Below are 57,283 nucleotides of genomic sequence, written 5' to 3' on the forward strand. Positions count from 1 at the left end.
GTTCAAGGACGGCCGCGCAGCAGCACCGCGTCGAGGGCCGAATAGCGGTACCCCCGCAGGGTCCGCTCGCTCCGCATGAGCACCAGCTCGCTCGACGTCCACCAAGGTCCTTTGTAACCCACAAGTGGGACGACGTCGAGCGACTTTCCCCGCGCGATGGTCAGGTGCGGGGTGAAGGAGTGCCGCTCGGCGTGCGCGGCGGGGGTGGTCACGGAACGCGGCTTCTGACGCGTGTTCGATGACCGTCCACACGGGAGACGGGCCGGCCCCACAGGGGCCGAGCCCGCGACGCCGGAGGCGGCGCCGACGAGCACAGCCTCATACCTGCGGGAAGGCCGCCCGGCGGAGCAGCTCGGCCAGCCAGGGGTGGTGGTCGCGGACGGTCTCGGCGGCGCGGGTCAGGTCCTCGGGACGGGCCACGCGGCGCAGGGCCTGCACGGCGGCGACGTCGGCCCGGCCGTCGTGCACGGGCAGGGCCTCGCGGTCCACGGTCGGCTTGGACTCGCGCACGTCGTCCAGGGCCTGCTGCATGGCCGTCCGGTCGCCGGAGGCGACGCCGGGGGTGAGGATCTTGCGCTCCAGCATGATCAAGCGGGCCAGCACGGCCGGGTTGCCGATCTTGGCGCGGCGGCCGCTCATCACCTGGCTGAGCATGGGGGCGCTGATGCCGAGCACGTCGGCGAGGTAGGCCTGGGAGATGTCGAAGGCCACGACGAGCCGGCGGACCCGGTCGCCCAGCGGCTCGCCGTACCACTCACGTTGCAGCGCCAGGTTGCGCTGGACGATCTTGTGGTCCTCCAAGGGTCCCCCTGTCCGGTTTGCATTCGCACGCGGGCCGATCGTAGCTGATCGGCGGGGGTGGCACGGCCGGTTCAGGCCAGCAGCCGGCGGGCCTCTTCCACGTCCTCGCGCATCTGCACGACAAGATCGTCACTGGAGTTGAACTTCAGCTGACCGCGCAGCCGCGCAACAAAGTCCAGCGCCACCCGCTGCCCGTAGAAGTCCTCGTTCACGTCCAGCACGAACGCCTCGACGCGGCGCTCCCGGCCCGAGAACGTGGGGTTCGTGCCGACCGACACGGCCGCGTTGCGAACCTGGCCGCCCTGAAGGAAACGGCACGCGTACACGCCGTCGGCCGGCACCGCCGCGAACTTCGGCGTGGACAGGTTGGCCGTCGGGAAACCGAGGTCGCGGCCACGGCCGTCGCCCCGGACCACTATGCCTTCCAGCCGGTGCGGCCGGCCCAGCGCGTGCTCAGCCGCCACCACGTCGCCGGCGTCGATGCAGGCCCGGATGTACGTCGAGGAGTAGACCAGGCTGTCCTCGCTGACCAGGCTCTCTCCCTCGGCGGTGAAGCCGAAGCGGCTGCCCAGCGTGCGCAGCAGCGTCACGTCGCCCTGCGCGCCCTTGCCGAAGGTGAAGTTCTCCCCCACCACCACGGCCGCCACGTGCAGCTGCTCCACCAGCAGCTCGTGCACGAACACGTCCGCCGGCATCCGCGACAGCTCCGGGGTGAAGGGCAGCACGCAGAACACGTCCACGCCCAGCTCCTCCACGAGGTCGGCGCGGCGCTTCAACGTGGTCAGCTGGGCCGGATGGCTGCCCGGGCGGACCACCTCGGACGGGTGCGGGTCGAAGGTCATGACCACGCTCGGCAGGTCCCGCTTGGCCGCCAACTCCACCGCCCGGCTGATCAGCTCGCGGTGGCCGCGATGGACCCCGTCGAACACGCCGATCGTCAGGACACAGCGGCCCCAGCCGCTAGGGAGATGCTCGAGCCCACGCCACCGCTGCACAGCCACGAGCCTACCCACCGGTACCCGCCCCGACGCCGTGAAGGGGCTTTCCCGCACTCGGAGTGCGGGAAAGCCCCTTCACGCACTTCGTCAGTCGACGGCCAGGAGGACCAGGGGCTTCGAGGCGCCTTCGGTGTCCACGGCCAACGCCAGCGCGCGACCGTCCGGGCCGAACACGCCGTACGGGCCCTCGATGCCGGCGGCCGGGAGCTTGCGGCCGTGGGACAGCGCGGCGGCCGACGGCAGGTCGATGTCGTGTCGCGGGAACGCCGTGTTGACGGCCTCGCCCAGGTCCAGCGACAGTGCCGGCTCTTCCTCGAGCTGCTCCAGGGTCCGGGCGGTACGCAGGTCGAACGGGCCGACGCGGGTCCGGCGCAGGGCGACCAGGTGGCCGCCGACGCCGAGCTTCTGCCCGAGGTCGCGGGCCAGCGCCCGGACGTAGGTGCCGGACGAGCACTCAACCATCACGTCCAGCTCGGTGCCGGTCTCGTCCCGGCGCACCAGCAGCAGGTCGAACCGGCTGACCGTGACCGGCCGCGCGGCCAGCTCGACCTCCTCGCCGGCCCGCACCCGCGCGTACGCCCGCTTGCCGTCCACCTTGACCGCGCTGACCGAGCTCGGCACCTGCATGATGTCGCCGGTCAGCAGGGCGATCTCGGCCCGCACCAGGTCCTCGTCCACCTGCGACCCGTCGGCCTCGAACGTGACCTCGCCCTGGGCGTCGTCGGTGGTGGTGGCCGCGCCCAGCCGGATGGTGGCCAGGTAGGCCTTGGTGTCCATGGCCAGGTGCCCCAGCAGCTTGGTGGCCCGCTCGATGCCGAGCACGAGCACCCCGGTGGCCATCGGGTCCAGGGTGCCGGCGTGCCCGACCTTGCGGGTGCCCATGATGCGACGGGCCCGGGCGACCACGTCGTGCGAGGTCAGCCCGGCGGGCTTGTCCACGACCACCAGGCCGGCGTTGGCGGTGGTGCCGGGCGTGCGCTGGCGGTTCTGCGGGCGTCGAGAGCGAAGCGGTTGTGACACAGCCAAAGATTCTGTCACGCCCGGATCGAACTCACGCTGCCGCGGGCCCAATAACCTCGTCCCACCGGCGCCGCTGGAGCTGCACCGGAACTTCCTCGCCACGGGCGGCTGCGTGCAGCACCACGGCCCGGGCCCGACGCCACCAGATGGCCATCCGCCAGGTGCCCAGCGACTGCACGGCCAACACGGCCACGAAGGCGATCCGGAACGCGTTCTGCTGGCCAAGGCCCTCGGCCAGGCCGAGCAGCACACCGACGGCCAGGGCGGCGATCGTGGTGGCGACGAAGCCGCCCACGTTGACCACGCCGGTCGCGGTGCCGACGATCCGGTTCGGGTTGTAGTCCTTGGCCAGGGCGAAGCCGACCGACGAGGCCGGCCCGCCGACGGCGAACAGCGCGAAGGCGATCACCAGCAGCCACAACGGAAGCCGGCCCGGCACGATCAGCAGCAGCGTCCACACCGCACCGGACGTGACCAGGTACGCGGCGGCCAGCGGCACGCGCAGCTCGGGGTTGCGGCTGATCAACGTGCCGACGACCGGGCTGAGGATGAGGCCGCCGATGACCAGCAGGCTGAGCACGGAACCGGCGGTCTCGACGCTGAGTCCCTGCGCCTGCACCAGATACGGCACGCCCCAGAGCAGGCCGAGCGTGGTCGGCGCGACCATCGTGCTGAAGTGCACCCAGAAGCCGAGCCGGGTGCCGGGCGTACGCCAGGCGTTGGCGATGTTGCGCACGACCTCACGCGGCGTGACCCGCTCGACCACCGGCGCGGGCACGCCGTGCGGCAGATCACGCAGCCGGGTCGCGGCGACCGTGGCGTAGACGGCGGTGGCGGCGCCGGCGACCAGGAAGGTCATGGTCCAGCCGGCGTTGTGCAGCAGCAGGGTCAGCGGCACGGTGGCGACGAGGTTGCCGGCCGAGCCGATCATCGCCGACAGCGACATGACCACGGCGTACTTGCGGGCCGGGAAGTGGCCGCCGATCAGGCGCAGCACGCTGACCCAGGTCATGGCGTCGCCGAGGCCGAGCACGCCGCGGGCGATCAGGCCGAGCGGGTAGCTGTCGGCGATGGCGAACAGGATCTGGCCGAGGCCCATGAAGATCGCCGCCGCGGTGAGCAGCTTGCGCGGGCCGAACCGGTCGACCAGCAGGCCGGTCGGCACCTGCATGGCGGCGTAGACGAAAACCTGGAGCACGGTGAATGTGCTGAGTGCGGCGGGTCCGACGCCGAAGCGGTCGGCGGCGGCCAGTCCGGCCACGCCGAGAGAAGAGCGGTGGAAGACGGCGAAGAGGTAGACGACGACGGCGGTGATCCAGACCACCCAGGCTTGACGGGTGGCGCGCGAGGCCGGCACGGCTGTCCTTCCAGATGGTTCAGAAACGTAGGATGTCCACACCTATCATCGCCGCTGGTCAGCGTGTTGTTAACCGCTTCAGACGTGCACTCCGTCACACGCCCGTGACGGCCCAGCGCCCGGATTTCGTCCGCAGCACCACGGCGACCAGCCGGAACACCATGAACGTCGACAGCCCGGTCCAGATTCCGAGCAGTCCCCAGTGGAACGCCAGCGACAGCCACACCAGCGGCACGAAGCCGACGAGCGCGCTGACGACGGTGGCAGTGCGCAGGAACTTGGCGTCGCCCGCACCGAGCAGCACGCCGTCCAGGGCGAACACCACGCCGGCGATCGGTTGCAGCAGCACGAAAAGCCACCAGGCGTGCGGGATTTCCGCCAGCACACCGGGCGCCGAGGTGAACACCCGAGGAAGAACGCTGTACAGGGCGGCAAAAACCACCGACAGCGCGATGCCGAACACCAGCCCGTACCGGGTCACCTGCCAGGCCAAGGACTTCGCCTCGTCGTCCCGCCCCGCGCCCAGCGCCGCGCCGACCAGCGACTGCGCGGCAATGGCCAACGAGTCCAGCACGAGCGCGAGGAAACTCCACAGCTGCAACACGATCTGGTGTGCGCCGACCGCGTCGGTCGAGGTGCGCGACGCCACCGACAGCGCCGAGATGAACGACAGCTGGAAGGCCAGCGTGCGGATCACCAGGTCACGGCCGAGGCCCAGCTGCGCCCTGATGAGCGGCGGCACCGGCTTCAGCGGCACCCTCTCCTTGACCAGCGCGGAGACGAACAGCGCCGCCGCCACCGTTTGCGCAAACACGTTGGCCACGGCCGAGCCCTCAAGGCCCCAGCCGAGGACGTAGACGAGGATCGGGTTCAGCACCACGGAAAGCCCGTTGCCCAGCAGCACGTACACCAGCGGGCGTCTGGTGTCCTGGACGCCTCGCATCCAGCCGTTGCCGGCCATCGTGATCAGCACCATCGGTGCGCCGAACAATGCGATGCGCAGCCAGCCCACGCCGGCGTCCGCGATGGGTCCCTTGCCCGCCAACAGTTCCGCCACGGGCGTGGCCAACAGTTGGCCCAGGATCAGCACGGCCAGGCCGACTCCGACCGCCAACCACGTGGCCTGCACGCCTTCTTCGACCGCGTCGCCACGCCGTCCCGCGCCGTGCAATCGGGCCGTGCGCGAGGTCGTGCCGTACGAGAGGAAAGTCAGCGCACTGGACACCTGCGAGAACAGCAGGCCGCCGAGCGCGAGGCCGGCCAGCGGCAGCGCGCCCAGGTGGCCGACGACCGCCGTGTCGACGAGCACGTACAGCGGCTCGGCCGCGAGCACACCCAGGGCCGGAACCGCCAGGGCGAAAACCTGTCTCGCTGAGCCCGCACGCACCGTCACCTGCCCAATGTGCACCGAGCCTCGCTCGGACCGCGAATTATGTGATGGCACTTACGGTTGCGTTGTCCCAGTATGTGGCCATGCGGATGCACACGGACGAGATCGACTCCACCCCCGAGCTGGTCCGGGCGCTGATCACCGAACAGTTCCGGCAGTGGGCCGATCTCCCGATCGAACGTGTCGATTCCTCCGGCACCGACAACGCGATGTTCCGCCTCGGCGACGAGCTGGCCGTGCGGCTGCCGCGCCGGCCGTTCGTCGCGGCAGCCCTGAACAAGGAGCTGCGCTGGCCGGCCGTGCTGGCCCCGCAACTGCCGGTCCAGGTGCCGGTCCCGGTCGGGATCGGCGAGCCCAACGACGACTTCCCGTTCCCGTGGGCCGTGCTGCGGTGGATCGACGGCCGCAATCCGGTGGTCGGAGCCCTGGCCGAGCCCGAGGCGTTGGCCCGCGACCTGGCCGAGTTCATCCAGGCCCTGCGCAAGATCGATCCCACCGGCGGGCCGGCGCAGCGCCGCGGCGTGCCGTTGGGTTCGCCCGGCCGCGACACACCGACCCGTGAGGCCATCTCCCAGCTCGACGACGACATCGACACCGCTGCCGCCCTGGCCTTGTGGGACCGGGCCATCGCCCTGCCCGAGCCGCCCGGCGTCTTCTGGTCGCACGGCGACCTCTCCCCCGGCAACGTACTCGTGCGGAACGGCCGGCTCGCCGCCGTGATCGACTTCGGCGGTGTCGGCATCGGCGACCCCACCGTGGATCTCGTTATCGCGTGGAACCTGTTGCCGGGCGGGGCTCGTGACGTCTTCCGTGAAGCGCTGGACATCGACGACGAGACGTGGGAACGCGGCCGCGCCTGGGCGATGTCCATCGCCCTGATCCAGTTGCCCTACTACCGGGACACGAATCCCGGGCTGTCGGCCAACTCCCGGCACGTGCTGAGCGAGGTGCTGGCGTGAACCTGGTGCTGCATCCCGTGACGATGGCCGACCTCGACGACTTCCTTGCCCTGCACGCCGTGGAGACCACGCGGTCGCCGGAGTCGCTCACGCAGCTGCTGCGGGACTTCTGCGCGGTTTGGGAAAGCGGCGAGCACGGCTACTGGCGGATCGAGTTCGAGGGTCGGACGGCCGGCTACGGCGGCGTGAAACCCACGTGGCACAACGGCCAACAGGTGTGGAACCTGTACTACCGAATGTGGCCGGCGGTGCGGGGCAGGGGAATAGCCACGGAGATGGCACGCAAGGCCATCTCCGTGGCGAGGAGCTGCATCCGGATTGGCCGGTCGCGGTGGTGACCCGGCCGGACAACGTGCCGTCCATCCGACTCGCCGAGGGCGTCGGGATGACCAGGCATCCCGACGCCGACGGCTGGGCGGTTTTCGTGCTACCGGCCCTCTAGCGACTTCACGTTGTTGCCGAAGCTCCAGCCCTTCGAACCGTCCCAGTTGACCGACCACGTCATCAGGCCCTTGATGCCGCTGACACTTCGGTAGGCCTGTGACACCAGGCTGGTCGACATGTAGCCGCCGCCGGCCCCGGACTGCGCCGGCAGACCGGGAACCTGCTTGTCGTAAGGAACCTTGATGGTGGTGCCCTGCACGACCAGGCCGTTGTTCAGGCACTGGGTCTGCACGGTGAAGCCCTGCACGGTGCCGGCCTGGTAGGAGTCGCCCTTGCAGCCGTACATGGAACCGTTGTAGTACTGCATGTTCAGCCACCACAGCCGGCCGTTGTCGGCGTACTTCTTGATGATCGGCAGGTACGCGCCCCAGATGGAGCCGTACGTGATGGAACCGCCGGTGACGTAAGCGGTTTCCGGGGCCATGGTGAGGCCGAAGTTGGACGGCATCTTGGCCAGCACGCCGTCGATGATGCGGATCAGGTTGGACTGCGAGGCCGACAGGGTCTTGATGTTGCCGGTGTCGGTCAGGCCGGTCTCGATGTCGATGTCGATGCCGTCGAAGTTGTAGGTCTTCAGGATCGGCACGATGGTGTTCACGAACCGGTCGGCCACGGTGCTCGAGCTCAGGTCGATACCGGCGGCCGCGCCGCCGATGGACAGCAGCAGGGTCGCCCCGGCCGCCTTGGCCGCGCAGTTGTCGGCCGGCGTGCCGACCTTCACCCCGGCGTCCATGCCGTCCTGCCACAGCGCCGTGCCGTCGGACCGGATCACCGGGAAGGCTTCGTTGATCACGTTGTAGCCGTGCTGCGCGATCCGGCTGTCGGTGACCGGTATCCAGCCGAGGCCGGGATGCACGCCGTTGGCCGCGCCGTCCCAGTTCTCCCAGTAGCCCTGGAGCACCTTGCCGGCGGGCCGGGACTTCACCGCACACGTGTCCGCGTGAGGCGAGGCAGGGGTCGCCTGTGCGGACGCCAGACCGAGCGCCGGGACGGCTAGCGCGGCGGCAAGGACTGCCGTCAGGGTCCGCGATATCCGACCGAACATGGCCAGCTCCCATCGTCGAAGGGTGGCGGCGGCCGGACCCTCGACGATACCGGGGAGCGCCGAGGTGGTCTAGACCAGATTCGGGCAACCCAGCACTCACACATGCGCTTCCTATGTGGCGTCTGGTGCCACATAGGAAGCGCATGTGGCGCAAGAGCGGAGAGTGTCAGTGGGCGGGGGTAGCCTCGGCGAGGGCGGAGCGGATGCCGGCGATGACGTTCTCGGCGGTGCCGGGGGCGGTGAAGCCGGCGGCCAGGCGATGACCGCCGCCGCCGAAGCGCACGGCCACGGAGCGCACGTCGAGGCGGCCGACGGCCCGCAGCGACACCGTCCACGTGCCGGCCGGGGTTTCTTTCAGGACTGCGGCAACTTCGGCCTCGGACGTCGAGCGGACTACGTCGATCACGCTCTCGATCTCCTCGGCCCGCACGCCCACGACATCGGCTTGGCGCACGACGGCGTAGACAAAACCCAAGCCCTGCGCGGCATCCGGCTCCAACTGGGCGGCCGCGAGCACCGAGGAAAGCATGCCCAGCCACGCGAACGGATGGCTGTCCATCAGTGAGCGGATCAGCCCGGACCCGTCGACGCCGGCCTCCAGCAGGCGGGCGGCCAGGCGGTGGGTCTCGGGCTTGGCGAAGCGGAAGGACACGGTGTCGGTGGCGATGCCGGCGTACAGGCAGCGGGCGATGGGCTCGTCGATCTCCACGCCGAGCTCGCCCAGCAGCCGGGCGACGATCACCGCGGTGGCCTCGGCCCGGTCGTCGACCAGGTTGTGGCTGCCGTAGCGGGTGTTCGACACGTGATGGTCGACGACCAGCGCGGCGCCGGCGGAAGCCACCCGATCGGCCAACGGACCGAGCCGGTCGAGGCTGCCGGTGTCCAGCGCGACCAGTAGTCCACAAGCCGCCGGCACGTCCGAAGCCGGCACGAACAGGCTCTCGGAATCCAACATCCGCAGCGACTCCGGCACCGCCGACGGCGAGCCGAAGGACACCCGCACGGTGGCGCCACGACGCCGCAGCGCCAGGCCGAGGGCCAGGGCGCTGCCCAACGCGTCGGCGTCGGGATTGACGTGGGCCAGCAGCGTGACGTCGGCCGCCGCGGCCAGCAGGGCCGCGGCGGCCGCGACATCGACCTGTTCGGATGAGCTCACACGAGGCAAGCTACGTCACTCCGCGTCGGACTCCTCCTCGCGGGGAGCCTTGTACGGGTCGGCCTCGCCGGCCGGCTGCGCGGTGGACGCCAGCTGCGCCACCTCGGCGTCCGACTCACGGGCTTTCGCCAGCAGCTCGTCGATCCGCTTGGAGTCGGTCGGCACGGTGTCGGCCCGGAAGGCCAGCGTCGGCGTGAACCGCACGCCGGTCTGCTGCCCGACCATGGTCCGCAGCACACCGGTGGCGCTGGTCAGCGCGGCGGTGACGGCGGCGTGGTCGGGAGCGGACTCCAGGTTGTCGCCGAGCACGGTGTAAAACACGGTCGCGTCGTGCAGGTCAGGGGTGACCCTGGCGTCGGTGATGGTGACCCGGGCCAGCCGGGGGTCCTTCACCTCGTGTTCCAGCGCGGACGCCACGATCTGGGCGATCCGCTTGGCGAGCCTGCGGGCGCGGGCCTGGTCGGCCACGGCGCTCCTCCTCATGAGTAGTGACAGTTTGGAACTAGTCGTCCTCGGGGCCGAGCAGCCGCTGTCGGGCCGACAGGACCTGAAGCTCGGGCCGGGAGGACACCAGCCGCTCACACGCGTCGAGCACGTCACGGACGTGCTCCGCGTCGGCGGCGACCACCGACACCCCGACCAGGGCGCGGCGGTGCAGATCGAGATGACCGGCCTCGGCCACCGAGACCTCGTACTTGCGCCGGATCTCGGCCAGCACGGGCCGGACCACGGAGCGCTTCTCCTTGAGCGAGTGGACGTCGCCCAGCAGCACGTCCAACTCGAGGGCACCGACGAACATCAGCATCACCGTGGGCGGACGCCGACGGGGCCGGCCGGCAGGCCGGCCCCGTCGCACGCCACTTGATCAGTTGCGGGGCTTCTCCCGCATCTCGTACGTCTCGACCGTGTCGCCGACCCGCAGGTCGCCGTAGTTGCCGAGGGTGAGACCGCACTCGAAGCCCTCGCGGACCTCGGTCACGTCGTCCTTGAAGCGACGCAGCGAGGTCAGGGTCAGGCTCTCCTGGATCACGACGTTGTCGCGGATCAGGCGGGCCTTCGAGTTGCGCTTGAGCTCGCCGGACATCACCAGGCAGCCGGCGATGGTGCCGACCTTGGAGGACTTGAAGACGTCGCGCACCTCGGCCCGGCCGAGCTGCACCTCCTCGTACTCCGGCTTGAGCATGCCCTTGAGGGCCTGCTCGATCTCGTCGATCGCCTGGTAGATGACCGTGTAGTAGCGAACCTCGACGCCCTCGCGGTTGGCCAGCTCGGTGGCCCGGCCCTCGGCCCGGACGTTGAAGCCCAGGACGATGGTGTTGTCCGTCGCGGTGGCGAGGTTGATGTCGCTCTCCGTGACCCCACCGACGCCGCGGTGCACCACGTGCAGCTCGACGTCCTCGCCGACCTCGATGTTCATCAACGCGGCTTCCAGCGCCTCGACGGTGCCGGAGTTGTCGCCCTTGATGACCAGGTTGAGCTGGCTGGTCTCCTTCAGCGCGGCGTCCAGGTCCTCCAGGCTGACGCGCTTGCGGCGGGACGCGTTGAGGGCGTTGCGGGTACGGGCCTGGCGGCGCTCGGCGATCTGCCGGGCCACCCGGTCCTCCTCCACGACCAGGAAGGTGTCGCCGGCCCCGGGAACCGAGGTCAGACCGATCACCTGCACCGGACGCGAGGGCATTGCCTCGATGACGTCCTCGTTGTGCTCGTCGACCATGCGCCGGACGCGCCCGTAGGCGTCGCCGGCGACGATCGAGTCGCCCACCCGCAGCGTGCCGCGCTGCACCAGCACCGTGGCCACCGGACCGCGACCGCGGTCAAGGTGCGCCTCGATCGCGACGCCCTGGGCCTCCATGTTCGGGTTGGCCCGCAGGTCGAGCGCGGCGTCCGCGGTCAGCAGGATCGCCTCCAGGAGCTGGTCGATGTGCAACCCCTGCTTCGCCGAGATGTCGACGAACATGGTGTCGCCGCCGTACTCCTCGGCGACCAGGTTGTACTCGGTCAGCTGCTGGCGGATCTTCTGCGGGTTCGCGCCTTCCTTGTCGATCTTGTTCACCGCGACCACGATCGGCGCGTTGGCCGCCTGGGCGTGGTTGATCGCCTCCACCGTCTGCGGCATCACGCCGTCGTCAGCGGCGACGACGATGACCGCGATGTCGGTGGAGTTGGCGCCACGGGCCCGCATGGCGGTGAACGCCTCGTGACCCGGGGTGTCGATGAAGGTGATGAGGCGCGGCTTGCCCTCCAGCTCGGTCTCGACCTGGTAGGCGCCGATGTGCTGGGTGATGCCGCCGGCCTCGCCCTCGTGCACGTTGGCCTTGCGGATGGTGTCCAGCAGTCGGGTCTTACCGTGGTCGACGTGACCCATGACGGTCACCACCGGCGGCCGGATCACGAGGTCGTCCTCGCCACCGGCGTCCTCGCCGTAGGTGATGTCGAAGGTCTCCAGCAGCTCCCGGTCCTCTTCCTCGGGCGAGACCACGTTGACCACGTAGTTCATCTCGTTGCCGAGGAGCTCGAGGATCTCGTCGGAGACCGACTGGGTCGCCGTGACCATCTCGCCGATGTGGAACAGCACCTGCACCAGCGCCGCCGGGTTCGCGTTGATCTTCTCCGCGAAGTCGGTCAGCGACGCGCCGCGCGGCAGCCGGATGGACTCCCCGTTGCCACGGGGCAGCCGGACACCGCCGACGCTGGGCGCCTGCATGTTGTCGAACTCTTGACGCTTCTGGCGCTTGGACTTGCGACCACGACGCGCGGGACCGCCGGGACGGCCGAACGCACCCGCGGCGCCGCCACGACCGCCGGGACCACCCGGACGACCGCCGCCGCCACGGAAGCCACCGCCGCCGGCCGGGGCGCCACCGCCACCACCGGGACGGAAACCGCCGCCGCCACCGCCGCCGCCCCCACCGGGACCGCCACGGAAACCGCCGCCACCGCCGCCGCCCCCACCGGGACCGCCACGGAAACCGCCGCCACCGCCGCCGCCCCCACCGGGACCGCCACGGAAACCGCCGCCACCGCCGCCGCCCCCACCGGGACCGCCACGGAAGCCACCGCCACCGCCGCCACCAGGGCCGCGGCCGCCGCCACCGGGACCGCCACCGGGACGACCGCCACCACCGGCCGGACGGGCCGGTCGGGGCGGCATCATGCCGGGGTTGGGCCGAGGCGGCATGTTGCCCGGGGTCGGGCGGGGACCACGGTCGCCACCGCGGTCGCCGGCCGGACGGTCGCCGCGCGGGGCGCGGTCGGGCCGGCCGTCACCGGGACGCGGCCGGTCGCCGCCGCCCTGCGAGGGCGGGCCGGGACGGGGCCCGGCCGGACGCGGCGCCGGCGCGTTGGAGCCGACACCGAACGGGTTGTTGCCGGGCCGCGGCGCGCGCGGGCCGGGCTTGGGGCCCTGCTGGCGCGGCGGCACCGTGGAGCCGCCGTCCGGCTGCTGCGGCTGCTGCCGCGGGCCGGGACGGGGGCCGGCGCCGGGGCGCTGACCCTGGCCCTGGGCGGGCCGGGACGGCGCCTGCTGGCCGGCCGACGCGGCGGCCGGAGCCTGCTGCGACGGCTGCTGCGGACGCTGCTGCTGCGGCGCCGGCGCGGGGGCCGGGCTGGACAGCGTGGGCTGCGTAGGGGCGCCCTTGAATTGACTCTGCGGAGCCTGGGTCTGGGGGGCGGCTGCCGGGGCCTGCGGGGCAGCCGCGGCCGGAGCCGGGGCGGCCGACGCGGCGGCCGGGGTCTCGGCCGGCTTGGGGCCGGGGCGCGGACCCGGACGCGGGCCGGGCATGGGGGGACGCTGGCCGGAGGCCGGCGTCGTGGGCGTCGCACCGGTCGCGGCCGGGCTGGGCTTGGGCGCCGGCGGACCGGGGCGCGGGCCGGGCTTCGGCGCGCCGCCCCTGGCCTTGGTGTCGCCCTTCTCGTAGGCGTCCCGCAGCCTGCGGGCGACCGGGGCCTCCACGGTGGAGGACGCGGACTTCACGTACTCGCCCTGTTCGGCGAGCTTGTTGAGCACTTCCTTGCTCGTGACGCCGAGCTCCTTCGCGAGCTCGTGCACTCGGGCCTTGCCTGCCACTGCTCTCCTCGTCTAGGGAGGCCGGGCGGCAAAGTCCCGCTCGACCTCGTCCTATCGTCGCGCGATCATGTCTTCAGCTTCACGGCTGACTCATGACGGGTCGACCTGCTTCCTCTACTCATCCGCAGCGGGGGCTTCCCGCGGCGGCACATCCCCAGCTGTGACCGACTCGAGATGAGCGGTCAAGACGGCGAGATCGAGCGCACCCTGGACCCGGAGGGCCCGTGGGAACGCCCGACGTCGCTCGGCGGCGCGCAGACACGCCGGATCGGGATGCAACCACGCGCCCCGACCAGGCAGCCCGCGTCTCGGGTCGGGGACGACGATCTCGTCCCTGGCCACCACGCGCAGCAGCTCGGAGTCCGACGCCTTCGCGCGGCATCCCACGCACGTCCGAATGGGACCGGTGGACGGGGGTGCCGGTTCTGAACGACGAACCACCGAAGATTCTATCCCCTCGAACTCACTCTGCCGAACCGGATACCTGACCGGACGGCGCGACCACCTCGGCGTCGGACTTGATGTCGATGCGCCAGCCGGTCAGCCGGGCCGCCAGCCGGGCGTTCTGGCCCTCCTTGCCGATGGCCAGCGACAGCTGGAAGTCGGGCACCACGACACGGGCGGTCTTGGCCCGCTCGTCGAGCACCCGGACGGAGATGACCTTGGCCGGTGACAGGGCATTCCCGACGAACGTGGCCGAGTCCTCGGAGAAGTCGATGATGTCGATCTTCTCGCCGGCCAGCTCGCTCATCACGTTGCGGACCCGGGCCCCCATCGGGCCGATGCAGGCGCCCTTGGCGTTCACGCCGGCCACCGTGGACCGCACCGCGATCTTGGAACGGTGACCTGCCTCACGTGCCACCGCCGGGATCTCGACGGTGCCGTCGGCGATCTCCGGGACCTCCAGCGCGAACAGCCGGCGGACCAGGTTGGGGTGGGTGCGGGACAGCGTGATCTGCGGGCCGCGGGAGCCGCGGGACACGCCGACCACGTAGCACTTGATCCGCTCGCCGTGCTCGTAGCGCTCGCCCGGCACCTGCTCGGCCGGCGGCAGCACGCCCTCGGTGTCACCCACCTGGACGACGACCATGCCGCGCGAGTTGGCCCGGGCGTCGCGCTGCACGACACCGGCGATGATCTCGCCCTCCTTGGCCGCGAACTCGCCGAAGGTGCGCTCGTGCTCGGCGTCGCGCAGCCGCTGGAGGATGACCTGGCGGGCGGTGGTGGCGGCGATCCGGCCGAAGCCCTCCGGCGTGTCGTCCCACTCCTCCTCGACCTGGCCGTCCGGACCGATGTCCTGGGCCAGCACCCGGACCAGGCCGGTCTTGCGGTCGATGTCCACCCTGGCGTGCGGCCGGTGGCCCTCGGTGTGCTTGTACGCGGTCAGCAGCGCGGTCTCGATGGCCTCGATGACGGTCTCGAACGGGATGTCCTTGTCCCGCTCGATCGTCCGGAGGGCGGCGATGTCGACGTTCATTCGGAATCCTCCTGACAGCCGCGCTCCAACAGCGCCAACTCCTCGACCGGCGGCTGCCGGAACTCCACTTCCACCACGGCCCGCTCGACGGCGCCGTGGCCGATCTCCCGCAGCTGGCCGTCGACCAGCAGCTGGACCGTCTCGTCGGTGACCCTGCCGACCCGGCCGGCGAACTCGGCCCCGTCGGTCTGGCGCACCTTGACCAGCCGGAACTTCGCCCGCCGCCAGTGGCGCGGTGCGGTCAGCGGCCGGTCGATGCCGGGCGAGGTCACCTCGAGGGTGTACGGGCCCGCGAGCACGTGGTCGTGCTCGTCGAGCGCGGCCGCGACGACGCGGCTGGCCTCGGCGATCGCGTCGAGGCCGACGCCCTCCTCGCCGTCGACCACCACCTTGACCAGTCGGCGACGGCCAGCCTGCTGCACGTCGAGCAGCTCGAGATCGAAGCCGATCGCCGAGACTGCCGCCCGGACGACCGGTTCGAGCTGCGCGGATATCTCCCCGCGCGGCGCGCTGGACACGTTCTCACTCCCCTGGTCGCTCTTACCGCATTCGGTTGTCACTGCCGCCACGCGGACGTGACGACATCGACCGGCGATGCCGTTCGCCGGTCGTGGTCGCCAAGCGTATCTCGTCGCTGAGCCGTCCAGACGCACGTGGACCGGAGTGGGTCGGGTGATTGCTGGCAAGATGACTCACCGTGACCCCTCAGCTCGACCGCCGGGCCCTGCTGCGCCTCGGGGCGCTCACGGTGTTGGCCGCGCCGGCCGTCGCCGCGTGCACGCCGACGCCGACCGCACCGCCGCCACCGGACCCGCTGGCCGCGCTGGCCGACGCCGCCGCCAAGGACGCCGCCACCGCCCGCGCGGCGGCCGCCAAGTTCCCGGCCGTGCAGGCCAAGTTCGAGCTCATCGCCACCAACCGGGACGCCCAGGCGGTCGCGCTGCGCAAGGAGATCGACCGGGCCACCCCGCCGCCGACGGCCACCACGGCCACCACCCCGTCGAGCCCGCCGCAGGGCACCGGCTACCCCGACCAGGCCGCCGCCATTGCCGGGCTGGCCGCCTCGCTCGGGGCCGCCCAGGACGCCGCCACCCAGGTCGCGCTGACCGTGCCGACCTACCGTGCCGGGCTCGTCGGCTCCGTCGTCGCCGGCTGCGCGTGCTTGAAGGAGCTGCTCTCGTGACGTCTCCCTCCGACCAGTCCGTCGACGCCTTGCAGCGGGCCCTGGCCTCCGAGCACGCCGCCATCTGGGCCTACGGCCTGGCCGGCGCCTTCCTGCCGGCGGGCTCCGATCCCGCGCTGGCCAAGGGCTCCGAGGCCCACACCGCCCGCCGCGACGCCACCATCACGCTGGTCAAGAAGGCCGGCGCCACGCCAAAGTCGGCCGAGCCCGGCTACACCACGCCCCAGCCGCTGACCAACCAGTCGTCGGCCTTCGTGCTGTTGGTGGCGGCCGAGGCCGACGCCGCGGCGGCCTGGCGGTCGGTGCTCGAGTACACCTCGGATCAGGCGATCCGGAAGACCGCCCTGGACGCCCTCACCGACGCCGCCGTACGGGCCATGTCCTGGCGCCAGGCCGGCGGCCAGACCCCGTCCACGCCGGCGCTGCCCGGCCAGCCCTGAGCAAGATCAAGGGACCGATCCTCGCGTTGAACGTCAGGAAGGACCCCTTCCTGACATCGCCGGCAAGATCAAGGGACCGATACTGGCGTTCAACGTCAGTAAGGGGCCCTTCCTGACACGAACCGCCGCTACTTGCCGGCCAGGCGGAGGGCGTCGGTGCTGATGTCCTTGAGCTTGGCCCTGTCGGGGTGGCCGCCGACCAGGGCGGTCAACGCGATGGTGGTGACGTTGGCGTTGGTGGCGGCGGCGTAGCCACCGTCCTGCAACTGGCTGGTGGTCGGCATGTTGGCCGCGGTGACGCCGCCGTCCTTGAGCAGGTCGTAGACGTTGCCGGTGTTGTCGCTGCTGGTGATCTGTCTGAGCTGCTCGGCGTCCCCGTTGCTGCCCATCTTCACATCGATCAGGGACACCACCGCAGTGGTGCCGTCCGGCAGCGTCGAGGAGTACAGCGACCGCACGAGCTGCTGGCAGGGGTGGTCCTTGAGGAACACCTGGGTCTTGTTGAAGGCGTGCTGGGCGCAGTCGGTGTCGGTGGCGGGACCGGCGACCCGGGTGAAGGTGTACTTGCCGGCGCTGTCGACCTGGCTGGACGCGGCCTCGGCCACGCCGGCCACGTGACTCGGCTGCACGGCCCAGAACACCAGCCCGGACAGCACCGCGACACCGACCAGCCCCAAGCCCTGGAGCAGCAGCTTGTTGCGCTTGTCCGGCCCGGGATCACGGCCGCCGGCGGGCTCGGCGTCGTAGAACTCCGGGGGTAGCTGGAACGGCGAGGTGTCAGCCGGCCCGGCCGTCACGGGGGCGGTCCGCCAGGTCGCCTGATCTTGGGGGTACGACTCCGACACATCCAGCACCGTAACGGGTGACCGATTCCGACACGATTCGGATGGGTAGATCACCTTGCGTCACCGAATCAGTGCCGCGCTGACCAGGTCGACGTCATCAACGGTGTTACTCAGCGCGAAGGACAGGCGGACGCGGCCGGCTCGGACGGAGTGCCGGATGCCGGCGAGGCGCGAGGGATCGGCCTCGACGGAGACGATGGCGGAGTCGCCGGGCGGGAGGCCGAGGCGGTCCAGGAGTCGGTTGGCCAGGCCGACGTTGTGCCGGTAGACCTCGGCGATGTCCAACGACGCCAGCCACGGCAGGGCGACGGCCGCGCCGACGTGGGCGAACCAGGTGGGCGAGAGGTCGAGGCGGCGGGCGTCGCCGGCCAGTCGCAGGGGCAGGCCGTAGACGGTCTGCCAGGGGTCCTCACCGGCGTACCAGTTGGCGTGGATGGGCCGGGCCGAGTCGAGCACGTCCGGGTGAACGGCCATCCAGGCGGCGCCACGCGGCGTCATCAGCCACTTGTAGCCCGCGCCGACGACGTAGTCGGCCCACGCCAGGTCGACCGGCAGCCAGCCGAGCGCCTGGGTCACGTCGAGCACGACGGTGACGCCTTCGCGGTTGCGCCGCACGGCGGCCAGGTCGAGCAGCGCGCCGTCGCTGGACTGCACGACGCCGGCCGCCAGCACGTCGTGATCCGGCATGGCGTCCGGGATCTCGGCCAGTGGAACTTCGGTGATCTTGATCCCACGACGGGCCTGGGCCGCGAACGGGAAGGTGGTGCTGGTGAACTCCCCGGCCGGCACCAGCACCCGCGACCCGTCCGGCACGGACGCGGCGGCGATGGCCACCAACTGCGAGGCAGTGGCGCCGATGGCCACGTGTGCGGCGTTCGTGCCGACGAGCGCGGCGAAGCCGGCCCGAGCGTCGGCCACATGGACGTCGAACCCCGGCGGCGCGTCCGCGCCGACCCGCCAGCGCTGCACCGCCGCGGCCACGGCATCGGCGACGATCGTCGGCGGGACACCGATCGAGGCGGTGTTGAGATAGCCGGGCGGGATGTCGAAGGTCTGGCCGAAGGCGGTGCGCATCCCGCCACGCTATGCCGGCCGCTGCCCCGTGGATGCGAGGTCGCGCCGGTCTCTGGACCGCGGCCCCGCGGCGATCGAGTCGGTTCATCGATCGCCGCGGGGCAAGGGAAGAGACCGGTCACGAGCGACCTCGCCCCGCGCCGCACGCGCGGCGAAAGTACCGTTCACGGACATGCGCAGTGTGGAAATTCAGATCAGGACCGGATCGAGCGAGGTCGTGTACGACCTGACGGCCGACTGTGAGCGATTTTTGGCGCAGGACGGTGCGGTCGACGGGTTGTTGCACGTCTGGGTGCCGCACGCGACGGCCGGCTTGGCGGTGCTGGAGACCGGCGCCGGCAGTGACGACGACCTGTTGACGGCACTGGAGAAGCTGCTGCCCCGTGACGAGCGGTGGCGGCATCGTCACGGCACGCCAGGACACGGCCGGGACCACGTTCTACCTGCGTTTCTGCCGCCGTACGCGACGATCCCGGTGCTGGCCGGGCGGCTCGCGCTCGGCACCTGGCAGTCGATCTGCCTCGTCGACACGAATGTGGACAACCCGGTCCGGTCCGTCCGGTTCTCCATGATCAGGGGTTGAGGCCGAACGTCTTCTCCCCCATACGAGGGTGATACGAATCACCCGGCATCGGAATTGTCCGGTGAATTCGCATTGCGGGTTGTCACCGCCTTTCCGTCTCTTGCCCGAAACGGCCCAGGACTGGCACCCTTGACGCCGATGTTCAATCCCGTACCCCACCCTTGCGAGGTGCCGTGACCGGCCGGCGCGAACGCACCCGGGGGACCGCGGAGGACCCGGGCCGAACGCCGCTGGTCGGCCGTGGCGACGCGCTGCGCCTGGTCGACAAGACGCTGGACCGGGCCGGCAAGGGCGCCTTCCAGCTGTTGGAGCTGGTCGGCGAGCCGGGAGTGGGCAAGAGCCGGCTGCTGGCCGAGGCGGTGGCGGCGGGCCGTGGCAAGGCGATGCTGACGCTGGTCGGCCGGGCCTCGGAGTTCGAGCAGGACGCGCCGCTGGCCGCGCTGGCCGACGCCCTGGACGACCATCTGGAGACGTTGTCGGAGCGGCAGCTGTCGCGGCTGAGCGAGAACGAGCGCCGGCTGCTGGGCTCGGTGTTCGCCGGCCTGGCCACCGATGCGCCGGCTGCGGCGCCCGACCGCTACCGGCTGTTCCGCGCGGTGCGGGGGCTGCTGGAGCTGCTGGCCGAGTCCGGCGGTCTGGTGCTCGTGCTGGACGACGTGCACTGGGCCGACGAGAGCTCGGTCGAGCTGCTGGACCACCTGCTGCGGCACGCGCCGCGCGGCCGGATCGTGGTGGCGGTGGCCTACCGGCCCGGGCAGGCGTCGCCGCAGCTGAGCGCCGCGCTGGGGCTGGCCCAGCCGACGCGCCGGGTGCGGATCGACGTGGCGCCGCTGACCGAGCACGAGGCCGACGAGCTGCTCGGCCCGGACGTGAACCGCACCCGCCGGCAGGCGCTGTACGAGGCCAGCGGAGGCAACCCGTTCTACCTGGAAGCCTTGTCCCGCATGAACAATCCGCACGTCCCGTCGCCGAGGGACAGCGAGGCGTTCGCGTCGATGACGGCCGAGGTGCCGGAGACGGTCCGGGCGGCGCTGCTGCTGGAGCTGACCAGCCTGAGCGGCATCGGGCAGCTGGTGGCCAAGGCCGCGGCCGTGGTGGGCGACGAGTTCGAGCCGGCGGCCGTGGCGGCGGCGGGCGAGATCGCCGAGGCGGAGGCGCTCAACGCGCTGGACGAATTGGTGGCGCGGGACGTTGTGCGTCCCGACGCGGCTCGCTTCCGGTTCCGGCATCCGCTGGTGCGGCACGCCGCGTACGCCTCGGCCAAGGCCGGCTGGCGGATGGGCGCGCACGGCCGCGCGGCGCATTTCCTACGGGGCAAGGGCGCGCAGCCGCAGATGCTGGCGCACCACGTGGTCAACTCGGCCCCGTTCGGCGATCTGGCCTCCGTAGGCGAGTTGGCCTCGGCCGCGCAGGCGGTCGTGTCCCGTGCCCCGGCGACGGCCGCGCACTGGCTGGGCAACGCGCTACGGCTGCTGCCGGAGAACGAGGCGACCCGGCCGACCCGCTGCAACCTGTTGCTGGCCTTGGCCAACGCCCAGTTGAGCAGCGGTCAGCTCCGTGCCGGCCGGGAGACGGCCCGCGAGGCGCTGGCGTTGCTCCCGTCCGAGGACCTGGCCCGACGGGCCATCGCGGCCCGGCTCTGCGCGACGATGGAACGGATGTCGGGCTCGCGCGAGGCCGCGAAGGCGGTGCTGCTCACCGAGCTGCGCAAGCTGCCGAACCAGCTGGTCGTCGAGGCGGCCCCGCTCTACCTGCGGCTGGCCGTCGAGTACATCGGCACCGGCCAGGCCGCGGAGTGCGCCCGGATGCTGGCCCAGATGGGCAAGCTCGACCACCTGGACCCGGCGACCGCGTTCGCCGCGGCCGGGCTGGGCGTGATGCCGGCCTACATCGCCGGCGACCTGCCCGGCGCGCTGGACCTGCTGGACGAGGTCGACCGGCTGATGGCCCAGCTGACCGTCGCCGAGATCACGCCGTGGATGGACGTCACAGCCTGGCTGTGCTGGGGCGAGCTGATGGTCGGCCGGCACGCCCAGGCGCTGACCCGGCTGGACCGCGTGATCGAGATCGCCCGGTCAACCGGCCAGCAGTTCGTGCTGGCGTATCTGTTGGCGGCCAAGGCTTTCGCCCTCGGCCGGCTGGGGCGGCTGGCCGAGGCCGCGCCGGTGGCCGAGGAGGCGTGCGACGTCGCCCGGCTGGTCGGCTCGGACGAGGCGCTGACCATGTCGCTCACCTCCCAGGCGCTGATCCTGGCCTGGTCGGGCGAGTACCCGGCGGCGTTGAAGGCGGCCAGCGTCGGGGCCAGCACGAACCAGCCGAGCAAGGTCTACTGGTCGGTGCTGGCCGGCTGCGCCCGCAGCCTGGTGCTGATCTACTCCCGTGACCTGCCGGCGGGCCGTCCCGCGGTGGAGGCGGCCTGCGAGGCGTTCGAGTCCGGCGGTGTCCGTGACGAGACGCTGCTGCTGATCTGCCTCGAGGCGATGGCCCACGCCGAGGCGATCGCCGGCAACCCCAGCGCCGGGCTGCCGCTGGCCGACCGGGCCGACGCGATCCGGCATCCCGACCACGAGGTGAACGTGGCGGTGGCCGACCTGATCCGCGCGCACGCGTTGAGCGGCACCGATCCGGCGACCTCGGCCAAGCTGGCGTTGCAGTCGGCGGACACGTTGGCCAGCCTGGACTACCGGCTGGAGGAGGGCCGCGCGCGGCTGCGGGCCGGGCAGAGCCTGGCGTCCTCGGGCGACCGCGCCGCCGGCCTCAAGCAGCTGGCCATCGCCGCCGAGCTGTTCGCCACGTGCGGCGCTCGCGGCCTGCACGCCCAGGCCGCCGAGGCGCAGCGCCGCCTCGGCCAGCGAGTTCCCGTGCCGCGGCTGGGCCGTCGGCAGGAGCTGCCGTTCGGCTTGTCGGCCCGCGAGTTCGAGGTTGCCCGACTGGTCGTGGAAGGCCGCACCAACGCGCAGATCGCCGAGCGGCTGTCGCTGAGCCTGCGGACCGTGGAGACCCACTTGACCCGGGTGTTCGGCAAGACGGGTGTGCCGGCGCGCGGCGGACTCGGTCGGGTCCTCGGCCCCCATCTGGACCAGAACTGAGCGGACCGGCGTCAAAAACGGTCACGCAGCGCTGATGGGTCTCGACCTGGGCGTACCTCGTTCAGACCCTGGTCAGCCGCCGCCGAACACCGAATGTCGTGGTTTACCACGATGGAAATGGAGACGCTGGTCCGTCAGGGTGATCTAGACCATCCACCGAGTCGCTGGGGGGCGCGATGAACCGGGAAATCCCGCTGTACACACTCGAGGGTGTACGCGACGCGGACGTCAGCGTTCACCCGGTCACCACGATGGACGGCCTCGGCCTCAACCTCACCCGCTTCCGCCGCGAGGCCGGCGACGACGTGGTGCTGCTGGTGCACGGCCTGACCTCGTCGATGGACATGTTCGTCATGCCCGAGCACCGCAACCTGGTCAGCCACCTGCTGGACACCGGGTTCGGCGAGGTGTGGACGCTGGACTCCCGGATGAGCAACCGGCTGCCGTACAACAAGTCGGCCCACCGGTTCACCCTCGACGACCTGGCGCGCCACGACTATCCCGCAGCGCTCACCGAGCTCCGCCGCCACGTCGGGGGGCGGCGGATCCACGTGGTCGCGCACTGCCTCGGCTCGGTCTCGTTCCTGATGAGCCTGTTCGGCGGCTCCGTCAACGAGATCGCCAGCATGGTGTGCAACAGCGTCGGCCTCACGCCGCGGGTGCCGCTGTGGTCGCGGATGCGCCTGGTCGCCGGCCCGGACGTGGTCGAGTACGGCCTCAACCAGCCCTACCTGGACCCGCAGTGGAGCCAGGCGCCGGCGTTCACCACCGGCTGGGCGGTGTCCAAGCTGATGTCGGTGCTGCACCCGGAGTGCTCGGTGCCGGCCTGCCACATGCTCAGCGCGATGTGGGGCAGCGGCTGGCCGGCCATGTACGAGCACGCCAACCTGCTGCCGGTCACCCACCAGCGGATCGGCGACATCTGCCAGGCCAGCGGCGTGCACTACGACCGGCACGTGCGCAAGATCGTCTTCGCCGGGCACGCCGTCGCCTACGACACCGGCGAGGACTACACCGCCGACCTCGGCGCCGTGCGCACCCCGCTGCTGCTGCTCACCGGCACCCACAACCGGGTGTTCGTCGATTCCCAGCAGGTGTTCCACCGCCGGCTGGAACAGGCCGCGCCCGGCCGGCACGAGCTGCGGTCGCTGCCCGGCTACGGCCACCTGGACCCGTTCATCGGCAGGCACGCCGACCTCGAGGTCTTCCCGCACATCACCGACTTCCTCAAGCGGGCGGCCGCCTGATGGGGGCCGTCGACACCGCCGACGTGGTGATCGTCGGCTCCGGGTTCGGCGGCTCGGTCGCCGCGCACCGGCTGGCCGACGCCGGCCTGTCGGTGGTCGTGCTGGAGCGCGGCCGGGCCTGGCCGCCCGGCAGCTTCGCCCGCACGCCGGCCGACATGCACCACAACTTCTGGAATCCCAAGGGCTCCGACTACGGCCTGTTCGACGTGCTGGAGTTCCGCGGTTTCGACTCCGTGGTCTCGGCCGGCCTCGGCGGCGGCTCGCTGATCTACGCCAACGTGCTGTTACGCAAGGACGAGCGCTGGTTCGTCAAGGACGCGGAGCTGCCCGGCGGCGGCTACGAGTACTGGCCGATCACCCGTGAGGACCTCGATCCGCACTACGACGCCGTCGAGGCGATGCTCACGCCCAGCCGCTATCCGTACGACGACCCGCAGTTCAACTCCGTGCCCAAGGCCCAGGCGTTCCGCGAGGCCGCCGACGAGCTGGGCCTCGACTGGCAGCTGCCGCCGCTGGCGGTGGCCTTCGCGTCCAAGCCGGGTGGGCAGCCGGGCATCAACCTGCCGGTGGTCGAGCCGTCGTACGGGAACCTGCACGGCGTGCCCCGGCTGACCTGCCGGCTGTGCGGCGAGTGCGACTTCGGCTGCAACGACGGCGCGAAGAACACCCTGGACCACAACTACCTGTCCGCGGCCAAGGCGGCCGGCGCCGATCTGCGCACCATGTGCGAGGTGCAGGCGATCCGCCCCGGCGGCCCCGGCTACCAGGTGCGCTACCTGTTGCACGCCATGGACGGCAGCTCGGTGTCCAAGCGCATCGACTGCGAGCGCCTGGTGCTGGCCGCCGGCGCGTTCGGCACCACACGGCTGCTGCTGGGCAACCGGGCCCACCTGCCCGGGCTGAGCTCGGCGCTGGGCACCCGCTTCAGCGGCAACGGCGACATGCTCTCGTTCGCCCTGCACACCCGTCGCGACGGCCGGCCGCGCACCGTGCACGCCAGCCGTGGCCCGGTGATCACCAGCACCATCCGCGTGCCCGACGAGCTGGACGAGGACGGTGGGGTCGGCCGCGGCTTCTACATCCAGGACTCGGGCTACCCGGTGATCCTGGACTGGCTGGTGCAGAACATGGACGTGCGCGGCGATCTGTCGCGTTTGGCCGGTTTCAGCCTGAACCGGCTGCGGGGCCTGCTTCGCTGGGCCGGGCCTGACCACCTCGAGCACGGCATCGGGCAGCTCATCGGCAGCGGCACGCTGTCCAACTGCTCGCTGCCGCTGCTCGGCATGGGCCGTGACGTGCCCGACGGCGTGATGCGGCTGCGCAAGGGCGAGCTGGACGTGTCGTGGACCACCGAGACCAGCCGGTCCTACCTGGACCGGGTGCGCGGCACCATGAAGGACATCACGTCCGCGCTGGGCGGGGAGTACGTCGACAACCCGCTCTGGTTCCGCAAGCGGCTGGCCGTGGCCCATCCGCTCGGCGGCGCGCCGATCGGCCGACACCCCGGTGAAGGAGTCTGCGACCCTTATGGGGAGGTGTTCGGCCACCCGGGCCTGTACGTTGCCGATGGGGCCGCGATGCCGGGACCGGTCGGCGCGAACCCCTCACTGACGATCGCCGCGATGGCCGACCGTCTCTGCGATCATCTGTTGCTCGCGCGCGGGATGTCGGGGAGGTCACCCGCGCGCGGTGGTCCGCGCCGTTCAGGGGGAACGACGCAGACCGCTCCGGCGGCACCGGCCCGTCTCAGCGGGGTCGGACCGGTGCAGCCGCCCTCTCGTTCACCGAGGAGATGGCCGGCCAGGTCACCCTCGGTGAACGAGAGGGGCCAGTTCCGCTGCGGATGCACGTCACCGTGGCGATCGAGGACATGGATGCCTTCCTGGCCGACCCGCGGCACGCCGCGCGGGCCAGCGGCTGGCTGGACTGCCCGGCGCTGGGCGGCCGGCTGCTCGTGGCGCACGGCCTCGTCGAGCTGATGGTTACGGTCGGCGGGCGCCGGCGTATGCACTATCGGCTGCCCTTCGCCGACGACCGCGGCCGGCAGCTGGTGCTCAACGGGCACAAGGAGCTGCGGGCCGGGCCGCCGACCGCGATCTGGCCGGACACCACCACGCTGTACGCCAAGGTGCTGGCCGGCGACGTCACGCTCGGGGCCGGCACGTTGACGCTGGGCCGGCTGGACTTCTTGCGTGAGCTGACCACGCTTCGCGCCGCCAGTCCGTCGGTGCTGGAGCGGTTCGGCACGTTCTTCCTCGGCTCGCTGTGGCAGGTCTACCGGCCGAGGCTGTCGTCGTGAGCGACGAGGTCGCCCTGGTGTTGTCCGGCGGTGGGGCCTCCGCCGCGTACTTCGGCGCGGGTGTGGCGCAGGGGCTGGCCGATGTCGGGCTGCGCCCGACCGTGCTGTCCGGGACGTCCGCCGGTGGGTTGAACGCCGGTCTGCTGGCCGCTGGGCTTTCGCCGGAGCGTCTCGTGGACCTGTGGACCTCGCTGCAAGGTCATGACGTCTACAAGCCGCGGTTGGACCTGTGGCGGCTGTTGCGGCCGGCCGGGCTGGTGCGGCTGCCTACCAGCGACCTGATGGGCTACGCCCTGGACTCCGTCGGCTGGACCTGGCTGCTCGACACCGCGCCGGCCCGTCGCACGCTCTCCCAGGCTCTGGGCGGCGAGGTGCTGCGCATCCGTGACGGCGTTCGGGTGGTCATCGCGGCCGTCGAGGAGTGCAGCGGCGAGGTCGTGCACTTCACCAACTCGGCACCTTCGGGCTCCGGTTTCACCGAGGTCGCGTTGACCGTCGACCACCTGATGGCCGGGGCCGCCGCGCCCATCCTGTTCCCGCCCGTGCCCATCGACGGCCGCAGTTACGTGGACGCCGGCATGGTCGCCAACACGCCTTTGACGCCGGCCTTGGCCTACGGGCCGTCGACCGTGGTCGTCGTGACCTCGTCGTGCGGGCGGCAGTCCGGCGTGCCCGCTTCGCTCGGCGACGCGCTCGGGCTGGCCTTCGAGAACGTGGCCCGCTTCGCCGTGCTGCGGGACTACGAGCACACCCGCCAGCTCGGCGAGCTTCGACCGGGGACCGCGCCCCGGCTCGTGCTGATCGAGCCGGCCGACGAGTTCGAGGTGTCCGGCTTCGCCCGGTTCGACCCGGAGGTCGCCCGGACCGTCGTCGCGCACGGCCGGGACCGGGCCCGCGCGGCGCTGGCCACCGTCACCTCAGGGGGATCAGCATGACCGCCTTCTCGACGTCACGGTGGCCGCTGTCCGCCGCACAGCACGGGATCTTCGCCGGGCACCAGGCCGACACCGGCGGGGCCGCGCACAACGTCGCCGAGTACGTCGACATCGCCGGGACGGTCGACCATGCCCGGTTCGAGGCCGCCACCCGGCAGGCCGTCGCCGAGGCCGAGGCCTTGCACATGCGGTTCGCCGTCTCCGGCTGCCAGGACGTCGTCGCCGTGCGGCCGTTCCGTCTGGAGACCGTGGACGTCAGTGGTTCTGGGGACCCTCTCGCCGCTGCTTTGTCGTGGATGCACGCCGATTTGGCTTCGCCCGTCAGCCTCGACGAGGGTCCTTTGTTCCGTCAGGCGTTGATCGTGGTGGGACCCGATCGGGTGCTGTGGTACCACCGCAGCCATCGCATCGCCCTCGACCGCTACGGGCTGTTTCTCTTGGACCGCAGGGTTTCCGAGCTCTACCGTGGCGTCGGCGGTGAGCCGTTCGACCCCTTACGACCCGTGGTCGACGAGGACGTCGCCTATGCGCTGTCCGCCGGTTGGCGCCGGGACCGCCGCTTCTGGCTCGACCGCTTCGCTGACGCGCCCGTGCCCATCAGCCTCGTCGAGGGCACCGCTCCCCTTCCGCCGGTTTCCTCCGCCGCACCGTTTCCTTGCCCCCCACCGCTTTGGAAGACTGGGCCGAGGTCGCCACCCGTTGCCGCACCAGTTGGTCCGCCGTCGTCATCGCCGCCGTAGCGGCCTATTTGCGTCACGTCACCGGCACTTCCGAGGTGGTCTTGGGTCTCCCTCGCCTCTGCCGCCGCCGCACCGCCGCTTTGAACGTGCCGTGCTCCGTGTCCAACACCATGCCGCTGCGGGTCCTCACCCTCCCGGCGCTTCCTTGACCGAGCTCGCCGGCGACATCGCCGAGGAGGTCAAGGTCTGCCAGCCCCATGAGCGCTACCGCTCCGAGCTTCTCCGCCAGGAGCTCCACGTGCCGCGCCTGTACGGTCCCGTCGTCGACATCAACCCCATCAGCTACGAGCTGGTGTTCGACGGGCAGCCCGCCGTCGCCCACACCCTCTCCACCGGTCCCGTCGAGGACCTCACCATCACCGTCCACGGCGGCCAGGCCGGCACCGGCCCCCGCATCGACTTCGACGGCAACCCGGCGTTGTATTCGGGCGATGATTTGACCGTCCACCAGCAGGCGTTTCTGGACCTACTGGAGACCGCCCCGGCTTTCGCCTAGCTGTAGAGCGGCGCCGGCCCGGCGTCCGCCCGCCGTGCAGCAATCCCGGTGCCGGCTTGAACGCCGATCCCCGCACGGCACACCTCCCGAGCGGAACATACCGGGCACCATCGGTCGGGGTTTCCTTTCACAACGTCAACCAGCCGACTTGTGCCGTGGGGCGACACTCTCCTGGACTGTTCACGTGCCACCCAGCGGGCAACGAAGGCGGCATTCACGCCGAGCGGAACCCCGCCGATGCCGAAACTTCGGTCGACGATGACCGTGGGTGCCCGATACTGCCGGCGTGGATGAGACGGTGTTGACCGAGGACGGCATTCGACTCTGGGCTACGCGTATCGGTGAGGGCGAGCCAGTGGTGTTCTGCCATGGCGGGCCGGGGTTGTGGGACACCATGGCAGATGTGGCGGCCTCCCTGGCGGCGGTGGCGACGGTGTACCGCTGGGACCAGCGAGGGTGTGGCCGGTCGGAGCGGAGCGGGCCGTACTCGGTCGCCCGGACACTGGCAGATCTTGACGCCGTTCGAGCCCACTTCGGGTTGGAACGCATGGCGCTGCTGGGCCATTCCTGGGGTGCCCAGCTGGCTTTGCGTTATGCGCTGGCGTATCCCGAGCGCGTGACCAAGCTGGTGTACGTCTCCGGTACCGGAATCGACCTCGGATCGACGTGGCATGAGGCCTACGAACGGAACCTACGACGTGGGATCGGCGAGCACGTGGCGCGGTGGGAGCTGCTGGGGAGCATGGACCGCACCGATGCCGAGGACCGGGAGCTCTGCGTGTTGCAGTGGTCGGCCGACTTCGTCGACCGGGATCGGGCTCTCCAGCACGCCGACGACATGGCCACCCCGTGGTTCGGGGTGAACTTCGAGTGCAACGCGGCCCTCAACGCCGAGGACAAACGTGACTGGGGCTCGCCGCAACTGCGCGACCGCTGCGCGGCATTGGAGGTTCCGACCTTGATCGTCGACGGCGCGGAGGACATCCGGCCGCGCTCGGCCGTGGACTCGTTGGCCCAGGCCCTACCCGCGGTGTCGCGGGTTTCCCTGACCGGCGCGGGTCATCTGCCCTGGGTGGAAGACCCGACCGGATTCCGGTCCGCCGTCGGCGGATTCCTGTCGGGTTACCGCGCCTGAGAGGCAGCGACAGCCCGATGTGTCACCGCGCCCTGTCTGATTTGCCGCGCCGCACGGGCGGCACCGACCATGGCGCCGGCGTGACGGGTCGACAGATACAGGAGGCGGACCAACCCACGCACTGCGACGCCAGCCATACCGCACAACCGGCCCGCCGCTCGCGCTCGATGGCGTAGGCGTCGCCACCGTGGGCGTTGCCGGTCGCGGTCATCGTGGACACTCCCCTGAAAGGAAACGACAGTACCTACGACCGTAAACGAACCTCTTATGCTGCAACAGTTCTAGTTACGCTGTTGCATAATCTCGCCCGCGGCCCGCGACAACCAGGCGGTAGCGTCATTGCCCCGCAACGACTTCGACAGGAAGTACTCGAAGAGGTTGGCCAGATACGCCAGGTCTTTGGGGTCCCGCACGACAGTCGTGCCGGTCGAGGTCTCGGTCACCGAGATCCGATCGTCGTAGATCACGAAGTAGTTCAACGGCGAAGCCTCGACCACCAGGTCGTGATCGACCGACGGCGCCAGGACAGCCAGGTCGATACTGGGGCAGGTCGACAGCGCAGCCAGGTGGGCAATCTGCCGGGCTCGGACATCCCTCGCTACCCGCGGCCACCGCACCGCCTGCTCGGTCAGCACGAACACGAACCGCCGACCCAGAGCGTCAAGCCCGGCCTGAGCGGCCATCCGCGCCTTGACGGCCTTCTCCACGTTCCGTGCCACCGCCCCCGGCACCACCGGTGTGAGGGTCGCGCGGGCATACTCCTCCGTCTGCAACAGAGCGGACGGGATACCGGGCATGAACTGCCGAACCACCGCCGAGGAGGCGACCAGCGCGGCAATGTCGTCCTGCGTACGCCACAGGCCACGCTCGGCATCGGCACGCTTGGAGGTGTAGCCGATCGATGCGACCCGGGCGAGCCTCATCACCCGCGCCACCGTCTCCGTGGTGGCATTGAGCGCGGTCAGGATGCGCTCGACGTCATCGAGCTTGGGACGGAGCTTGCCGCGCTCGATCCGGGAGATCTTGGATTGGGACATGGTGCAGCGGGCCGCGAGCCGTTCCCCGGAAAGGTTCGCCGCCTCGCGCAACGACCGCAGAGCCTGCGCCAGCTCGTGTTGCTGCTGGCTGTGCCGTTCAGGATCAAGCACGCCGCCCCGCGATCACGTCTTGAACCGACGCGCCCGGCCTCGCGCCACTACCAACAACTCGCGGAGCCGGACCGCTTCCTCGGGGTCGGCGAGAACACGGTCGATGATCGTTCCGTCCGGGCGGAAGTTCAGCCATACCACCGACAACCCGGCCGACCCGTCGCCGTCGGTCTCGAAGACCCAAAAGTCCTGCGGTGGCAACCCGAGTTCTTTCGCGGTGGCCGCCTCGAGCAGGTACAGGACTTCCCCGGCAGCACTGTTGGCAGGGAACGTCCACGCGTGTTGGTACTGCTGGTACTCCGTCAGCGGCTCCGACTCGACCCGCACGCGCCCGATGGTTTTGCCCTCGGCGGTCCAGGCCCGGATACGGTCACCCCAGGCGGCGTTATGCTCCGTCGGACGCGGTTCACCCGCTCGCCACCGATCGATCTTCGGTCGCTCGCTGGCCACGGTGTACGTAGGCTGGGCCTCCAGTCGCCACGCCGACCGGCACCGAGGAACAGGTCGGACAGCTCGGCCGACTCCAATACGGTCACGAGCCGGCGCCCTCGAGGTGCGCGACCGCATCCCGCAGCACCGACAACGGCAACTTCACCGCCATCTCGCCAGGGCCGAGATGCACGCCATCGACCCCCGCGACCGGAATGCCTTGCGCCAGCACCACGCCGGGTTCGTCGGTCGCGTACACCGCCGGACACTCCGACTCGTCGCACCCACTGATCTTCGTCGCCTTCACACCCCCAGAGATACCACGGCAAACGTGCTGGTCAGAGCCTTAGTCGCGGTCACGACTAGAGCGGACCCGAACGGCGTAACCCGCTGGAGGGTGCCGACTCCACGGAAGATGCCCTGACAGTGGGTTGCCGGTCCCAGGGGCGGGTGGGTGGGGCATCCAACGCACGCAAACGCCGGAGATCCTCCGGCACGGCTCTACCTTCGAGCGCTGTAAGACCCTAACCCGGGTTACCTCGTACGTCCTGCGGACCGCAGGACGGCGAGCCCGTTCCGCCCCGCCCGCCCACCGCTGACCACGTCAACCAGCCGACCTGAAGCCCCGAAAGGGCGGGTGGGTGGGGCGCCCGACGCACTCACGTCCCACCCACCCGACGACCGACCCCCTACTCACCCCCGGTTCGGCGAGTGACCACATTGGATGGTGGGCCGTAGTAGAAGGCCCGTACGCGATAAGACGCCGTGTTCTCGTCCGGCAGAGTGATCAAGGGGAAGGAGTTGATGTCCCGGTCCAGCACGGCGACGACCTTGTAGTCTGCGGCGCCGGCGGGCTGATCCTCGAGCAGGTAGCCCTCCTCGTCGGCGGCGTTGTCGGTCCAGGTGAACAAGATGCCGTTGGACTGAAGGACTTTCGCCTTCAGGTCGGTGGGGGCGGCGGCGCCGGTGCGGACGGGGTGGGTGGCCGCCGGCCCGCCGGGCAGGGTGGCGGGGAAGGCCAGTCCTTGCTGTCGTTGCCGGCGGACCCACCGGGCACGGTGACGGTGACGGCCGTGGAAGCGGGACCGTAGTAAGGCCGCAGGCGGTAGTAGAAAGAGGTCTGCGGCATGAGGTCGGGATGGACGTAGGAGTCCTGCCGCACGGGCATGAACTGGAGGGTGGTCCACGGACCGTCCGCGGCGGTGGCGAACTCGATGATGCGGCCGGCGGCCGAGGGATCGGTGCCGGTCCAGTTGAGGCGGATGTCCACGGGGGAAGTCATGGTGGCGGCCAAGGAGACCGGCGGAGCGGCGGTGGAGCAGGCGGTCAGCGCGGCCGAGAAGGCGGCGCAGCACAACACGAGAGCACGTTTCACAGGGGTGGCCTCGGCGATTCGCAGGGAGGGACCGCCCGACCCGCTGAGCCAGGGAACGGGCCGGGCGGTCACCGGCTCACTTGGTCCAGAACTTGATGTTGCTCCACGTCACCGAGATCGGCCCCTGGCCGCTGGCGGTGCGGTACGCCCCGAGCTTGTCGTAGTAGCTGCCGCTCGGACTGGACATGGTGTTCTTCAGCGACCCGTTGATGTAGGTCCGGTGCGACGACCCCACCTGGTTGACGGTATTCACACGAACGGTGGTGCCGACGGTCGCCCCGCCGGAAATGGTGGCGCCACCCTCGACGCTGTACATCCGACCACCGGACTCGACGGCGAGCAGGAAGAACGGCCCACCGGCGAACGTCTGCTTCAGGCTGATCCGACTGCCGCCCATGCTGTTAATTTTGAAATAGCCCTCGAACTGGTGGGTGCCGCCGCTGTAGGTGTCGTAGCGGCGCTCGGCCCGCTGCTCGCCACTGCTGGACGAGCAGGTCAGCTTGAACGTGGAGCCGCTGACCGAGCCACAGCCGACCTGCTGGACGTTGTAGCCGGGGCTCCACGTTTTCCAGGTGCCGCTTTCGACCTGGGCATAGGCGTTCGGGGCGAACACGAGCAGGGATGCGGCGGCCAGAATACCGCCGAGCATGCGAATCCTTCGAGACACGCACAGCCTCCTTCACCCGTATCCGCTCGGAATTTCGTCAGGGCGAGCGGAACCACGGGAAAGTGGTTTATCGGCGGAGGCGAAACGAGTGTAAGCGCGATCACGTCGGCCTCACAAGACCCGCCGGGAAACCGCTGGCACGACCGGCCGGGACGATCGCGGTAATCTCGGACGGTGCTGGTGCTGCTACCCCCGTCCGAGACGAAGTCCGACGGCGGCGCCGGCGGCCCGCTCGACCTGGACTCGCTGTCCTTCCCCGAGCTGACGCCGCTGCGCCGCAAGCTGGCCGACGCGCTGGTGACGCTGGCCGCGGACGTGCCGGCGAGCCTGCGGGCGCTGGAACTGTCCGAGCGCCAACACCACGAGGTGCACCGCAACGCGGCCCTGCTGACCTCCCCGACCGCGCCGGCGCTGTCCCGCTACACGGGCGTCCTGTACGACGCGCTCGACGCGAAAACCCTGTCCAAGGCGGAGAAGTCGCGGGCCGACAAGCGGCTGGCCGTCGCATCGGCGCTGTTCGGCGTGGTCCGCGCGGGCGACCCGATCCCGGCCTACCGGCTGTCCGGCGGCAGCTCGCTGCCGGGCATCGGCACGCTCAGCGCGCACTGGCGGCCGGAGCTGGAGCCGGTGCTGAAAGACGTCGACGAGCTTGTGGTGGACATGCGCTCCGGCGCCTACGCGGCGCTGGCGAAGATCCCGCACGCGGTCACGGTCAAGGTCGTGATGCCCAACGGCAAGACGGTCAGCCACTTCAACAAGGCCTACAAGGGCAGGCTGGCCCGATTGCTGGCCACCGCCCCGAAAGAGGCCGCGAACCTGTCCGGCCTGGTCCGCACGGCCACGGCGGCCGGGCTGACGGTGCGGCAGACCGGCGAGCGCTCGGTTGACCTCGTGGTGACGGACTAGTCGGCGATACAGTCGTCTGATCACGGCTGGAGAGGCGGCATGACGGGCGACGAGGAGCAGGGCGGGGCGATGTACCCCGGCCTCGCCGACTTCGCGCGGCTGTGGGCCGGCGCGGTGCTCCCGACCAGCAACGTCCCGCTGTCCAGGGGCGAGCTCCAGGTCATCCTGAAAGGCTTCGCCGAGCTGCTGACGGCGTCGCTGCGGGCCGGCACCTTCGACCACACGCAGGCCATCGAGGTCGGCCGCGGCCTGGTCGCCACCCAGCTGGTCGGCCCGAAGGCGCTGGACGCCACGATCCGGGTCCTCGGCCGGCAACTGCGGGCGGAGGCCGACGACGACCGGCTGGTGGATCTGCTGGGCGCGGTCGCCGGCGGCTACGTGGACGCGCTGCGCGACCACATCTTCCAGCAGCAGGAAACGTTGAAGAAGGCGGTGTTCCGGGCCCGCGACGCGGCGGAGAAGGCCCTGCGGGCCAGCGAGCGCCGGTTCCGCACGGTGTTCACCGAGTCGGTGGTCGGCATCGCCATCGGCGACATCCAGGGCCACATCGTCAGCTCCAACCTGGCCATGCAGGAGATGCTCGGCTACAGCGCCGACGAGCTGCGCCAACGCACGCCCTACGACCTGATGCCGCGCAAGGACGCCGAGGAGGTCTCCACCGCCTACCGCAAGCTGATCAACGGCCAGTTCACCTCGCTGCGCTCCGAGCAGCAGATGCTGCGCAGCGACAACGAGCCGATCTGGGTGCACATCGCGGTCACCCTGATCAAGGACGAGAACGGCCTGCCGGACTACCCGGTGGTGATGATCGAGGACATCTCCGACCTGCACCTGCTCCAGGACCGCTGGACCCACCAGGTGGCCCACGACCCGCTGACCAACCTGCACAACCGGGCGCTGTTCGTGTCCAAGGTGGAGACGGCGGTCGGCGGACTCGGCCCTGGCGACCGGATCGGGCTGGCCTGCTTCGGCCTCGACGGCATGTCGGTGATCAACGCGGGCGTGTCCGACCAGGTCGGTGACAAGATCCTCAAGACGACCGCGGACCGGCTGCGCACGGTGGTCGGTGACGACAACGGACTGCTGGGCCGGGTCGACGGCGACCGGTTCGCGCTGCTCGCGGTGCGCTCGACCACCCGGGACATGGTGGCGACGGTGGAGCGGGCGATGGCCCGCATCGCCGAGCCGGTGGTGGCCGAGGGCCGTGAATACGCGGTGACGGCCAGCGTCGGCATCGTGGAGCGGGCGGCCGCGGGCTCGGATCCGGCGCAGCTGCTGGCCGACGCCGAGCTGGCCATGCACTGGGCCAAACAGGACGGCCGGGCCCAGTGGGCGCTGTTCGAGGAGGACCGGGGCAGCCGCCAGCGCCGCGACTTCGTGCTGGCCGCGCAGCTGCCGTCGGCCCTGCGCGGCGACCAGTTCACCGTGGAGTTCGAGCCGATCGCCCGGGTCGGCGACCGCGGCCTCGCCGGCTTCTCCACGGTCGTGTCCTGGGACCATCCGGAGCACGGAGTGTTGGCGGCCAAGGACTTCCTGCACCTGGCCGAGCGCACCGGCCACATGCTGCCGCTGGGCAGCTGGACCCTGCGGCAGGCCTGTGAACAGGCCCGGCAGTGGCACGACGAGCACGGCGACCGGACGCCGCCGCTGTCGGTGAACCTGCCCAACCGGATGGTCTGCGACCAGGACATCGTGAAACTGCTTCGCACTGTGGTCGAGGAAACCGGTGCACGCTACGAGCAGCTCGCGCTCGAAGTGGACAACAGCGTGCTGCGCGACCAGGACGGCGATCCGGCCGAGGTGCTGGAAGTGTTGCAGGAACTGGGTTTCCGGGTGCTGGTCAGCGGCATGACGGCCACCGGCTGCCCGCACGGCTTCGCCGACCTGCCGGTGCACGGCGTGAAGCTGGCCCCGCAGTTCGTGGCCACGCTGGGCGTGGACGACAAGCCGGAGCCGTCGGCCGAGCGGGCCATCGGCGGCGTGGTGTCGGCGGCGCAGCTGGCCGAACTGCCCGTGTACGCGGTCGGTGTGCAGGACGAGCGGCATGCCGCGGCGCTGCGTGAGCTGGGCGTGGAGTTCGGGCAGGGCGACCACTTCGGACCGCCGTCGCTGCCGTTCGAAGTGGAACCGATGATCATCGCCGGCAATGTCGACCCCGATTGGTGAGTCAGTGAACCTGCCCGACTGGGCGCCCAAGGGCGTCGACGTGGACAAGGCCAGCGCCGCCCGGCTCTACGACTTCTTCCTCGGTGGCAGCTACAACTTCGAGGTGGACCGGATACTGGGCCGCAAGCTCGCCGAGGCCGCGCCCGGCGTGTACGAGTTCACCCGGCTCAACCGGGCCTTCCTGCGCCGGGCCGTGCGCTACCTGTGCGAGCAGGGCATCGACCAGTTCCTGGACATCGGCTCGGGCATCCCGACTGCCGGCAACGTGCACGAGATCGCGCAGCGGACCAACCCGGACGCCCGCGTGGTCTACGTGGACAACGAGCCGGTCGCGGTCGCGCACAGCGAGCTGCTGCTGGAGGACAACCCCAACGCCGTCGCCTTCGAGGCCGACCTGCGTGACCCGGACAGCATTCTGGGGCACGAGAAGACCAGGAAGATGCTGGACTTCAGCCGCCCGATCGGGCTGCTCTCGGTCGCCGTCTACCACTTCATCCCCGAGGTGGCCGACCCGCAGGCGCTGGCCGCCCGCTACCGCGCGGCCCTGCCCAGCGGCAGTTTTCTCGCGGTCTCGCACGTGACCGAGGACTCCATGGGCGACCAGGTCCGGCAGCTGGTCGACCTGATGCGCGCCAGCCAGAACCCGGTGACGCCGCGGACCAGGGCCGCGTTCACCGCGCTGTTCGACGGATTCGAGCTGGTCGACCCGGGCGTGGTCTTCACGGCCCAGTGGCATCCGGAGTCGCCGGAGGACGTCGGCGAGCACCCGGAGGACTCGGCCGTCTACGCGGCGGTCGGGCGCAAGCCGTAAATCGGTTGCGGACACCGGTGAGTCGGCGGCATGATCCGCGCCGACCCGAATGAGCGTGGATCGACCCGGAGGAGGTGCCTCATGGCAACGACTGCCGTCAGGGGCGTGGCCTGCACCCGTCCCGGCGTCCCGCTGAGGTCCGCGTAGCGAGAACCACGAGGTTCCGCACGGCGAGAACCTGCTCGGTGGGGCGTCTTCCCAGTTCTTTTCTCGAGGAGACCTCACCAGTGCGCGAGCACGACTTCGATTTCGACCTGCCCGCGAAACGACGCAAGCGTCGATTCGACGACGACGAACCCCGTCCCACCCGCGGCGGCCGCCTGACCGAGGAGGCCAGGGGCTGCTCGCCCAGGCGCGCGCCGACGCGATGGAGACGGATCCGCTGCCCGACGGGGCCGACCGCTGGTCCACCTGGGGCGACGGCGACCTGGGCCCGGAGCCCCGGCCGGAGTGGCTGATCACCGAGGCCGCCGCGGTCGACCATGAGCTGGGGCCGGTGAAGACCGGCAAGGAGGCCGACGTCTTCCTGCTGCGCCGGTCACTGCCCGGCAGCGGGCGGACCACGCTGCTGGCGGCCAAGCGGTACCGCAGCAACGAGCACCGGATGTTCCACCGGGACGCCGGCTATCTCGAAGGCCGTCGGATGCGCAAGTCCCGCGAGATGCGGGCCATCGCCACGCGCACCACCTTCGGCCGCAACCTGATCGCCGAGCAGTGGGCGGTCGCCGAGTTCTCCGCACTCAGTCAACTTTGGACGGCCGGCGTGCCGGTGCCGTACCCGGTGCAGCGCACCGGCACGGAGCTGCTGCTGGAGTTCCTCGGCGACGCCGACGGGGCGGCCGCGCCCCGGCTGGCCCAGCTGCGGCCGGTCGGCGCGCAGCTGCGGGAGCTCTGGTATCAGCTGGTCGAGGCGCTGCGGGCGATGGCGTCGAAGGGCCTGGCCCACGGCGACCTGTCCGCGTACAACCTGCTGGTGCACGACGACCGGCTGGTGCTGATCGACCTGCCCCAGGTGGTCGACGTGGTGGCCAACCCGCGTGGGCCGGAGTTCCTGGCCCGGGACGTGCGCAACATCACGTCCTGGTTCGCGGGCAAGGGGCTGCCGGTCGAGCTGGCCGACGCCGACGGCCTGACCGAAGAACTTCTGGCCGAGGCGGGAATGACCTGAGCCGATCGGGTGTTGGTGGTCGATGGTGGCCGCCAACACCTGGTTAGCCAGCTCACTGGCCGGCGGGAGCAGGCGGCCCCGATGATCAGATACACTTGTCCAGCACCGCTGTGGCGCGTAGCCACGCCCACCGTGATCCGCGGTGCGCCCCACCCACCATCGGCGCAGTACTTCGATGCGCCGGGCCCGTCCTTGTGAATCACCGCGACGTTTCCGCGGCGCCTCCCCGTGACGTGCCAACGTTCCGGAAGGTTTTTGTGCCCGCACCATCGTCCGACCGCCGTTACGAGAGCTCTCCGCGCGTCAACGGCTCTTCTTCCTCTTCGCGTGGCAACGGCAACAACGGCGGCTACCGTGGCCGGCCCAACCGCCGCCGCAGCAAGCCCGTCGAGTCCTACCAGCCGATCATCGCCGAGGACATCCCCTCGACGCTGCCGGAGGGCCCGCTGCCCTCGTTCGAGGAGCTCGGCCTGGCCAAGCCCCTGCTGGACGCGCTGACCGCGGCCGGCATCAGCGAGCCGTTCCCGATCCAGGCCGCCACGCTGCCCGACACCATGGCCGGCCGGGACGTGCTCGGCCGTGGCCAGACCGGCTCCGGCAAGACGCTGGCCTTCGGCCTCGCGCTGCTGAGCCGGCTCAACGGCGGCCACGCCAAGCCGCTGCACCCGCGGGCCATCGTGCTCGTGCCCACCCGTGAGCTGGCCATGCAGGTCAGCGACGCCCTCACGCCGTACGCGCGCTCGCTCGGCCTGTGGTGCCGGACCGTCGTCGGCGGCACCTCGTTCACCCGCCAGGCCGACCAGCTGCGCCGCGGCGTCGACCTGCTGATCGCCACCCCGGGCCGGCTGTCCGACCACGTCCGGCAGGGCACCTGCGTGCTGTCCGACGTGGAGTTCACCGCGCTGGACGAGGCCGACCAGATGGCCGACATGGGCTTCATGCCGCAGGTCCGCGCCATCCTGGACCTGGTCGCCCCCGGCGGCCAGAAGCTGCTGTTCTCGGCCACCCTCGACCGGGACGTGGACAAGCTGGTCCGCGAGTACCTGAACAACCCGGTCGTGCACTCGGTGTCGCCGCCCACCGGCAGCGTCACCACCATGGAGCACCACCTGCTGATGGTGTCCAACGACGACAAGCCGGACGTGATCAACGAGGTGGCCGCCCGCGAGGGCCGGACCATCATGTTCGTCCGGACCAAGCACCACGTGGACCGGCTGACCAAGAAGCTGCGCTCCATCGGCGTGCACGCCGGCGCGCTGCACGGCGGCAAGGCCCAGAACGCCCGCACCCGGGTGCTCAACGAGTTCCGGGACGGCACCACCCCGGTGCTGGTGGCCACCGACGTCGCCGCCCGCGGCATCCACGTCGACGACGTCAGCCTGGTCGTGCACGTGGACCCGCCGGCCGACCCGAAGGACTACCTGCACCGGGCCGGCCGCACCGCCCGCGCCGGGCAGTCCGGCACCGTCGTCACCCTGGTCACGCACGACCAGCGGCGCGCGGTGCACGGCCTGACCTCGCGGGCCGGCGTCAAGCCGACCAGCACCAACGTCCGCCCCGGCGACGAGGAGCTGGTGCGCATCACCGGCGCCCGCGTGCCCAGCGGCGAGCCGGTGCCGGAGTTCATCCCCAAGGCGCGCACCGCGCGTCCGGGCGGCGCCGGCGGCGGACAGCGCCGTAGCTGGGGCGACCGCGGCGAGCGGTCCTCCGCCGAGCGCGGCGGCCGCAGCTGGGGCGAGCGTCGTCACGGCGGCGAGCGTGGCAGCCGCGGCGAGCACGGCCACGGCGGCCCGCGCGGCGAGGGTCGCAGCTACGGCGGCGAGCGCCGTCGCAGCTTCAACCACTGACACTAACCCCCGCGAGTCCCGCTTAGCGTCACACCGAACTGCGTGAATCCGTTTCACGCATTGGGTGTGACGGTGGGCGGGACTCGCGGGGTTTGGTGTCAGGTTAGGTGGTCGCCCAGGGCGGCTACGGGGCCGAAGACGATGATCGCCGGCGGGCGGATCTCCTCGGCCACTACCTGGTCGGCGACCTCGGACAACGTCGTGCGCACGACCCGCTGAGAGCGCGTGGTGCCCTCCTGGATGACCGCCACTGGCGTGTCGGCCGGCCGGCCTTCGAGCAGGGCGTCCGCGAAGGCACGAATGCGTTCCACGCCCATCAACAGCACCAGGGTGCCGCGCAGCCGGGCCAGCGCCGTCCAGTCGACCAGGGATCGGGGGTCATCGGGGGCAACGTGCCCGGAGACGACCACGACCTCGTGGGCCACGCCGCGATGGGTGACGGGCACGTTGGCCACGGCCGGCACGCCGAAGGCGCTGGTCACGCCGGGGACGATGGTCACCGGCACGCCGGCCTCGGCGCAGGCCAGCAGCTCCTCGAAGCCCCGCCCGAACAGGTACGGGTCGCCGCCCTTGAGCCGGACCACGAACTTGCCGGCCTTGGCCTCCTCGATCAACGTCGAGTTGATCACTTCCTGGCTGGCCGCCCGCCCGTACGGGATCTTGGCCGCGTCCACCACCCGCACGTGCGGCGGCAGCTCGTCCAGCAGCTGCATCGGCCCGAGCCGGTCGACCACGACGACATCGGCCAGCGACAACAGCCGCCGCCCGCGAACGGTGATCAACTCGGGGTCGCCGGGTCCGCCGCCGACCAGCGCCACGCCGCCCTCACTGGGCTTCTCAGGGTGGTCGACCACCGAGCCGGTGCGCAGGGCGGTGAGCACGCCGTCCCGTACGGCCGCGGAACGCCGGGGCTGGCCACCGGACAGCACGCCGAGCAACAGCCCGTCGTGCTCGCCGACGGCCGGCGTGACGGCGGTGCCCTGGGTGCCGGCGTCGGACCGCACGCAGAAGATGCGCCGCCGCTCGGCCTCGGCCGCGACGGCCTCGTTGACCTCGGTGACCTGCGTGCAGGTGACGACGTACCAGGCGCCGTCGAGGTCGCCGTCGGCGTACGGCCGCTGGTGCCAGGTCAGCTCGCCGGCGTCGGCCATGCCCTGCACGGCCGGGGTGATGTGCGGCGCGATCACCTCGACCGCCGCCCCGGACGCGACCAGGCGGGGCAGCCGGCGCTGCGCCACGGTCCCGCCGCCGACGACGACCACGCGGCGGCCGCTGAGGTCGAGCCCGACCAGGTAGTGCTGCTCAACGGACATGGGCGTCAGCCTGCCATGCGTCGACCAGGGCGTTGACCACGGAACCGGCGATCGCCGCGCCGCCACGCTCGGTGGCCGAGCTGGCCGACGGCAGCCCGGAGCGGCGCAGCGCCGCCTTGGCGTCGACCGAGCCGACGAAGCCGACCGGGATGCCGATCACCAACGCCGGCCGCAACACGCCTGCGGCCGAAAGCCGCAGGATCTCCTGCAACGCCGTCGGCGCATTGCCGACCGCCCACACGGCACCGTCGGGAAAAGCCTTGGCCGCCAACCGAATCCCGGCCGCGGACCGGGTCGTGCCCTCGGCCTTGGCCAGCTCGGCCACGCCGGGCATGTCCAGCCCGATCACGGTCTCGCGCGGCGCGACGGCGGCGGCCAGCATCCGGACGTCCACGACCAGTGGGGCGCCCGCGCCCAGCGCATCCCGCCCGGCGGCCAGCGCGGCCTCGTCCAGCACGAGATCGCCGAGCCAGGTCGGGTCGGCAGTGGTGAGTATCACCCGCTCGGCGACGGCGCGGGTGAGCGGCGGCAGGTGCCCGGTGTCCACCCGGGAGCGCAGGACGGTCAGCTGGTCGGTCACACGGCTCAGGATTTCATGACGATCCGCGCGCTCACGGGCCGGTTGAAGCAGGAGGCGCCGACCAGGCCGTAGCCGTCGACGATGTACACCGTGCCGCTGTGTTCCGTTGAGCCGTCCGAACACAGCACGTCCATGGAAAACCGCCCGGTGCCGTGGCACCAGCCGACGGCCGAGGTCTGGTCGAGACGCGTCCCGCAGTCGTGCAGGCCGGTGTCGGCGGTGGCCACGCCGGCCGTGGCCAGCATCAGCGCGGCGACGAGCAGCGTCCTCATTCCGCCGCCTCCATCTCGACCACCTTGCGGTCCCCGGTCGACTTCTCGACGACCACCGGCGGCGCCGCGAATCGGCGCTGCATCAGGAACGCAGCTGCGGTGACGGCCGAACCGGCCACGAAGGACACCAGGCACCACACGAAAACCTGGCCGAACAACCACATCATCAGGAACTCCTGGTCTTGTCCACGACGACGCCCTGGCCGAACAGCCGGGTCAGCAGCGCGTTCGTGTTGGCCTTGTGCGCGGCGTCGGGCAGCACGCCGTCGAGCACGACCCGGCCGTCCGTCACCGACACCGTCACATTCGAGCCGGGTTCCAGCGTCAGCACGGAAACCAGGGCGGCGGCCGCGGTCGTGGTCATCGCGAAGTCGGTGCCGGGACTGGTCGAGGTGTGGTCGACCAGCGCGCGGCCGTGCGCGTATTCGCCGATCACGTGCAGGAACTGCTTGCGCCACGCGTCCTGCTGCGTGGTCCCGGTGATCACGACCTGCTTGTCGTCCACCGAGATGGTCAGCGGACCCAGCGCCGGGTCGCGCGCGGCCACGGACCGCACGCCGGGCAGCGCCTGCACCGCCTTCTTGGCGTCCGGGATGCGCTCGAACGGCACGCCGACCAGCGTCACGTCCCGGCCGCTCACCACCACGTCACCCGAGCCGGCCAGGGCGCTGTTCGACTCGGCGGTGATCTTTCGCTCGATGTCGTTGCCCTGCACCGCGATGCCGATTAGGGCCAGCGCTGCGGGTACGGCGACAGCAGAGGTCAGCCAGTACCGGGTCCAGGGACGCACACCCTCGGTTCTACTCGCCGGCGACCGCGTTGAGACACAGGCTGGCCGACGGTTCACCCGGCCGTGCGACCCACTAAGGCTTGATGCGCACCGCCGCCACCGTCACGTTCTCGCCCTTGGCCTTGGGCACCACCAGCTCGACCGGACGGCCCTGCGCCATCTCCGCCGCCGCGTACAGCGCGGCCGCCTCGGCCACACTGGGCGTGCCGGTTTCCCGCTGCACCACGGCACTCGGGTTGGGAACGTCCACAGTGGACAGCGTCTCGGCCGGATAGGTCAGCAGGGTCGGCGGATCCTCGCCGACACTGCCCTGGCCGTGCCAGAAGTTCCAGTCCTCCAACGCCTGGAGCACACCGGCCTCGCGCGCCTTGAGATCGATGCTCGCGAACGCCCGCACGGCCCGCAGGTCCAGCCCGAAGTCCCACTCCAGCATGGACAGCACGGAGCTGACCTCGTCACCGGACACGCCCTTGGACGCGCCGACGCCGACCACCAGCGTGCGGGGCACGATACGCAGCAACTCACTGCCGTCCGAAATCTGAGTGGCCAGCCGGTCGTCGATCACGATCGTCCAACGCGCGCCGTTGGAGTGGCCCACGTTGTCCGGCATCGGCGGCAGCGCGAAGCCCATCGGGTTGAGCAGCCGGATCGGCTCCCCGTCCAGCAGCGCCGCCGCGCACTCGGCGATGTCACCGTCCACAGTGGCATCAAGCTGGTCGACCAACTGCTCCAACACCGTGTCGCCGGTGTTGTCACTGCCGGTCGACGCCACCATGGTCAGGCCGAGCACTTCGGCGATCCGGTCGGCCAGCGCGTTGGCCCCGCCGGCACTGCCGCCGGCCAGCACCACCACGAACCCCTCGGTCACGCACACCACGGCCGGCGAGGACTCGTCCTGCACCAGCATCGGCGCGATGGTCCGCACCGCCGCGCCGATCGGCATCAGCAGCACGGCCGAGCCCAGCTTGGTCCACATCCGGTGCACGACCTGGTGCACCGGGCCGTCGCCGACCATGGTGTCCCGGCCCAGCTTGGCCGACAGCTCGACGGCCAGCTTGCGCTGCTCCGCGTCGATGGCGAACAACCCGATCACGACCGCACCCCCCACAACACCGTCACCGGGTTGACCGCGGACAGGCGGCTCGACCCGTCGGGGAGATCGGCCAGCCGGGAGGCGGACAGCTGCACGCCCTCGACCCGATAACCGCTCTCCCGCAACGCATCCCTCGCCGGCGCGATCCGGTCCACCGCGGCCAGCGACACCACCATGCGGGGCGCGCCGACGCTGGCCGCCGCCCGCACCACCTTGGTGCCGCCACCCCCGACGAAGATTGCGTCGGGCTGGGGCAGACCGTGCACCGCGGCCAGGAACTCGGCCTCCACCACGCGAACCTCGACGCCGTGCGTGGTGACGTTGGCGATGATCCGCACGCACTGCACCGGATCCCGCTCGATCGCCACGACGGCCGCGCCGAACCGGGCGCATTCCACTGCCACAGAGCCAGATCCGGCGCCCACGTCCCAGATCAGCGTGCCCGGCGTCGGGGCTAGCTTGGACAGGGCCAGCGCCCGCACCTCGGCCTTGGTGACCATGCCGTCCCGGTGCGCGAAGTCGTCCTCGGGCAGCGCCCAGCCGGCCGTGCCGGGCAGCGGCTCGCCGCCGGCCAGCCAGCCGCGCGGTGCGATACCGTCCGGATCGGCCAGGCACAGCACGACATTCGGCTCACGCCACGGCCTCTTGGGCGCGTCGGCAGCGTCCACAGTGGACACGACCTCGTCGCCGCCGATGTCCTCGGCCACGACGAAGGTGCGCCGCCAGCCGGTCAGCCCGGCCCCCAGTTCCGCCGGCCCCGCGCCGGGCGCGGTGAGCACCGCGACCGCGGGCCGGGCCCGGCAGACGTTGAGCGCCGCCCGCAGGCCGCGGCCGTGCGCGCTGACCACCGTGACGTCGTCCCATGGCCGGCCGACCAGCGCCGCCAGCCGGGCGATGCTGGACGGGGCCGGCACCACCTGCGGCCGGATTCCCTTGTCCCGCAACGCCCGCAGGATGCCGAAGTAGCCGGGGTCGCCGGAGGCCAGCACCACCGCCGGCCCGTGCTCGGCGGTGTGCGCGGCCAACGCCTCAAGCGCCTTGTCCAGCGCCCCCAGCTCGATGGTGGTGGCGCCGTTGCGGACATGCAGGTCCAGGTGCCGACGACCGCCGACGACCAGGGTCGCCTTGTCCACAAGGGCCTCGCCGCCGGGCGGCAGCGCGGCCCCGTCCACCCCGATCACGGTGATCGTCATCAGCTCACCCGCTCTTGCGCGTCCGCTTCGCCTGCGTTGTCTTCTTGGCCGGCTGCTTGTTGGCCGTCCCCGTACGCGCCGTGGTCCGCGGCGCCTGCGCGATCTTGGCCGGCGACACCGACACCTTCTGCGGCTCCTCGGCCGGCATGTCCAGCGCCGCCTGGTCGACGTCCGGCTTGGCCGCCGGCTTGGGCGTCGGCGACTTGGTACGGGCGTCGGCCTGCCAGCTGTGCACGGCCCGCCAGGCCGCCTGCGACGTCTCACCGGACGCCTGGGCCGGCACCTCGCTGCGGGCCGAGGCGATCCGGTTGGTCCGGCCGGCGCGGGCCGACCACGTGCTGCGGCGCGCGGTGCGCTCGCCCGCGTCGGCGGCCTCCTCGACCGGCTCGGCCGCGGCGGTCGTCTCGGCGCGGCGGTAGCGGGCCTTGGCCGCCGGGGCCATCGCCTTGCCGACCAGGAACAGCGTGTGCCGCCACAGCTTGCGCTGCTTGACGGTCGCCTCCAGCTCGCCCAGCGTGGTGTTCAGCAGCAGCTCGTCCGGCCAGGTCGTCTTGTACGCCACCACGACCGGCGTGTCGGCGGCGTAGCCGCCCTCGGTCAGCTCCTCGACCAGCTGCCCGGCGCGGGCCGCCGCCACGAACACGCCCATGGTCGCGCCGTGCCCGGCGAACTGGCGGATCTGGGTGGCGTCGGGCAGCGCCGTGGCGTCCACCCGGGTCAGGATGAGCGACTGGTCGCCGTCGGTCAGCTCGCGGCCGACCGAGGAGACCGCCGCCGACACCGGGGACACGCCCGGCACGATCTCGGACTCGACGCCGATCCGGCGGCAGGCCTCGACCTGGTCGCGGACCGCGCCCCAGAGCACCGGGTCGCCGTTGATCATGCGGACCACCCGGAGCTTGTCCCGCGCGGCCCGGCGGAACAGCTCGACCAGGTCGTCCGCGCCGGAGCGGGACAGGTCGATCAGCTCGGCGTCGGAGCGCACGTGCTCACGAATGCACTCCGCGTCGACCAGGCTCGGGGCCCACACCACCACGTCGGCGTCGGCCAGCCGGCGCGCGCCGCGCAGTGTGATCAGGTCGGCGGCGCCCGGACCCGCGCCGACGAAGGACACCAACCCCGACTTCACAGTTGCTCTCCTCTCCCGCCCCGCGGCGGAAGTATCACGACGGTGGACAAGTACGGCGCAGCAACCGACCCGTCCACTTCAGACAGCGGGAGCACCCGAGCCTTCTGTGTGCCGAGATGCTCGGCGTACACCGAGCGGTCCAGCGCCCCGGCGGCCTCGATCTCGGCGCGGAGCTCGTCGAGTCGTCGGCCGCCCTTGTAGGCGACGACGGTACCGCCACCCCGCAAGGCGGCCCGCAGCCCGGTCAGGTCTCGGGTCACCGGGACCAGCGTGAGCGACTCCGTGCCTTCCACCAGATGGAGTCCGGCGGCGCTGGCGGTGGCCTGCATCGCCGTGATTCCGGGGCTGTAAGCCACTTCCACCGCGGGCAGCAACCGCCGAACGGTGGCCGCGAGATAGGTGAAAGTGGAGTAGACCATCGGGTCGCCGATGGTCGCGAACACCGCGTTGCCGCCGTGCTCACGGAGATGATCGGCCACTCGTGCGCCGGCCGCGTCCCACAGTTCGTTACGACGTTGTTGTGAACCGCGCACGTCGTCGTTCAACGCGAACACCAGTCGCTCCACCGGCGCGTCGGCCGGCAGATGGGCCCGGACCACGGCCTCGGAGCGGCCTTCCTCCTCGGGCGACATGACCGGCACGAACACCCGGTCGGCCTCCCTGAGCTCGCGCAGCCCGGCCAGCGTGAGCAGCTCCGGGTCGCCGGGGCCGACACCGAGTCCGACCAGTCTCACTTCGTGCACCTTTCGACGAACCGCCGGATGGCGAGCGGGGCGCCGGCCGGATGTGTGTGCAGGTAGGACGCGTGTACGCCGCCGTGCACGAAGCCCTCGGGCGCCGCGCCGCGCCAGCGCCAGGCCGGCTGCGCACCGTGCCGCGGGGTGACGGCGGTGCGGTGGAACTCGTGCCCCGTCACCCGGTCCCCGATCGAGTGCAATGTTGACTCGACCGGGGCTAGAGCGTCGCGGTAGCCGAGGGTCAGTCGGGAAGTCATGGTCGCCGTGGCGTCGAGGACCCCACACATCGGCAGGCCGTCCAGCTCGTTCACGAGATAGAGCAGACCGCCGCATTCGGCGTGCACGGGAGCGCCGGTGCGAGCCAGCTCCGTGACCTCCTGGCGGAGCGAGTCGTTGGCCGAGAGCTCGGCGGCGTGCTGCTCAGGGAAGCCGCCGGGCAGCACCAGCCCGGCGGTGTTGTCGGGAAGTTGCTTGTCCCGCAACGGATCCAGGGTCACGACCTCGGCGCCGGCGGCTTTGAGCAGCTCGACATGCTCGGCGTAACCGAACGTGAAGGCCGATCCCCCGGCCACCGCCACCACCGGTCGGCCGTTGACCGGTTCCACGTCCGGACGCCACGGTTCGACGGTCAGCTCTGGTGCTGTGGATGCCAAGGCCTTCACGGCGTCGAGGTCCACGCCGTGGGAAACGGCGTCGGCCATGGCCTCGACCGCTTGCACGGCAACGGATCCGTGCTCCGCCGCGGTGACGAGACCGAGGTGCCGGGACGGCACCTCCAGGCCGCTGCCGCGGCGGACCACACCCAGCACGTCGAGCCCGACCTCGTCGCAGGCGTCCCTGAGAACCTCTTCGTGACGTTCCGAGCCGACCTGGTTCAGGATGACCCCGGCCAGCCGGATCTTGGCGTCATAGCTGCGAAATCCGTGCAGAAGTGCCGCGAGGCTGCGACCCTGGCCCCGGCCGTCGACAACCAGCACGACCGGGGCTTCCAACAACGTTGCGACATGGGCGGTCGAACCCTGGCCATCAGTGCCGATGCGCCCGTCGAACAGGCCCATCACACCTTCGATCACCGCGATGTCGGCACCGGTCGCGCCGTGCCGGAGCAGCGGCGCGATGCGCTCCTCGCCGACCAGCACCGGATCGAGATTGCGCCCCGGCCGGCCGGTGGCCAGCGCGTGATAGCCCGGGTCGATGTAGTCGGGGCCGACCTTGAACGGCGCGACCCGGTCGCCCCGACGGCGCAGCGCCGCCATCAGCCCGGTGGCGACGGTGGTCTTGCCGCTGCCCGAGGACGGGGCGGCGATCACCAGCCTGGCTACCACTCGATCCCCCGCTGGCCCTTCTGCCCGGCGTCCATCGGGTGCTTGACCTTGGTCATCTCCACCACCAGGTCGGCGGCGTCGGTGAGCCGGGCCGGCGCGTCCCGGCCGGTGATCACCACGTGCTGGAAGCCGGGGCGGTCGCGCAACGTGGACACGACCTCGTCGACGTCGACCCAGCCCCACTTCAGCGGGTATGTGAACTCGTCGAGCACGTACAGGCCGTGCTCCTCGGCCTGGATCCGGCGCTGGATCTCACGCCAACCCTCCAGCGCGGCGGCGGCGTGGTCCTCGTCGGTGCCGGGCTTGCGGGTCCACGACCAGCCCTCGCCCATCTTGTGCCACTGCACCGGCCCGCCCTGGCCGGTGCGCTCGTGCACCTCGCCGAGGGCCTTGAACGCGGCCTCCTCGCCGACCTTCCACTTCGCCGACTTCACGAACTGGAACACGCCGATCGACCAGCCCTGGTTCCAGCCACGCAGCGCCAGCCCGAAGGCGGCGGTGGACTTGCCCTTCATCACGCCCGTGTGCACGACCAGCAGCGGGCGGTTGCGGCGCTGCTTGGTGGTGAGGCCGTCCGCCGGGACAACCTCCGGCTTTCCCTGTGGCATGTCAGGCCGCCCTCGTCGCTCGCACCACGCCGGCCATCTGCTCGGCCGACAACTGCTCCAACCGCAGGCACACGCCGCCGAGCGCGGTGGCCAGCTTGTCCACGAGGCCCAGTCGCACGGGCCCGTGCTCGCAGTCGACCACGACTGCCGCGACGCCGTCGTTGGCCAGCAGCGCCGCCGCCTTGAGTGAGTCCTGCACGGGGTCGTGGCCGGGGCGCGCAGCGGTCGCGCGGCCGTCCGTGACGACGACCAGCAGCGGGCGTCGCCGCGGATCGCGCAGCTTCTCGACCGTCAACACCTTGTGCGCCTTGAGCAAGCCGTCGGCCAGCGGCGTGCGGCCGCCGGTGCGCAGCTTCTTCAGGCGCGCCACGGCCGCGTCCACGGACGACGTCGGCGGCAGCGCCACCTGGGCGTCGGTGCCGCGGAACGTCACGACGCCGACCTTGTCGCGGCGCTGATAGGCGTCGCGCAGCAGTGACAGCACGGCACCGCTGACCGCCGACATGCGCTGCCGTGCGGCCATGGAGCCGGAGGCGTCGACCGCGAACAGCACAAGGTTGCCCTCCTTGCCTTCACGCACGGCCAGGCGCAGGTCCTCGCCCTTGAGCCGCAGGCCCGCGCCGTCACGGCCCCGCGCCTTCTGGTGCGGGGCGGCTGCGGTGACCGTGCCGACGAGGTGCAGGCCGTGGCCGTCCACAGTGGACGAGCGCACGGTGCGACCGCCGGCGGCGCGGGCGCGGGACCGGCGGCCCGGAGCCCCTCGCCGACACCGGGGACCTGGAGCAGACGGGCCTTGAACGCCGGCGACGGGGCCGCGGGGGCCTGGTCCTTCGGGGCCTTGCCGTCGCCCTGTTGCGGTTGTTGCTGCGGTTGTTGTTGAGGGCCCTCGGAATCCGGGGGAGCTTCACCGCCGTCCGGGTCGTCGTCGGGGTCTTCGGGCTCCAGCTCCGCGGCGGCCTGCTGCATGGCGTCCTGCAACTGCTGCTCGTCCACGCCCGGTTCGTCGAACGGGTCGCGCCGACGGCGGTGCGGCAGCGCGAGCCGAACCGCGGCCTCGACGTCCGCCTCCGTCACGGTGTTCGCGCCACGCCACACGCAGTGCGCGATGGCCGTACGGGCGACGACGAGGTCGGCGCGCATGCCGTCCACCTCGAACGCCGCGCACACGGCCGCGATGCGACGCAGCTCGGTGTCGGGCAGCACGGCGTTGGGCAGCTCCGCGCGTGCCTTGACGATGCGCACCGCCAGCTCCGCGTCAGCCTCCGCCCAATCGGCGGCAAAGCCCGCGGGGTCCGCCTCGTAGGCGAGACGGCGGCGCACGACCTCCGTACGGGTCGAGACGTCACGTGAGGCCAGTACCTGCACCGTGAGGCCGAAGCGGTCCAGCAGCTGCGGACGCAGCTCGCCCTCCTCGGGGTTCATCGTGCCCACGAGCAGGAACGACGCCGCGTGCGACACGGAGACGCCCTCGCGCTCCACGTGCGCGCGGCCCATCGCCGCCGCGTCGAGCAGCAGGTCCACGAGGTGGTCGTGCAGCAGGTTGACCTCGTCGACGTACAGGACGCCACGGTGCGCCGCCGCGAGCAGCCCCGGCTGGTACGCCCGCACGCCCTCGGTCAGCGCCCGTTCCAGGTCGAGCGAGCCGACGAGGCGGTCCTCGGTCGCCCCCACCGGCAGCTCCACCAGCCGTGACGGCCGGCGGTCGACGCCGTCGGCGTGCGGGCCGTCCGGGCAGTCGGGGTCGGGGTTGGCCGGGTCGCACGCGAACCGGCAGTCCGGCACCACGTCCAACTCCGGCAGCAGCGCGGCCAGCGCGCGCACGATGGTCGACTTGGCGGTGCCCTTCTCGCCGCGTACGAGCACGCCGCCGATGGCCGGGTGCACGGCGTTGAGCAGCAGCGCCAGCCGTAGGTCGTCGTGCCCCACCACAGCGGAGAACGGGAAGCGAGGTGCCATGCCAGGTCCTTCCTCGGGTGTCCACGCCCGGGTCCGGTCGGACGAGGGGCCGAGTTCCTGACTCCCGGGCCGCAGTAGATGAACTGCGGCCAGGTCACAGTGGCGGGACCGTCCCGGGCTCGCACCGGGTTCCTCGCGCACACCTCGCTGTCGGCGGGAGTCTAGTTGGACCCCCGCCGGCAGCCAGTGGCCGATTCAGCCCTTGAGCAGGGCGTTGGCCAACTTGGTGAGGGTGCTCACACCGGCCGTCGGCGCGGTCGGCGCCACGGACGTGACGCTGCGGCTGACGCCGAGCGTCCTGGCGATGATCGCCGCCTCGCCGACCATGCCGGCCTTCAGCGGGTGGTAGGGGTACGCCGCGAACAGGTTGAAGTTCTTGCCCTGGATCCAGGCGTTGCTGCCGGCGCACGCGTCGTGCCCGAGCGACGGCGTGTACGTGTCGACATAGGTTGCGCCACCGCCGCCGGCGGCGGTGGACAGCGCGGCGTTGAGGGCACGCTCGATGCTGTCCAGGTACGGGTAGTCGCCGTCGGCGAACGGCAGCACGTCCGGGCACGTGCCGGTCGGCGGCGCGATCCGCGGGTAGCCGATCACCAGCACCTTGGCGTGCGGCGAGCGCTGGTGGATGCCCTGCACCACGGCCGCCACCTTGCCCTGCGTGGCGGCGATGCTGGCCAGCAGCACGTCCTGGCCGTTCACCGTGAAGTGCGCCTTGCACGGCGCGCCGTGCGGATCCGAGTCACGTAGGCCCGGACAGGTGCCGACGACGTTGCCGAACACGCTGTCGTCGTTGCCGCCGATGCCGACCGTGACCAGGTCGGTGTCCGCACGCAGGGCGTTGAACTGCGGCTTGTTCGTGCCGAACAGCGGCACGCTCTGCGGGTTGGTCATGTTGGTGGTGTCCGCGCCGCCGCAGCTGACGTCCGTGTAGCTGCTGACGTGCAGCGTCGCGGCGAGTAGCGCCGGATAGTTGTTGGTCGAGCGCACGCACCCGATCGGGTCAAGGCGCAGGAACGGGATGAACGGGCCTGAGGTGTACGAGTCGCCGAGGGCGACGTATCGGGAGTAGGACGGAGTGGCCGCGGCGGCGGCCCCGGCTCCCACGGTGACCAGTGACGTGACGACGACTACCGCAGCCGTGAGCACGCGGCGCAGGGTCATGGCTCCTCCACGCTGAGCAGCGAACCGACCGCCCAGTGTGCTCAGTTCGGCCTAGCGGGGGTCAATCCCCCAACACGATCGACGTAAGGGCCAGCACGTTCACCCTGAGTGTGTCCTCCTGGCCCGGCTCGACCATCTCGCTGCGCATGGCGCCGATGATCACCTTGGCCAGGAAGTCGGCGTCGGCGTCCGGCCGGACCTCCGAGATCAGCGCGGCCAGCCGGCCCAGCCACGGCGGCGGGCCGAAACAGGCCACCCGTTCCATCGCCGTCATCAACGGCCGCAGGCGGATGACGATCAGGTCGAACAGCTCGTCGACCAGCCGCAGCGCCCGCTCCCGCGCCGGCACGGACTCGTCCATGGCCCGGGCCTGCACGTCCGGCCACCACTGCTCGGTCTGCTCGTCGACCACTGCCCGGATCAGACCGTCGCGATCGCCGAAGCGCCGGAACAGGGTGCCCTTGCCGACGCCGGCCTCGGACGCGATGGCGTCCATGGAGACCTGGGGACCGTGGACGCACAGCAGGCGGCTGGCCACGTCGACGATCACCCGGTGGTTGCGCACGGCGTCGACTCGCATGGATCCATCTTGCCCCTTGACACGAACGGACCGGCGGTCCGTATAGTGGGCGTCACAAGCGGACCGCCGGTCCGCACGTCTGGGGGACATCATGAAGGCAGTGCGTCAACACAGCTACGGCGGACCCGAGGTACTGGTGCTGGAGGAGGTGCCGGACCCGGTGCCGGCCGCCGGCGAGCTGTTGGTCCGCGTGTCGGCGGCCGGCGTCAACTACGCCGACACCATGCTCCGGGCCCACGAGCCCGACGAGCGTTTCCGCCCACCGGGCGGCTTCCCGGTCACACCCGGCATCGAGGTCGCCGGCACCGTCCTGACCGAGGACTCCCCGTTGGCCGGCCGCCGCATCGTCAGCTTCATCCCGTCCGGCGGCTACGCCGAGCTGGCCGTCGTGCCGGCCGCCGGTGTCATCCCCATCCCCGACGACCTCGACGACCACACCGCGCTGGCCCTGTTCGCCCAGGGCGCGACCGCGGTCGGCGTGATCGACGTCGCCAAGGTCACCGCCGCCGACACCGTCCTCGTCGAGGCCGCCGCCGGCGGCATCGGCACCCTGCTGGTCCAGCTGGCCAAGCGAGCCGGTGCCACGGTGATCGCCGCCGCCAGCAGCGCCGGCAAGCTCGACCTGGCCCGCAGCCTGGGCGCGGACCAGGTCGTCGACTACAGCCGCGAGGGCTGGACCGAGGGGGTCGGCCCGGTCACCGTCGTGCTCGACTCGGTGGGCGGCCGCGTCGGGGCCGAGGCCTACCGGCTGCTGTCCCCGTTGGGACGCATGGTCTTGTACGGCCACGCCTCCGGCGAGCCCACCGCCCTCACCACCACAGAGATCTTCACCGTCGGCGCAGCGGTCATCCCGCTCAGCCTCACCTACGACGCCCGCCTGCTCCCCGACTACACCCGCCAGGCGTTCGAGCTGGCCGGCGACCTCAAGCCGGTGATCGGCGACGTCTTACCCCTGGCCGACGCGGCCAAGGCCCATCGAGCCCTGGAGGAGCGGACGTCCGTCGGCAAGTTGATCCTGGTGCCGTGACCTACTCCCCGGTCAGCGCGGGGTGGGCCGGGTAGGAAACGCCGTCCACGGTGGTGCCGGCGAACTGGATCATTCCCGCATGCGCGTGGGCCGAGTGCGGGAAGTCCAGCGTCGGCTCGGACACCTTGTCCAGGCGGCTGCGCTGCTCCTCGCTCAACGTGACGTCCAGCGCGGCCACGTTGGCCGTGAACTGCTCCAGCGTGCGGGCGCCGATGATCGTGGAGGTGATGCCCGGACGGCCCTGGGCCCAGGACAGTGCGACGGCCGCGCCGCTCACGCCGAGTTCGGCGGCGACCTCGTTGACCGCGTCGATCACGACGTACTCGGCGGCGGTCGGCGGCTGGAAGTAGCCGTGGTTGCCGCGAGCCGCGGTGGTCGGCCGGGAACTGGCGTACTTGCCGGACAGGAAGCCGTTCTTGAGCGGGCTCCACGGCAGCACGCCGATGCCCAGCTCCTGGGCGGCCGGGATGAGCTCGCCCTCGGAGGTCCGTTCCAGCAGGGAGTACTCGAGTTGAAGGGCGGTGATGGGCACCCATGAGCGGAACTTGGCGGTGACGGCCAGCTCGGCCACCCGCCAGGCCGGCAGGTCGGACAGGCCGACGTAGCGGATCTTGCCCGCGGTGACCAGGTCGTCGAGGGTGCGCATGGTCTCCTCGACCGGCATCCTCGGGTCGTAGTTGTGCAGCCAGTACAGGTCGAGGTAGTCGGTGCGCAGCCGGCGCAGCGAGTTCTCCAGCTGCTGGATGATCGCCTTGCGGCCGACGCCGCCGCCGTTGGGGTCGCCGGGCCGGAGGTTGCCGAAGAACTTGGTGGCCAGCACCACGCCGTCGCGCTTGGCCGGGTTGGCGGCGAAGTAGTCGCCGATGATCCGCTCCGAGTGGCCGGCCGTGTAGATGTTGGCCGTGTCCAGGGAATTGCCGCCCCGGTCGAGGTACGCGGCGAGGATGTCGGCCGACACCTCGGGGCTGCTGCCCCAGCCGAAGTCCTCGCCGAAGGTCATCGTGCCCAGGGTGAACGGGCTGACCCGCAGGCCGGACCGTCCGAGGGTGACGTACGAGTCCAGCGACATGACACACGCTCCAGTTGTCTGATCCGATCAGTTGCTGACTCCAGTTCACCAGCGGATCCGGTTCGCTCCTAGAACGATCAGCTCCACGCGTTGCACGATCTGCGCAACTTTGCTGTCATAGGAGTGTGCGGACGACGTTGCGCGAGCTGACCGAGCGGATCACCCGGCTGGAAGCGAGGCCTGCTCGGCCGGTGTGGATCGACGGCATGACCGTCGTCGTCACCACGTCCACGGCCAACGGCACCGGCGGCGTGACCCGGCCGGTGATGGCGTTGGTGGCCCAGGGCGGCAAGCAGACCACGCTGGCCGACCAGGTCTTCGACTACCGGGCCGGGCAGTACCTGATCGCGTCGCTGGAGCTGCCGGTCACCGGGCACATCACCCAGGCCAGCCCGGCCGAGCCGTTCGTGGCGATGGGGCTGCCGCTGAAGAAGTCGGTGATCACCGAGCTGCTCTTGGAGACCGGCGGCGGCCGGGACGACGACACCAGCAGCGGCATCGTCACCGCCGACGCCGACGAGGAGCTGCTCGACGCCGTGGTCCGGCTGCTGCGGCTGCTCGACCGGCCGGCCGACTTCGCGGTGCTCGGCGCGGGGGTCGAGCGGGAGATCCACTGGCGGCTGATGAACGGGCCCCGTGGCGCGGCTGTGCGGCGGATCGGCATGGAGGACAGCCGGGTGTCGCTGGTCGGTCGGGCCACCGAGTGGATCGCCCGGCACTACGACCGCACCATCCGCATCGCCGAGCTGGCCGACGAGATCGGGGTCAGCGTGGCGACCCTCAACCGGCACTTCCGGGCGGTCACCGCGATGAGCCCGCTCCAGTACCAGAAACAGCTCCGCCTCCAGCAGGCCCGGCTGCGGCTGATGGCTGCCCCGACCGAGGTGGCCGCGGTGGGCTACGCCGTCGGCTACGACAGCCCGTCCCAGTTCAGCCGGGAGTACCGCCGCCTGTTCGGCGAGCCGCCCGGCCGGGACATGCACCGCATCCAGGAGTACACCGAGGTCGGGGCCTGACCGACCCGGCCGTGACGGCGGGCCGGTCGGCTGATGCGAGACTGGCGGGCGTGACGACCCCTACGCCCGACGAGGTGTTCGACTGGATCGACGTCCGCGCGCAGGCCCGGCAGGAGGCCGGCCTGGCCCGGCAGCTGCGACCTCGCGCCGCCAGCTCGGACGCGCTCGACCTGGCCAGCAACGACTACCTGGGGCTGGCCCGGGACAAGCGGGTGGCCGGGGCGGCCGCGGCGGCGGCGCTGAAGTGGGGGGCGGGCTCGACCGGATCGCGCCTGGTCACGGGGTCGACGGAGCTGCACACGGAGCTGGAGCTGGAGCTGGCCTCGTTCTGCGGCATGCAGGCGGCGCTGGTGTTCTCGTCGGGCTTCATGGCCAACCTGGCCGCCGTGGCGGCGCTGACGGGACCGGGCACGGCGATCGTGGCCGACAAGCTGATCCACGCCTCGCTGATCGACGGGACGAGGCTGTCGAAGGCCGACGTGGCGGTGATGGGGCACTGCGACGTGGCCGGTGTGACGAACGCGCTGGCCAAGCGTAAGCACGAGCGGGCGCTGGTGGTGACCGACTCGGTGTTCTCGGTGGACGGGGACTTGGCGCCGCTGCCCCAGCTGGCCGAAGCGTGCGGCAAGCACGCGGCGGCGTTGCTGGTCGACGACGCCCACGGCTTCGGCGTGATCGGCGACGCCGGCAAGGGCGCGGTCCACGACGCCGGCCTGGCCGGCTCGCCCAACGTGGTGATGACGCTGACGCTGTCCAAGTCGCTGGGTGCGCAAGGCGGGGCGATCCTCGGACCACGCCGGGTGATCAAGCACATGATCGACCACGCCCGCAGCTTCATCTTCGACACCGGCCTGGCCCCGGGCAGCGCTGCCGCCGCCCTCACGGCGCTGCGCGTGCTCAAGGAGGAGCCGCAGCTGGCCGGTCAAGCCCGAGGGAACGCCCTCGAGCTGACCGAACGCCTCACCGCCGCCGGTCTGCTGGTCAGCACGCCGACGGCCGCCGTGGTCTCGATCCAGGCACCCTCGCCCGAGGCCGCCGTGGCGTGGGCCAACGACTGCCGCACGGCCGGCGTCGTCGTCGGCTGCTTCCGGCCGCCGTCGACCCCGGACCAGATCTCCCGGCTGCGGCTGACGGCCCGGGCCGACCTGTCGCCGGCCGACCTGGACCGGGCCGTCGACGTGATCACCCGGACCGCGCCGGGGCACTGACTAGGTCGTCAGGCAGAGCTCGGCGTAGTCGCCGACGAAGCTGGCGCACCACTTGGCCCCGGCCGCGTGGTCACCCTTCCAGGCGACGGTGTACTCGCCGGGCGAAGTGCGCACCAGGCCCTGAAAGTTGTCCGGGCCCCACACCGCGAACTCGGCGCCATCAGGGTCGAGGGCCTCGGTGCCGGTCATGCCGAACTCGATCACGTCGCAGCTGAGCAGTGCTCGCTTCACGCTCAGCTTGAAATAGGCGTTCGACGTGTGGTTCGGGCGACAGCCAAGGTCGGTGTGGGCGGACGCGGGCGTGGCGCACAGGGCCAGACCGGCGGCGATCACCATGGACAGGGCCAGAACTCTGCTGGCAGACATCGGTCCTCCGTGGACTCGAGCGGTTCGAAACCGCTCCCCGACGCTAGTGACCGGCACCCCTCCCCGCTATCACACAACCGGCTCGACCACTCGTGACCGAACGTCACATGCGCGTCGTACTTGCCTCCCAGAGGCACATGCGGACCGCATGTGCCAAAGGAAGGGTGGGGTCAGGCCAGCAGGCAGAGGGCGGCGGCGTAGCCGACGAAGCTGGCGCACCAGTCGGAGCCCGGAGCGTGGTCGCCGCGCCAGACGGTCTTGTAGACGCCGGATTCGGCGTGGGTGAGGTGCCTGAAGTTGTCCGGGCCCCAGACGCTCAGGTCGGCCGCGCCGTCGGGCAGCGTGTGGCCGATGATGCCGACCTCGGTGACGTTGCAGGACATCAAGCCCCGCTCGACGGTGATGGTGAAGTACGCGTTGGCGGCGGTGTTGACGCGGCACTTGAGCGGGGGCGTGGCCTGCGCCGGGGCGAGGGTGAACGCGGCCGTGGCGGCGATCGCCGCCGACACGGCCAGGGCTCTGCGCAACAACGACATGGCGACCTCCGTGCATTCGGGGAATGAA

Annotated in this window: 57 protein-coding genes, 2 pseudogenes and 1 riboswitch; of the genes and pseudogenes, 20 read left to right on the plus strand and 39 right to left on the minus strand. The window is 71.2% G+C overall.

Features of this window, described 5'->3' with window-relative positions; all coding sequences use genetic code 11:
- Positions 1-2 precede the first annotated feature (2 nt).
- The 6 genes from M3Q35_RS25675 to M3Q35_RS25700 all read right to left on the minus strand — a co-directional run bounded on the left by M3Q35_RS25675 (position 3) and on the right by M3Q35_RS25700 (position 5,569).
- A complete protein-coding gene (locus M3Q35_RS25675; protein ID WP_273935065.1) occupies positions 3-212 on the minus strand; it encodes a 2'-5' RNA ligase family protein in 210 nt (69 codons plus the stop codon).
- A gap of 106 nt (positions 213-318) precedes the next feature.
- A complete protein-coding gene (locus tag M3Q35_RS25680) occupies positions 319-801 on the minus strand; it encodes a helix-turn-helix domain-containing protein (RefSeq protein WP_273935066.1) in 483 nt (160 codons plus the stop codon).
- Positions 802-872: 71 nt separating this feature from the next.
- Entirely contained in the window at positions 873-1,796 is a 924-nt protein-coding gene (locus M3Q35_RS25685; protein ID WP_273935067.1) for a bifunctional riboflavin kinase/FAD synthetase, read from the minus strand.
- Positions 1,797-1,886: 90 nt separating this feature from the next.
- The gene (gene truB, locus M3Q35_RS25690) at positions 1,887-2,819 is read right to left on the minus strand and encodes a tRNA pseudouridine(55) synthase TruB (protein ID WP_379794278.1); all 933 of its coding nucleotides are present in this window, start codon (positions 2,817-2,819) and stop codon (positions 1,887-1,889) included.
- 31 nt (positions 2,820-2,850) lie between these two features.
- Entirely contained in the window at positions 2,851-4,176 is a 1,326-nt protein-coding gene (locus M3Q35_RS25695; RefSeq protein WP_273935068.1) for an MFS transporter, read from the minus strand.
- Between the two features lie 94 nt (positions 4,177-4,270).
- Positions 4,271-5,569 (minus strand): MATE family efflux transporter, encoded by a 1,299-nt coding sequence (locus tag M3Q35_RS25700; RefSeq protein ID WP_273935069.1) that lies wholly within the window; start codon positions 5,567-5,569, stop codon positions 4,271-4,273.
- Positions 5,570-5,649: 80 nt separating this feature from the next.
- Between M3Q35_RS25700 and M3Q35_RS25705 the strand changes: the two genes are divergently transcribed.
- Positions 5,650-6,525 carry an aminoglycoside phosphotransferase family protein gene (locus M3Q35_RS25705; protein WP_273935070.1) on the plus strand — a complete coding sequence of 292 codons (876 nt, stop codon included), beginning with the start codon at positions 5,650-5,652 and terminating at the stop codon, positions 6,523-6,525.
- Entirely contained in the window at positions 6,522-6,863 is a 342-nt protein-coding gene (locus M3Q35_RS25710) for a GNAT family N-acetyltransferase (RefSeq protein WP_273935071.1), read from the plus strand. The genes M3Q35_RS25705 and M3Q35_RS25710 overlap by 4 nt, the downstream gene beginning before the upstream one ends.
- A gap of 89 nt (positions 6,864-6,952) precedes the next feature.
- On the opposite strand, the gene M3Q35_RS25715 is transcribed toward M3Q35_RS25710, so the two are convergent.
- The 8 genes from M3Q35_RS25715 to rimP form a co-directional block, all read right to left on the minus strand.
- Positions 6,953-8,014: a chitinase gene (locus M3Q35_RS25715; RefSeq protein ID WP_273935072.1), complete on the minus strand. Its 1,062-nt coding sequence runs from the start codon at positions 8,012-8,014 to the stop codon at positions 6,953-6,955.
- A 166-nt stretch (positions 8,015-8,180) separates the two neighbouring features.
- A complete protein-coding gene (locus M3Q35_RS25720; RefSeq protein ID WP_273935073.1) occupies positions 8,181-9,170 on the minus strand; it encodes a DHH family phosphoesterase in 990 nt (329 codons plus the stop codon).
- Between the two features lie 15 nt (positions 9,171-9,185).
- Positions 9,186-9,638, minus strand: coding sequence for a 30S ribosome-binding factor RbfA (rbfA, locus tag M3Q35_RS25725; RefSeq protein ID WP_273935074.1), 453 nt, complete (start codon positions 9,636-9,638; stop codon positions 9,186-9,188).
- Between the two features lie 34 nt (positions 9,639-9,672).
- Positions 9,673-9,969, minus strand: coding sequence for a DUF503 domain-containing protein (locus tag M3Q35_RS25730; protein WP_116174320.1), 297 nt, complete (start codon positions 9,967-9,969; stop codon positions 9,673-9,675).
- 66 nt (positions 9,970-10,035) lie between these two features.
- Positions 10,036-13,236 carry a translation initiation factor IF-2 gene (gene infB / locus M3Q35_RS25735; RefSeq protein ID WP_273935075.1) on the minus strand — a complete coding sequence of 1,067 codons (3,201 nt, stop codon included), beginning with the start codon at positions 13,234-13,236 and terminating at the stop codon, positions 10,036-10,038.
- Between the two features lie 114 nt (positions 13,237-13,350).
- Positions 13,351-13,677 carry a YlxR family protein gene (locus M3Q35_RS25740; protein WP_273935076.1) on the minus strand — a complete coding sequence of 109 codons (327 nt, stop codon included), beginning with the start codon at positions 13,675-13,677 and terminating at the stop codon, positions 13,351-13,353.
- 22 nt (positions 13,678-13,699) lie between these two features.
- The gene (gene nusA, locus M3Q35_RS25745) at positions 13,700-14,713 is read right to left on the minus strand and encodes a transcription termination factor NusA (RefSeq protein WP_273935077.1); all 1,014 of its coding nucleotides are present in this window, start codon (positions 14,711-14,713) and stop codon (positions 13,700-13,702) included.
- Positions 14,710-15,231, minus strand: coding sequence for a ribosome maturation factor RimP (gene rimP, locus M3Q35_RS25750; protein WP_273935078.1), 522 nt, complete (start codon positions 15,229-15,231; stop codon positions 14,710-14,712). The genes nusA and rimP overlap by 4 nt, the downstream gene beginning before the upstream one ends.
- Positions 15,232-15,410: 179 nt before the next feature.
- Here rimP and M3Q35_RS25755 point away from each other — a divergent pair, with 179 nt between their 5' ends.
- Positions 15,411-15,896 (plus strand): hypothetical protein, encoded by a 486-nt coding sequence (locus M3Q35_RS25755; protein ID WP_273935079.1) that lies wholly within the window; start codon positions 15,411-15,413, stop codon positions 15,894-15,896.
- The gene (locus M3Q35_RS25760; RefSeq protein WP_273935080.1) at positions 15,893-16,336 is read left to right on the plus strand and encodes a ferritin-like domain-containing protein; all 444 of its coding nucleotides are present in this window, start codon (positions 15,893-15,895) and stop codon (positions 16,334-16,336) included. The genes M3Q35_RS25755 and M3Q35_RS25760 overlap by 4 nt, the downstream gene beginning before the upstream one ends.
- Before the next feature lie 128 nt (positions 16,337-16,464).
- On the opposite strand, the gene M3Q35_RS25765 is transcribed toward M3Q35_RS25760, so the two are convergent.
- Together M3Q35_RS25765 and M3Q35_RS25770 are read right to left on the minus strand one after the other, a co-directional pair.
- Entirely contained in the window at positions 16,465-17,181 is a 717-nt protein-coding gene (locus M3Q35_RS25765) for a hypothetical protein (protein WP_273935081.1), read from the minus strand.
- A gap of 60 nt (positions 17,182-17,241) precedes the next feature.
- Positions 17,242-18,255: an aminotransferase class V-fold PLP-dependent enzyme gene (locus M3Q35_RS25770; protein WP_273935082.1), complete on the minus strand. Its 1,014-nt coding sequence runs from the start codon at positions 18,253-18,255 to the stop codon at positions 17,242-17,244.
- 172 nt (positions 18,256-18,427) lie between these two features.
- Between M3Q35_RS25770 and M3Q35_RS25775 the strand changes: the two genes are divergently transcribed.
- From M3Q35_RS25775 to M3Q35_RS25810, 8 genes are all read left to right on the plus strand, one after another.
- Positions 18,428-18,838 (plus strand): secondary thiamine-phosphate synthase enzyme YjbQ, encoded by a 411-nt coding sequence (locus M3Q35_RS25775; protein ID WP_273935083.1) that lies wholly within the window; start codon positions 18,428-18,430, stop codon positions 18,836-18,838.
- 173 nt (positions 18,839-19,011) lie between these two features.
- Positions 19,012-21,927 carry an ATP-binding protein gene (locus M3Q35_RS25780; RefSeq protein WP_273935084.1) on the plus strand — a complete coding sequence of 972 codons (2,916 nt, stop codon included), beginning with the start codon at positions 19,012-19,014 and terminating at the stop codon, positions 21,925-21,927.
- A gap of 176 nt (positions 21,928-22,103) precedes the next feature.
- Entirely contained in the window at positions 22,104-23,174 is a 1,071-nt protein-coding gene (locus M3Q35_RS25785) for an alpha/beta fold hydrolase (protein ID WP_273935085.1), read from the plus strand.
- Complete coding sequence (locus M3Q35_RS25790) at positions 23,174-25,153, plus strand: GMC oxidoreductase (RefSeq protein WP_273935087.1); 1,980 nt, start codon at positions 23,174-23,176, stop codon at positions 25,151-25,153. The genes M3Q35_RS25785 and M3Q35_RS25790 overlap by 1 nt, the downstream gene beginning before the upstream one ends.
- A gap of 316 nt (positions 25,154-25,469) precedes the next feature.
- The gene (locus M3Q35_RS25795; RefSeq protein ID WP_273935088.1) at positions 25,470-26,408 is read left to right on the plus strand and encodes a patatin-like phospholipase family protein; all 939 of its coding nucleotides are present in this window, start codon (positions 25,470-25,472) and stop codon (positions 26,406-26,408) included.
- The gene (locus M3Q35_RS25800; protein WP_273935089.1) at positions 26,405-27,148 is read left to right on the plus strand and encodes a condensation domain-containing protein; all 744 of its coding nucleotides are present in this window, start codon (positions 26,405-26,407) and stop codon (positions 27,146-27,148) included. The genes M3Q35_RS25795 and M3Q35_RS25800 overlap by 4 nt, the downstream gene beginning before the upstream one ends.
- Before the next feature lie 145 nt (positions 27,149-27,293).
- Positions 27,294-27,644, plus strand: a complete 351-nt coding sequence (locus M3Q35_RS25805) for a condensation domain-containing protein (protein ID WP_273935090.1) — start codon at positions 27,294-27,296, stop codon at positions 27,642-27,644.
- A gap of 286 nt (positions 27,645-27,930) precedes the next feature.
- Complete coding sequence (locus M3Q35_RS25810; RefSeq protein ID WP_273935091.1) at positions 27,931-28,779, plus strand: alpha/beta fold hydrolase; 849 nt, start codon at positions 27,931-27,933, stop codon at positions 28,777-28,779.
- 281 nt (positions 28,780-29,060) lie between these two features.
- On the opposite strand, the gene M3Q35_RS25815 is transcribed toward M3Q35_RS25810, so the two are convergent.
- From M3Q35_RS25815 to M3Q35_RS25840, 6 genes are all read right to left on the minus strand, one after another.
- The gene (locus M3Q35_RS25815) at positions 29,061-29,927 is read right to left on the minus strand and encodes a Scr1 family TA system antitoxin-like transcriptional regulator (protein WP_273935092.1); all 867 of its coding nucleotides are present in this window, start codon (positions 29,925-29,927) and stop codon (positions 29,061-29,063) included.
- A gap of 12 nt (positions 29,928-29,939) precedes the next feature.
- A complete protein-coding gene (locus M3Q35_RS25820; RefSeq protein ID WP_337960473.1) occupies positions 29,940-30,494 on the minus strand; it encodes a DUF6879 family protein in 555 nt (184 codons plus the stop codon).
- Positions 30,460-30,663, minus strand: a complete 204-nt coding sequence (locus tag M3Q35_RS25825; protein ID WP_273935094.1) for a hypothetical protein — start codon at positions 30,661-30,663, stop codon at positions 30,460-30,462. The genes M3Q35_RS25820 and M3Q35_RS25825 overlap by 35 nt, the downstream gene beginning before the upstream one ends.
- Before the next feature lie 382 nt (positions 30,664-31,045).
- A complete protein-coding gene (locus M3Q35_RS25830) occupies positions 31,046-31,267 on the minus strand; it encodes a hypothetical protein (RefSeq protein ID WP_273935095.1) in 222 nt (73 codons plus the stop codon).
- Positions 31,268-31,296: 29 nt separating this feature from the next.
- Positions 31,297-31,731 carry a fibronectin type III domain-containing protein gene (locus M3Q35_RS25835; protein ID WP_273935096.1) on the minus strand — a complete coding sequence of 145 codons (435 nt, stop codon included), beginning with the start codon at positions 31,729-31,731 and terminating at the stop codon, positions 31,297-31,299.
- A gap of 76 nt (positions 31,732-31,807) precedes the next feature.
- A complete protein-coding gene (locus M3Q35_RS25840; RefSeq protein WP_273944467.1) occupies positions 31,808-32,380 on the minus strand; it encodes a hypothetical protein in 573 nt (190 codons plus the stop codon).
- Positions 32,381-32,572: 192 nt separating this feature from the next.
- On the opposite strand from M3Q35_RS25840, the gene yaaA reads away from it, so the two are divergent.
- From yaaA to M3Q35_RS25865, 5 genes and pseudogenes are all read left to right on the plus strand, one after another.
- On the plus strand, positions 32,573-33,304 hold the full coding sequence (yaaA, locus tag M3Q35_RS25845; RefSeq protein ID WP_273935097.1) for a peroxide stress protein YaaA: 732 nt from the start codon (positions 32,573-32,575) through the stop codon (positions 33,302-33,304).
- 39 nt (positions 33,305-33,343) lie between these two features.
- Positions 33,344-35,470 carry a putative bifunctional diguanylate cyclase/phosphodiesterase gene (locus M3Q35_RS25850; protein ID WP_273935098.1) on the plus strand — a complete coding sequence of 709 codons (2,127 nt, stop codon included), beginning with the start codon at positions 33,344-33,346 and terminating at the stop codon, positions 35,468-35,470.
- 4 nt (positions 35,471-35,474) lie between these two features.
- A complete protein-coding gene (locus M3Q35_RS25855) occupies positions 35,475-36,281 on the plus strand; it encodes an SAM-dependent methyltransferase (RefSeq protein WP_273935099.1) in 807 nt (268 codons plus the stop codon).
- A 227-nt stretch (positions 36,282-36,508) separates the two neighbouring features.
- Positions 36,509-37,449: pseudogene (locus M3Q35_RS25860) on the plus strand (serine protein kinase RIO).
- 257 nt (positions 37,450-37,706) lie between these two features.
- Positions 37,707-39,296 carry a DEAD/DEAH box helicase gene (locus tag M3Q35_RS25865; RefSeq protein ID WP_379794270.1) on the plus strand — a complete coding sequence of 530 codons (1,590 nt, stop codon included), beginning with the start codon at positions 37,707-37,709 and terminating at the stop codon, positions 39,294-39,296.
- Between the two features lie 98 nt (positions 39,297-39,394).
- On the opposite strand, the gene cobA is transcribed toward M3Q35_RS25865, so the two are convergent.
- From cobA to M3Q35_RS25935, 14 genes and pseudogenes are all read right to left on the minus strand, one after another.
- Positions 39,395-40,609 (minus strand): uroporphyrinogen-III C-methyltransferase, encoded by a 1,215-nt coding sequence (gene cobA, locus M3Q35_RS25870; protein ID WP_273935100.1) that lies wholly within the window; start codon positions 40,607-40,609, stop codon positions 39,395-39,397.
- The gene (locus M3Q35_RS25875; protein WP_273935101.1) at positions 40,599-41,189 is read right to left on the minus strand and encodes a precorrin-8X methylmutase; all 591 of its coding nucleotides are present in this window, start codon (positions 41,187-41,189) and stop codon (positions 40,599-40,601) included. Before M3Q35_RS25875 ends, cobA begins: the two co-directional genes overlap by 11 nt.
- Positions 41,190-41,194: 5 nt before the next feature.
- Entirely contained in the window at positions 41,195-41,461 is a 267-nt protein-coding gene (locus M3Q35_RS25880) for a hypothetical protein (protein ID WP_273935102.1), read from the minus strand.
- The gene (locus M3Q35_RS25885) at positions 41,458-41,628 is read right to left on the minus strand and encodes a hypothetical protein (RefSeq protein WP_273935103.1); all 171 of its coding nucleotides are present in this window, start codon (positions 41,626-41,628) and stop codon (positions 41,458-41,460) included. Before M3Q35_RS25885 ends, M3Q35_RS25880 begins: the two co-directional genes overlap by 4 nt.
- Positions 41,628-42,251 (minus strand): BON domain-containing protein, encoded by a 624-nt coding sequence (locus M3Q35_RS25890; protein ID WP_273935104.1) that lies wholly within the window; start codon positions 42,249-42,251, stop codon positions 41,628-41,630. The genes M3Q35_RS25885 and M3Q35_RS25890 overlap by 1 nt, the downstream gene beginning before the upstream one ends.
- Before the next feature lie 73 nt (positions 42,252-42,324).
- Complete coding sequence (locus M3Q35_RS25895) at positions 42,325-43,344, minus strand: cobalamin biosynthesis protein (RefSeq protein ID WP_273935106.1); 1,020 nt, start codon at positions 43,342-43,344, stop codon at positions 42,325-42,327.
- Positions 43,341-44,537 (minus strand): precorrin-6y C5,15-methyltransferase (decarboxylating) subunit CbiE, encoded by a 1,197-nt coding sequence (gene cbiE / locus M3Q35_RS25900; protein WP_273935107.1) that lies wholly within the window; start codon positions 44,535-44,537, stop codon positions 43,341-43,343. The genes M3Q35_RS25895 and cbiE overlap by 4 nt, the downstream gene beginning before the upstream one ends.
- Positions 44,538-44,541: 4 nt before the next feature.
- Positions 44,542-45,666, minus strand: a complete 1,125-nt coding sequence (locus M3Q35_RS25905) for an SAM-dependent methyltransferase (protein WP_273935108.1) — start codon at positions 45,664-45,666, stop codon at positions 44,542-44,544.
- A complete protein-coding gene (cobI, locus tag M3Q35_RS25910) occupies positions 45,663-46,400 on the minus strand; it encodes a precorrin-2 C(20)-methyltransferase (protein ID WP_273935109.1) in 738 nt (245 codons plus the stop codon). Before cobI ends, M3Q35_RS25905 begins: the two co-directional genes overlap by 4 nt.
- Positions 46,397-47,728, minus strand: a complete 1,332-nt coding sequence (locus M3Q35_RS25915; RefSeq protein WP_273935110.1) for a cobyrinic acid a,c-diamide synthase CobB — start codon at positions 47,726-47,728, stop codon at positions 46,397-46,399. The genes cobI and M3Q35_RS25915 overlap by 4 nt, the downstream gene beginning before the upstream one ends.
- On the minus strand, positions 47,722-48,336 hold the full coding sequence (gene cobO, locus M3Q35_RS25920) for a cob(I)yrinic acid a,c-diamide adenosyltransferase (protein ID WP_273935111.1): 615 nt from the start codon (positions 48,334-48,336) through the stop codon (positions 47,722-47,724). The genes M3Q35_RS25915 and cobO overlap by 7 nt, the downstream gene beginning before the upstream one ends.
- A gap of 1 nt (position 48,337) precedes the next feature.
- Positions 48,338-50,292, minus strand: a pseudogene (locus M3Q35_RS25925) (putative cobaltochelatase).
- Between the two features lie 51 nt (positions 50,293-50,343).
- Positions 50,344-50,427, minus strand: a riboswitch (cobalamin riboswitch).
- Positions 50,428-50,487: 60 nt separating this feature from the next.
- Positions 50,488-51,453 (minus strand): SGNH/GDSL hydrolase family protein, encoded by a 966-nt coding sequence (locus M3Q35_RS25930; RefSeq protein ID WP_273935113.1) that lies wholly within the window; start codon positions 51,451-51,453, stop codon positions 50,488-50,490.
- Between the two features lie 61 nt (positions 51,454-51,514).
- Positions 51,515-52,033, minus strand: coding sequence for a TetR/AcrR family transcriptional regulator (locus M3Q35_RS25935; protein ID WP_273935114.1), 519 nt, complete (start codon positions 52,031-52,033; stop codon positions 51,515-51,517).
- 91 nt (positions 52,034-52,124) lie between these two features.
- On the opposite strand from M3Q35_RS25935, the gene M3Q35_RS25940 reads away from it, so the two are divergent.
- Positions 52,125-53,060, plus strand: a complete 936-nt coding sequence (locus tag M3Q35_RS25940) for a quinone oxidoreductase family protein (RefSeq protein ID WP_273935115.1) — start codon at positions 52,125-52,127, stop codon at positions 53,058-53,060.
- A 1-nt stretch (position 53,061) separates the two neighbouring features.
- On the opposite strand, the gene M3Q35_RS25945 is transcribed toward M3Q35_RS25940, so the two are convergent.
- On the minus strand, positions 53,062-54,129 hold the full coding sequence (locus M3Q35_RS25945; RefSeq protein ID WP_273935116.1) for an aldo/keto reductase: 1,068 nt from the start codon (positions 54,127-54,129) through the stop codon (positions 53,062-53,064).
- Between the two features lie 125 nt (positions 54,130-54,254).
- Here M3Q35_RS25945 and M3Q35_RS25950 point away from each other — a divergent pair, with 125 nt between their 5' ends.
- Both M3Q35_RS25950 and M3Q35_RS25955 read left to right on the plus strand, forming a co-directional pair.
- Entirely contained in the window at positions 54,255-55,145 is an 891-nt protein-coding gene (locus M3Q35_RS25950) for an AraC family transcriptional regulator (protein ID WP_273935117.1), read from the plus strand.
- Between the two features lie 50 nt (positions 55,146-55,195).
- Positions 55,196-56,353, plus strand: coding sequence for an 8-amino-7-oxononanoate synthase (locus tag M3Q35_RS25955; RefSeq protein ID WP_273935118.1), 1,158 nt, complete (start codon positions 55,196-55,198; stop codon positions 56,351-56,353).
- Here the strand turns inward: M3Q35_RS25955 and M3Q35_RS25960 are convergent, their stop codons facing one another.
- Positions 56,354-56,719: a hypothetical protein gene (locus M3Q35_RS25960; protein ID WP_273935119.1), complete on the minus strand. Its 366-nt coding sequence runs from the start codon at positions 56,717-56,719 to the stop codon at positions 56,354-56,356.
- A 170-nt stretch (positions 56,720-56,889) separates the two neighbouring features.
- Positions 56,890-57,255: a hypothetical protein gene (locus M3Q35_RS25965; RefSeq protein WP_273935121.1), complete on the minus strand. Its 366-nt coding sequence runs from the start codon at positions 57,253-57,255 to the stop codon at positions 56,890-56,892.
- Positions 57,256-57,283: the final 28 nt, after the last annotated feature.

Origin of the sequence: Kutzneria chonburiensis, assembly GCF_028622115.1 — a bacterium.
Taxonomy (GTDB): domain Bacteria; phylum Actinomycetota; class Actinomycetes; order Mycobacteriales; family Pseudonocardiaceae; genus Kutzneria; species Kutzneria chonburiensis.

Bases quoted from the DNA above. Each gene is read 5' to 3' on its own strand.
- M3Q35_RS25705 (WP_273935070.1), top strand. From the start codon at position 5,650: ATGCGGATGCACACGGACGAGATCGACTCCACCCCCGAGCTGGTCCGG.
- M3Q35_RS25715 (WP_273935072.1), bottom strand. From the start codon at position 8,014: ATGTTCGGTCGGATATCGCGGACCCTGACGGCAGTCCTTGCCGCCGCG.
- M3Q35_RS25730 (WP_116174320.1), bottom strand. From the start codon at position 9,969: ATGTTCGTCGGTGCCCTCGAGTTGGACGTGCTGCTGGGCGACGTCCAC.
- nusA (WP_273935077.1), bottom strand. From the start codon at position 14,713: ATGAACGTCGACATCGCCGCCCTCCGGACGATCGAGCGGGACAAGGAC.
- M3Q35_RS25770 (WP_273935082.1), bottom strand. From the start codon at position 18,255: ATGCGCACCGCCTTCGGCCAGACCTTCGACATCCCGCCCGGCTATCTC.
- M3Q35_RS25775 (WP_273935083.1), top strand. From the start codon at position 18,428: ATGCGCAGTGTGGAAATTCAGATCAGGACCGGATCGAGCGAGGTCGTG.
- M3Q35_RS25785 (WP_273935085.1), top strand. From the start codon at position 22,104: ATGAACCGGGAAATCCCGCTGTACACACTCGAGGGTGTACGCGACGCG.
- M3Q35_RS25790 (WP_273935087.1), top strand. From the start codon at position 23,174: ATGGGGGCCGTCGACACCGCCGACGTGGTGATCGTCGGCTCCGGGTTC.
- M3Q35_RS25800 (WP_273935089.1), top strand. From the start codon at position 26,405: ATGACCGCCTTCTCGACGTCACGGTGGCCGCTGTCCGCCGCACAGCAC.
- M3Q35_RS25820 (WP_337960473.1), bottom strand. From the start codon at position 30,494: ATGCGGTCGCGCACCTCGAGGGCGCCGGCTCGTGACCGTATTGGAGTC.
- M3Q35_RS25840 (WP_273944467.1), bottom strand. From the start codon at position 32,380: ATGCTCGGCGGTATTCTGGCCGCCGCATCCCTGCTCGTGTTCGCCCCG.
- M3Q35_RS25850 (WP_273935098.1), top strand. From the start codon at position 33,344: ATGACGGGCGACGAGGAGCAGGGCGGGGCGATGTACCCCGGCCTCGCC.
- cobA (WP_273935100.1), bottom strand. From the start codon at position 40,609: ATGTCCGTTGAGCAGCACTACCTGGTCGGGCTCGACCTCAGCGGCCGC.
- M3Q35_RS25880 (WP_273935102.1), bottom strand. From the start codon at position 41,461: ATGAGGACGCTGCTCGTCGCCGCGCTGATGCTGGCCACGGCCGGCGTG.
- M3Q35_RS25885 (WP_273935103.1), bottom strand. From the start codon at position 41,628: ATGATGTGGTTGTTCGGCCAGGTTTTCGTGTGGTGCCTGGTGTCCTTC.
- cbiE (WP_273935107.1), bottom strand. From the start codon at position 44,537: ATGACGATCACCGTGATCGGGGTGGACGGGGCCGCGCTGCCGCCCGGC.
- cobO (WP_273935111.1), bottom strand. From the start codon at position 48,336: ATGCCACAGGGAAAGCCGGAGGTTGTCCCGGCGGACGGCCTCACCACC.
- M3Q35_RS25930 (WP_273935113.1), bottom strand. From the start codon at position 51,453: ATGACCCTGCGCCGCGTGCTCACGGCTGCGGTAGTCGTCGTCACGTCA.
- M3Q35_RS25935 (WP_273935114.1), bottom strand. From the start codon at position 52,033: ATGCGAGTCGACGCCGTGCGCAACCACCGGGTGATCGTCGACGTGGCC.
- M3Q35_RS25940 (WP_273935115.1), top strand. From the start codon at position 52,125: ATGAAGGCAGTGCGTCAACACAGCTACGGCGGACCCGAGGTACTGGTG.
- M3Q35_RS25945 (WP_273935116.1), bottom strand. From the start codon at position 54,129: ATGTCGCTGGACTCGTACGTCACCCTCGGACGGTCCGGCCTGCGGGTC.
- M3Q35_RS25960 (WP_273935119.1), bottom strand. From the start codon at position 56,719: ATGTCTGCCAGCAGAGTTCTGGCCCTGTCCATGGTGATCGCCGCCGGT.
- M3Q35_RS25965 (WP_273935121.1), bottom strand. From the start codon at position 57,255: ATGTCGTTGTTGCGCAGAGCCCTGGCCGTGTCGGCGGCGATCGCCGCC.